General features: G+C 36.8%; 50 protein-coding genes, 2 pseudogenes and 1 riboswitch. Of the genes and pseudogenes, 37 read left to right on the top strand and 15 right to left on the bottom strand.

The genetic code is table 11. The features are described from left to right. The first annotated feature begins 236 nt into the window (after positions 1-236). The 5 genes from ACIQXF_RS10000 to ACIQXF_RS09980 all read left to right on the top strand — a co-directional run bounded on the left by ACIQXF_RS10000 (position 237) and on the right by ACIQXF_RS09980 (position 3,934). Positions 237-392, top strand: coding sequence for a hypothetical protein (locus ACIQXF_RS10000; RefSeq protein WP_402782296.1), 156 nt, complete (start codon positions 237-239; stop codon positions 390-392). A gap of 249 nt (positions 393-641) precedes the next feature. Beyond that, a complete protein-coding gene (locus ACIQXF_RS09995; protein WP_402782293.1) occupies positions 642-1,757 on the top strand; it encodes a M20/M25/M40 family metallo-hydrolase in 1,116 nt (371 codons plus the stop codon). 25 nt (positions 1,758-1,782) lie between these two features. Further along, positions 1,783-2,271 carry a chemotaxis protein CheW gene (locus ACIQXF_RS09990; protein WP_402782290.1) on the top strand — a complete coding sequence of 163 codons (489 nt, stop codon included), beginning with the start codon at positions 1,783-1,785 and terminating at the stop codon, positions 2,269-2,271. Positions 2,272-2,471: 200 nt separating this feature from the next. Continuing rightward, on the top strand, positions 2,472-2,678 hold the full coding sequence (locus tag ACIQXF_RS09985) for a DUF6366 family protein (protein WP_402782287.1): 207 nt from the start codon (positions 2,472-2,474) through the stop codon (positions 2,676-2,678). A 236-nt stretch (positions 2,679-2,914) separates the two neighbouring features. Further along, positions 2,915-3,003, top strand: a riboswitch (cyclic di-GMP riboswitch). A 43-nt stretch (positions 3,004-3,046) separates the two neighbouring features. Then, positions 3,047-3,934, top strand: coding sequence for an amidase (locus ACIQXF_RS09980; RefSeq protein ID WP_402782284.1), 888 nt, complete (start codon positions 3,047-3,049; stop codon positions 3,932-3,934). 43 nt (positions 3,935-3,977) lie between these two features. Here the strand turns inward: ACIQXF_RS09980 and nspC are convergent, their stop codons facing one another. From nspC to ACIQXF_RS09960, 4 genes are all read right to left on the bottom strand, one after another. Continuing rightward, complete coding sequence (gene nspC, locus ACIQXF_RS09975; protein WP_402782281.1) at positions 3,978-5,117, bottom strand: carboxynorspermidine decarboxylase; 1,140 nt, start codon at positions 5,115-5,117, stop codon at positions 3,978-3,980. Continuing rightward, positions 5,114-6,343 carry a saccharopine dehydrogenase family protein gene (locus ACIQXF_RS09970; protein ID WP_402782278.1) on the bottom strand — a complete coding sequence of 410 codons (1,230 nt, stop codon included), beginning with the start codon at positions 6,341-6,343 and terminating at the stop codon, positions 5,114-5,116. Before ACIQXF_RS09970 ends, nspC begins: the two co-directional genes overlap by 4 nt. A 217-nt stretch (positions 6,344-6,560) precedes the next feature. Further along, entirely contained in the window at positions 6,561-8,009 is a 1,449-nt protein-coding gene (locus tag ACIQXF_RS09965) for a tryptophanase (RefSeq protein ID WP_402782275.1), read from the bottom strand. A 204-nt stretch (positions 8,010-8,213) separates the two neighbouring features. Beyond that, complete coding sequence (locus ACIQXF_RS09960) at positions 8,214-8,420, bottom strand: hypothetical protein (protein ID WP_402782272.1); 207 nt, start codon at positions 8,418-8,420, stop codon at positions 8,214-8,216. A gap of 203 nt (positions 8,421-8,623) precedes the next feature. Here ACIQXF_RS09960 and ACIQXF_RS09955 point away from each other — a divergent pair, with 203 nt between their 5' ends. Both ACIQXF_RS09955 and ACIQXF_RS09950 read left to right on the top strand, forming a co-directional pair. Further along, on the top strand, positions 8,624-10,339 hold the full coding sequence (locus tag ACIQXF_RS09955; protein ID WP_402782269.1) for a methyl-accepting chemotaxis protein: 1,716 nt from the start codon (positions 8,624-8,626) through the stop codon (positions 10,337-10,339). A 110-nt stretch (positions 10,340-10,449) separates the two neighbouring features. Further along, complete coding sequence (locus tag ACIQXF_RS09950; RefSeq protein WP_402782266.1) at positions 10,450-11,190, top strand: tetratricopeptide repeat protein; 741 nt, start codon at positions 10,450-10,452, stop codon at positions 11,188-11,190. A gap of 185 nt (positions 11,191-11,375) precedes the next feature. Here the strand turns inward: ACIQXF_RS09950 and ACIQXF_RS09945 are convergent, their stop codons facing one another. Then, positions 11,376-11,747, bottom strand: coding sequence for a rhodanese-like domain-containing protein (locus ACIQXF_RS09945; protein WP_402782263.1), 372 nt, complete (start codon positions 11,745-11,747; stop codon positions 11,376-11,378). Positions 11,748-11,933: 186 nt separating this feature from the next. On the opposite strand from ACIQXF_RS09945, the gene ACIQXF_RS09940 reads away from it, so the two are divergent. Next, complete coding sequence (locus tag ACIQXF_RS09940; RefSeq protein WP_402782442.1) at positions 11,934-12,566, top strand: LysE family transporter; 633 nt, start codon at positions 11,934-11,936, stop codon at positions 12,564-12,566. 197 nt (positions 12,567-12,763) lie between these two features. Here ACIQXF_RS09940 and ACIQXF_RS09935 read toward each other — a convergent pair whose 3' ends face one another. Both ACIQXF_RS09935 and ACIQXF_RS09930 read right to left on the bottom strand, forming a co-directional pair. Continuing rightward, positions 12,764-13,810: a Cj0069 family protein gene (locus tag ACIQXF_RS09935; protein WP_402782260.1), complete on the bottom strand. Its 1,047-nt coding sequence runs from the start codon at positions 13,808-13,810 to the stop codon at positions 12,764-12,766. A 169-nt stretch (positions 13,811-13,979) separates the two neighbouring features. Beyond that, positions 13,980-14,891 (bottom strand): DMT family transporter, encoded by a 912-nt coding sequence (locus tag ACIQXF_RS09930; RefSeq protein ID WP_402782257.1) that lies wholly within the window; start codon positions 14,889-14,891, stop codon positions 13,980-13,982. Between the two features lie 108 nt (positions 14,892-14,999). Here ACIQXF_RS09930 and ACIQXF_RS09925 point away from each other — a divergent pair, with 108 nt between their 5' ends. Next, on the top strand, positions 15,000-15,896 hold the full coding sequence (locus ACIQXF_RS09925; RefSeq protein WP_402782254.1) for an AraC family transcriptional regulator: 897 nt from the start codon (positions 15,000-15,002) through the stop codon (positions 15,894-15,896). A gap of 409 nt (positions 15,897-16,305) precedes the next feature. Further along, on the top strand, positions 16,306-17,346 hold the full coding sequence (locus tag ACIQXF_RS09920; RefSeq protein WP_402782251.1) for a beta-carotene 15,15'-monooxygenase: 1,041 nt from the start codon (positions 16,306-16,308) through the stop codon (positions 17,344-17,346). Between the two features lie 81 nt (positions 17,347-17,427). Here the strand turns inward: ACIQXF_RS09920 and ACIQXF_RS09915 are convergent. Beyond that, a pseudogene (locus ACIQXF_RS09915) lies at positions 17,428-17,634 on the bottom strand (hypothetical protein); the annotation flags it as partial. Between the two features lie 344 nt (positions 17,635-17,978). Between ACIQXF_RS09915 and ACIQXF_RS09910 the strand changes: the two are divergent. After that, the gene (locus ACIQXF_RS09910; RefSeq protein ID WP_402782248.1) at positions 17,979-18,428 is read left to right on the top strand and encodes an AraC family transcriptional regulator; all 450 of its coding nucleotides are present in this window, start codon (positions 17,979-17,981) and stop codon (positions 18,426-18,428) included. A gap of 232 nt (positions 18,429-18,660) precedes the next feature. On the opposite strand, the gene ACIQXF_RS09905 is transcribed toward ACIQXF_RS09910, so the two are convergent. After that, positions 18,661-19,125, bottom strand: coding sequence for a hypothetical protein (locus ACIQXF_RS09905; RefSeq protein WP_402782245.1), 465 nt, complete (start codon positions 19,123-19,125; stop codon positions 18,661-18,663). Between the two features lie 434 nt (positions 19,126-19,559). On the opposite strand from ACIQXF_RS09905, the gene bioD reads away from it, so the two are divergent. The 6 genes from bioD (at position 19,560) to ACIQXF_RS09875 (ending at position 24,329) form a co-directional block, all read left to right on the top strand. Next, positions 19,560-20,264 (top strand): dethiobiotin synthase, encoded by a 705-nt coding sequence (bioD, locus tag ACIQXF_RS09900; protein WP_402782242.1) that lies wholly within the window; start codon positions 19,560-19,562, stop codon positions 20,262-20,264. Further along, positions 20,245-21,651 (top strand): adenosylmethionine--8-amino-7-oxononanoate transaminase, encoded by a 1,407-nt coding sequence (gene bioA / locus ACIQXF_RS09895; protein WP_402782239.1) that lies wholly within the window; start codon positions 20,245-20,247, stop codon positions 21,649-21,651. The genes bioD and bioA overlap by 20 nt, the downstream gene beginning before the upstream one ends. Next, complete coding sequence (locus ACIQXF_RS09890; protein ID WP_402782236.1) at positions 21,615-22,205, top strand: biotin transporter BioY; 591 nt, start codon at positions 21,615-21,617, stop codon at positions 22,203-22,205. The genes bioA and ACIQXF_RS09890 overlap by 37 nt, the downstream gene beginning before the upstream one ends. Further along, positions 22,205-23,203: a biotin synthase BioB gene (bioB, locus tag ACIQXF_RS09885; protein ID WP_402782233.1), complete on the top strand. Its 999-nt coding sequence runs from the start codon at positions 22,205-22,207 to the stop codon at positions 23,201-23,203. The genes ACIQXF_RS09890 and bioB overlap by 1 nt, the downstream gene beginning before the upstream one ends. 418 nt (positions 23,204-23,621) lie before the next feature. Then, complete coding sequence (locus tag ACIQXF_RS09880; protein ID WP_402782230.1) at positions 23,622-23,744, top strand: hypothetical protein; 123 nt, start codon at positions 23,622-23,624, stop codon at positions 23,742-23,744. Positions 23,745-23,813: 69 nt separating this feature from the next. After that, the gene (locus tag ACIQXF_RS09875; protein ID WP_402782227.1) at positions 23,814-24,329 is read left to right on the top strand and encodes a helix-turn-helix domain-containing protein; all 516 of its coding nucleotides are present in this window, start codon (positions 23,814-23,816) and stop codon (positions 24,327-24,329) included. A 51-nt stretch (positions 24,330-24,380) separates the two neighbouring features. Here ACIQXF_RS09875 and ACIQXF_RS09870 read toward each other — a convergent pair whose 3' ends face one another. Further along, positions 24,381-25,544: an aminotransferase-like domain-containing protein gene (locus tag ACIQXF_RS09870; RefSeq protein WP_402782224.1), complete on the bottom strand. Its 1,164-nt coding sequence runs from the start codon at positions 25,542-25,544 to the stop codon at positions 24,381-24,383. A 129-nt stretch (positions 25,545-25,673) separates the two neighbouring features. On the opposite strand from ACIQXF_RS09870, the gene ACIQXF_RS09865 reads away from it, so the two are divergent. The 5 genes from ACIQXF_RS09865 (at position 25,674) to ACIQXF_RS09845 (ending at position 30,834) form a co-directional block, all read left to right on the top strand. Beyond that, positions 25,674-27,071: an aminotransferase-like domain-containing protein gene (locus tag ACIQXF_RS09865; RefSeq protein ID WP_402782221.1), complete on the top strand. Its 1,398-nt coding sequence runs from the start codon at positions 25,674-25,676 to the stop codon at positions 27,069-27,071. 239 nt (positions 27,072-27,310) lie between these two features. Further along, entirely contained in the window at positions 27,311-27,952 is a 642-nt protein-coding gene (locus ACIQXF_RS09860; protein WP_402782218.1) for a DUF3885 domain-containing protein, read from the top strand. A 240-nt stretch (positions 27,953-28,192) separates the two neighbouring features. Further along, entirely contained in the window at positions 28,193-28,702 is a 510-nt protein-coding gene (locus ACIQXF_RS09855) for an RNA polymerase sigma factor (protein ID WP_402782215.1), read from the top strand. Continuing rightward, positions 28,692-29,312 carry a zf-HC2 domain-containing protein gene (locus ACIQXF_RS09850; protein WP_402782212.1) on the top strand — a complete coding sequence of 207 codons (621 nt, stop codon included), beginning with the start codon at positions 28,692-28,694 and terminating at the stop codon, positions 29,310-29,312. Before ACIQXF_RS09855 ends, ACIQXF_RS09850 begins: the two co-directional genes overlap by 11 nt. Before the next feature lie 286 nt (positions 29,313-29,598). Then, positions 29,599-30,834 carry a DNA polymerase IV gene (locus ACIQXF_RS09845; protein ID WP_402782209.1) on the top strand — a complete coding sequence of 412 codons (1,236 nt, stop codon included), beginning with the start codon at positions 29,599-29,601 and terminating at the stop codon, positions 30,832-30,834. 129 nt (positions 30,835-30,963) lie between these two features. On the opposite strand, the gene ACIQXF_RS09840 is transcribed toward ACIQXF_RS09845, so the two are convergent. Beyond that, on the bottom strand, positions 30,964-33,063 hold the full coding sequence (locus ACIQXF_RS09840; RefSeq protein WP_402782206.1) for a carbohydrate-binding protein: 2,100 nt from the start codon (positions 33,061-33,063) through the stop codon (positions 30,964-30,966). A 344-nt stretch (positions 33,064-33,407) separates the two neighbouring features. Here ACIQXF_RS09840 and ACIQXF_RS09835 point away from each other — a divergent pair, with 344 nt between their 5' ends. Beyond that, positions 33,408-34,196, top strand: coding sequence for an alpha/beta fold hydrolase (locus ACIQXF_RS09835; RefSeq protein WP_402782203.1), 789 nt, complete (start codon positions 33,408-33,410; stop codon positions 34,194-34,196). Positions 34,197-34,889: 693 nt separating this feature from the next. Here the strand turns inward: ACIQXF_RS09835 and ACIQXF_RS09830 are convergent. Next, the gene (locus ACIQXF_RS09830; RefSeq protein WP_402782200.1) at positions 34,890-35,801 is read right to left on the bottom strand and encodes a LysR family transcriptional regulator; all 912 of its coding nucleotides are present in this window, start codon (positions 35,799-35,801) and stop codon (positions 34,890-34,892) included. Positions 35,802-36,011: 210 nt separating this feature from the next. Between ACIQXF_RS09830 and ACIQXF_RS09825 the strand changes: the two genes are divergently transcribed. The 11 genes and pseudogenes from ACIQXF_RS09825 (at position 36,012) to ACIQXF_RS09775 (ending at position 51,883) form a co-directional block, all read left to right on the top strand. Further along, on the top strand, positions 36,012-37,388 hold the full coding sequence (locus tag ACIQXF_RS09825; protein ID WP_402782197.1) for an aminotransferase family protein: 1,377 nt from the start codon (positions 36,012-36,014) through the stop codon (positions 37,386-37,388). Between the two features lie 62 nt (positions 37,389-37,450). Next, on the top strand, positions 37,451-38,872 hold the full coding sequence (locus tag ACIQXF_RS09820; RefSeq protein ID WP_285395968.1) for an NAD-dependent succinate-semialdehyde dehydrogenase: 1,422 nt from the start codon (positions 37,451-37,453) through the stop codon (positions 38,870-38,872). A gap of 167 nt (positions 38,873-39,039) precedes the next feature. Continuing rightward, positions 39,040-39,696 (top strand): GNAT family N-acetyltransferase, encoded by a 657-nt coding sequence (locus tag ACIQXF_RS09815; protein WP_402782192.1) that lies wholly within the window; start codon positions 39,040-39,042, stop codon positions 39,694-39,696. Positions 39,697-39,879: 183 nt separating this feature from the next. Further along, positions 39,880-41,030 (top strand): annotated as a pseudogene (locus tag ACIQXF_RS09810) (APC family permease). 54 nt (positions 41,031-41,084) lie between these two features. After that, a complete protein-coding gene (locus tag ACIQXF_RS09805; protein WP_402782190.1) occupies positions 41,085-42,473 on the top strand; it encodes an APC family permease in 1,389 nt (462 codons plus the stop codon). 36 nt (positions 42,474-42,509) lie between these two features. After that, the gene (locus ACIQXF_RS09800; RefSeq protein ID WP_402782188.1) at positions 42,510-43,796 is read left to right on the top strand and encodes an ArgE/DapE family deacylase; all 1,287 of its coding nucleotides are present in this window, start codon (positions 42,510-42,512) and stop codon (positions 43,794-43,796) included. 433 nt (positions 43,797-44,229) lie between these two features. Continuing rightward, on the top strand, positions 44,230-45,540 hold the full coding sequence (locus ACIQXF_RS09795) for an aminotransferase family protein (protein WP_402782185.1): 1,311 nt from the start codon (positions 44,230-44,232) through the stop codon (positions 45,538-45,540). Between the two features lie 22 nt (positions 45,541-45,562). Then, positions 45,563-46,984 carry an aldehyde dehydrogenase family protein gene (locus ACIQXF_RS09790; RefSeq protein WP_402782182.1) on the top strand — a complete coding sequence of 474 codons (1,422 nt, stop codon included), beginning with the start codon at positions 45,563-45,565 and terminating at the stop codon, positions 46,982-46,984. A gap of 25 nt (positions 46,985-47,009) precedes the next feature. Further along, entirely contained in the window at positions 47,010-48,155 is a 1,146-nt protein-coding gene (gene ald, locus ACIQXF_RS09785; RefSeq protein ID WP_402782179.1) for an alanine dehydrogenase, read from the top strand. A 758-nt stretch (positions 48,156-48,913) separates the two neighbouring features. Continuing rightward, positions 48,914-50,161, top strand: coding sequence for an MFS transporter (locus ACIQXF_RS09780; RefSeq protein WP_402782176.1), 1,248 nt, complete (start codon positions 48,914-48,916; stop codon positions 50,159-50,161). A 594-nt stretch (positions 50,162-50,755) separates the two neighbouring features. Then, positions 50,756-51,883 (top strand): DUF4261 domain-containing protein, encoded by a 1,128-nt coding sequence (locus tag ACIQXF_RS09775; protein ID WP_402782173.1) that lies wholly within the window; start codon positions 50,756-50,758, stop codon positions 51,881-51,883. Between the two features lie 172 nt (positions 51,884-52,055). Here the strand turns inward: ACIQXF_RS09775 and ACIQXF_RS09770 are convergent, their stop codons facing one another. From ACIQXF_RS09770 to ACIQXF_RS09760, 3 genes are read right to left on the bottom strand one after another with little or no spacing between them, the layout of a single operon-like run. Then, positions 52,056-52,910: an SDR family oxidoreductase gene (locus tag ACIQXF_RS09770; protein WP_402782170.1), complete on the bottom strand. Its 855-nt coding sequence runs from the start codon at positions 52,908-52,910 to the stop codon at positions 52,056-52,058. After that, positions 52,907-53,935, bottom strand: coding sequence for a polysaccharide biosynthesis protein (locus ACIQXF_RS09765; protein WP_402782167.1), 1,029 nt, complete (start codon positions 53,933-53,935; stop codon positions 52,907-52,909). The genes ACIQXF_RS09770 and ACIQXF_RS09765 overlap by 4 nt, the downstream gene beginning before the upstream one ends. 39 nt (positions 53,936-53,974) lie before the next feature. Further along, positions 53,975-54,574 (bottom strand): glycosyltransferase family 2 protein, encoded by a 600-nt coding sequence (locus tag ACIQXF_RS09760; protein WP_402782164.1) that lies wholly within the window; start codon positions 54,572-54,574, stop codon positions 53,975-53,977. Between the two features lie 258 nt (positions 54,575-54,832). Here ACIQXF_RS09760 and ACIQXF_RS09755 point away from each other — a divergent pair, with 258 nt between their 5' ends. The 3 genes from ACIQXF_RS09755 to ACIQXF_RS09745 form a co-directional block, all read left to right on the top strand. Further along, positions 54,833-55,942 carry a glycosyltransferase gene (locus ACIQXF_RS09755; protein WP_402782161.1) on the top strand — a complete coding sequence of 370 codons (1,110 nt, stop codon included), beginning with the start codon at positions 54,833-54,835 and terminating at the stop codon, positions 55,940-55,942. 105 nt (positions 55,943-56,047) lie between these two features. Further along, positions 56,048-56,488 (top strand): GNAT family N-acetyltransferase, encoded by a 441-nt coding sequence (locus tag ACIQXF_RS09750; protein WP_402782158.1) that lies wholly within the window; start codon positions 56,048-56,050, stop codon positions 56,486-56,488. A 78-nt stretch (positions 56,489-56,566) separates the two neighbouring features. Beyond that, positions 56,567-56,753 (top strand): hypothetical protein (locus ACIQXF_RS09745; RefSeq protein WP_402782155.1); only part of this gene is annotated, 187 nt, incomplete at its 3' end.

Genomic DNA, 56,753 nt, shown 5'->3' with positions numbered 1-56,753 from the left:
GAATCGTCGAAAAGGCGGATAGAATAGCCAAAGTGAAGGAAAGAGCCAAGGAAAAGATGGATAGAAATCAGAGTGACGGATAGAATCGTCGAAAAGGCGGATAGAATAGCCAAAGTGAAGGAAAGAGCCAAGGAAAAGATGGATAGAAATCAGAGTGACGGATAGAATCGTCGAAAAGACGGATAGAACCGCTAGAGTGAAGGAAAGAGCCAAGGAAAAGATGGATAGAAATCAGAGTGACGGATAGAATCGTCGAAAAGATGGATAGAATAGCCAAAGTGAAAGAAAGAGCCAAGGAAAAGACGGATAGAATCGTCGAAAAGGCGGATAGAACCGCTAGAGTGAAGGAAAGAGCCAAGGAAAAGATGGATAGAAATCAAAGTAAAGGATAGAATCATGGACGCCCCAGAAAGCGCACAGTAGGAACAGAAATCAACCACATGTTTTCATAATAATCCAGTAATTAAATAATAAGGAAGTTTATAATTGTGAATAGCTTCCGATACTCTACCTATTAAAACAAAAAATAAAATCATTCCCATCAGAATGAAGCATATTATTTTCCCATACGCAGCGTTATGCTAAAATATAGAAGATTACTATGACGTGAATAGACACGTAAACTAAGGGAGTTTTACAACATGACAAATCGTTTAGTAGAAGAGTTTTTCGAGCTCGTACAAATCGATTCAGAAACAAAACATGAAGAAGTGATTGCACCGGTTTTAATCGACAAATTAACAGCGCTTGGTTTTACAGTAGAACAGGATGATGCACATACTCGTAACGGGCATGGAGCAGGAAATATAATTGCTACGTTAAAAGGTTCATTAGATATTGAACCAATTTATTTTACTTCTCATATGGATACAGTTGTACCAGGTAAAGGTATTAAACCATCTCTTCGTGAAGATGGCTATATCGTGTCAGATGGTACAACAATTTTAGGTGCTGATGACAAAGCTGGCCTTGCAGCATTATTTGAAATGGTTAAACGCTTAAAAGAGCAAAATATTGAGCATGGGGATATTGAATTTATTATTACAGCAGGTGAGGAAAGTGGACTTGTTGGTGCTAAAGAATTAGATCCATCCAAAATTAAAGCAAAATACGGTTTTGCAGTGGACAGTGACGGTAAAGTTGGAGGCATTGTCACAGCGGCGCCATTCCAAGCGAAGATTTTCGCTAAAATTATCGGCAAAACTGCGCATGCTGGTGTTGCTCCAGAAAAAGGAGTGTCAGCAATCACGGTTGCTTCTAAATGTATTGCACAAATGAAGCTAGGTCGATTAGATGAAGAAACAACAGCAAATATCGGCCGCTTTGAGGGCGGTCAGGCAACAAATATTGTGTGTGATGAAGTAACGATACTTGCTGAAGCACGTTCTATCGACAAAACGAAGCTAGATGCACAAACGAAGCATATGCAAGAGACGTTTGAGCAAGTATCTGCTTCATTAGGGGCACGTGCTGAAGTAGAAGTAAAACTAATGTATCCTGGATTCCGTGTAACTGAATCAGATAAAGTTGTTCAAGTGGCGATGGCAGCTGCACGTAACATCGAACGTACACCAAAGCTTGGAATTTCAGGTGGGGGTTCTGATGCTAATGTTATTGCAGGCTTTGGTATCCCTACAGTTAATCTATCTGTTGGTTATGAAGATATTCATACAACAAATGAAAAAATACCAGTAGAAGAATTAGAAAAATTAGCAGATTTACTTGTCGAAATCGTAAAAGAGTCTGCAAAAAAATAACAACAGAATCAAAGGATGTGACCGCATGGAAAGTGTAAAGGCAGTAGTTTTTGCTTGTGGTACAGAGGAATATGCAGTGCCTGTAGAACAAGCGATTTCGATTGAAAAGTTAGAGCATGTAACACCTATTCCTCATTTACCCAATTATCTTCTAGGTTTCACAAGAATCCGTGGAGAGCTTGTACCTGTGCTTGATTTTGAACGTATACTGTATAATCGTTCTTCAAATGCTGCAACTGCACGTATTATTGTTTTGAATACGGATGTTGTGAATTACGGATTACTAGTAACGGAAGCTCGTGAAATTCTTGATCTTGATGAGTCTATATTAAAGCAGATGGGACTTGTCAATTATACAAAAACACGCTACTTTACAGCTGTGGCAAATCTTGAAAATCGTATGATCACATACGTAGACCCAAAAATACTTGTCAATTCATTAGAGGGAATTCGTGAAATTATTAACTATTTGCACAAAATGCTTGAAAATGAAAAAGAAAACGTAGAGGCTTGAATATCTATAAAAGCTAAGAATATTAGTTGAATGATTAACAATACAATACTACACATCAGAGTTAGTTGATGCATTAGACAGAATTGCAAATATGTGATTCTGTCTTTCTTTTTAAGTGGTTTCCTAACAATCAGAGGAAAATGAATAATAGATGTCGTATTTTAAGCTTATTACCAAAATATGTGGGAGGTATTTGTCTCATGGATTCAAAGAAAAAGGAAACACCAGAAGAAAAAAGTGAGCGTTTAAGGCAAAGTGAAATAAAAAACAATCCTGCTGGTTCTCTAAACGATGGAATAAATAGAGGAAGTAGTGGGAATTTAAATGGTATGGGTTGGAAAGAGACGGTGGTATTAGCTTTAGTGTTATTTATAGGTTACATGTTATATAAATTGTTTTTCAGATAAAGATAATGAAAAGAGTCTTTATCTCTAATTTTGCATTCCATAATCCTCAATTGCTATAAGTACCCCTACTAACATTTCATCAAATGTTCACCTTGACTACTACTTCTACGCTTATATTCTGATATAGTAAAAATAACCTGTGTTGTTAGTGTTTTATTCGACAATTATAGAGTGAATTATGCATTTTACCTACAGACATATTCGTTCTAAGGGCGTATTATGTAAAGTAAGAAAACTACTGTAAACGGCAAACTTCACCGAAAGGGAAGGACGCAAAGCCATGAGTCTAAACACTACTTTAGTGCATGATTGTCAGGTTGCCAGGTTCTGTTCTATGAGCCTAGGTGGATAGAATGGAGATGTAACAAATGGTAAGTCGTACACTATCAAAAGCAGTAATTGTTTTTATAGTAACCTTTGTAAGTACGTTAGGATTTTCAATCGGAAAGGTAGACGCTATGACCATGCAAGATAAGGCTACTTGGTTATGGGATACGACAAAGATTGTTGAGGATGAATCGGGAGTACTCACATTTTTAGAAAACAAGCATGTTAATAAATTATATTTGCAATTTAATAATGATATAGCAAGTAGTTATTATAAAAGCTTTATCGCAAAAGCAACAGAAAAAGGTATGAAAGTATATGTGTTAGATGGTGCTGAAAGTTGGGTTTCAGCGCAAGGCTATATAATGCAGGATCAGCTGTTTGAATGGTTACATACATATAATGAGAACGTAGCACCATGTGAGCAATTTTCAGGGGTACATCTTGATGTAGAACCCTACTTAAATATTGGGTGGAGCTTAAATCAAGCACAAACAATTGAATCCTATCAAGCGCTTCTTACTAGAGCGAAAGAGGAAACCGATCAATTACAATTACCGTTGGAAGTTGATATGCCATTTTGGTTTGATGAAATAACGTATAATACTCAATTTGGCAATGGTTTATTGGCTGAATGGGTCATCGATAACGTTGAAAGTGTAACGATAATGGCATATCGAGATACTGCTAACAACATTATCAAAATAGTTGAACAGGAAATAAACTACGCAAAAAAAGTAAATAAATCAATAGTTATTGGGGTGGAAACAGAAACCTCTGATGAAGGGAAAAATATTACCTTCTATGATGATGGAGAAGCCTATATGACTAAACAGTTAGCACAAGTTCATGAACATTATGCCAATAAAACAAGCTACAATGGTTTCGCCATTCATCATGTGGATAGTTGGATGAATATGCAGCCGTAAAAAAATCCTCTCCAAACTTTGTTGGAGAGGATTTTCTTTGTTATTAGGAAAGTCGACCGCTATAGTCTTCGAATTTAAATTCACGAATGACTTTAATGCCTTCTTCATCGTTATAAGAAACGATGGAAGGAAGGTTTACCCCATTAAACATATGGTTTTTCACCATAGAATAATGCGCCATATCTGTAAATACAAGACGATCGCCTGGTTTTAAAGGTTGTTCAAATGAATAATCGCCAATCACGTCACCAGCAAGGCATGTAAGCCCACCTAAACGATATGTGTATGCCAGTTCATTTGCTTGACCCGAACCGATTATCATTGGACGGTAGGGCATTTCTAGTACATCAGGCATATGACATGTTGCCGATGTATCTAAAATTACTAGGTCCATACCGTTTTTCTGTATATCAAGAACAGTTGCGACTAAATAACCTGTATTTAATGCTACAGCCTCACCTGGCTCTAAATATACAAGAAGATTATACTTGTCTTGAATATAGTTAATGATATTCACAAGCTTTTCTACATCATAATCCTCACGAGTAATATGGTGACCACCACCAAAGTTCAACCATTTCATTTGGTGTAAAACATCACCAAACTTTTCTTCAACAACTTGAATAATACGCTCTAACGTATCTGAATTTTGCTCACACATTGCATGGAAGTGTAAGCCATCAATACCATCAAGCTGTGATTTATCAAAGTTGTCTAAGGTTGTGCCAAGACGAGAATTTGTGTAACAAGGATCATAAAGCGCTGTTTCAATTTCAGAGTACTCAGGGTTAACACGAATACCACATTCAATTGTTTTACCAACAGATTTTACTTTGTCTTTAAATTGAGCCCATTGGTTAAATGAATTGAAAACGATATGATCAACGTAGCCAAGAAGCTCGTCCATTTCATGCTCGATATAAGCAGGCGCGTAGACATGAACTTCTTTGCCCATTTTTTCATAGCCAAGTCGTGCTTCGTGAAGTGAACTTGACGTAATGCCTGCTAAATATTCACCCACTAATGGGAATGTGGAATGCATTGAAAACCCTTTTAAGGCAAGTAAAATACGGCAGCCTGTACGATCTTGAATTGATTTTAAAAGCTCTAGATTTTTTGTTAATAATCGCTCATCCACTACATAGGAAGGGGATGGAACTTTTGAAAAATCAATTGGTTTCATCGGCTTATTTCCTTTGCATCTACATCAAGGTCAAGTAATTCTGGATTATGGCTTTCTTGCCATGGTAGACCCCATTTATTTAGTGCGTCCATGAATGGATCTGGATTGAAATCTTCTACGTTCCAAACACCAGGTTTACGCCATTCACCGTTCATCACAAGCATAGCACCGATCATTGCTGGTACACCAGTTGTATAGGAAATCGCTTGTGAACCAACCTCGTTATAACATTCTTCATGGTCACATACGTTGTACACATAATACGTTTTTTCTTTACCGTCTTTTAGACCGCGAATGATACAACCGATATTAGTTTTTCCTTTAGTACGTGGTCCCAGTGATGCTGGATCAGGCAGTACTGCCTTAAGGAAATGAATTGGTTGGATCATTTGTCCTTCAAATTCGATAGGCTCGATAGAAGTCATCCCAACATTCTCTAATACTTTTAAGTGTGTTAAGTATTTTTCTGAGAATGTCATCCAGAAACGGATTTGCTTTAAGCCCTTAATGTTTTTAGCAAGTGATTCTAGTTCTTCATGATATAAAAGGTAAATATCTTTTGGTCCAATCTCTGGTAAGTTATAAACCTCTTTTTTCTCAAGTGGTGCAGTTTCTACCCACTCGCCTTCTTTCCAATAACGACCATTCGCAGTAATTTCACGAATGTTGATTTCTGGGTTGAAGTTTGTTGCGAAATGGTAACCGTGATCACCAGCATTTGCATCCACAATATCAATGTAGTGGATTTCGTCAAACTCATGTTTTTGTGCATGAGCTGTGAAAACACCCGTTACACCTGGGTCGAAACCACTACCAAGTAAAGCAGTTAAGCCAGCTTTTTCGAACTTTTCTTTATAAGCCCATTGCCATTTATATTCAAATTTTGCCGTTTCAGGTGGCTCGTAGTTTGCAGTATCCACATAGTGCACACCTGTCGCTAAGCAAGCATCCATAATCGTTAAGTCCTGATAAGGTAGTGCTACGTTAATGACAACTTCTGGTCCAAAGGCTTTAATAAGCTCAATAACCTCTTCTGTATTGTCTGCGTCTACCTGTGCAGTATGAATCTTTGTTTTTCCACCATCTAGTTTCTCTTTTAGAGCGTCACATTTTGAAACAGTTCTACTTGCGATACAAATTTCCTCAAATACGTCCGAATTTTGAACACACTTGTGTACCACAACACTGGCAACTCCGCCAGCTCCGATAATCAATGCTTTACCCAATTGTCTACCCCCAAATTCATAAAAAGTATTGTCAAACAAGCTGATTATACAGAAAATTGATTTGCTACTCAATCATTGTTTTTAAATTTTCTACAAAAATTTTATTTTTTCTACAACAATTTGACGTAATCTGAGGGGGATACTACGAAAAAAGAAGGAAATTACAAAAAAATGACTCCTTATTTGTCTATAAAACACATAAGGAATCATATAAAATTTATAGACTATCACCAAAGTCTTCACGGAATTTAGCAGCCAGCTTTTCTGGCCAAGCTGATGTTGTTTCAAGCTTACCAAAGAAGAAACGTAATACTTTAGGCTCATCTACAAATTCTAAGCCATCGATTAACTCACGATTATCATACAACCATGCGATACGGTCTACAGCATATTTCACCTGTGATAACGTAAACACACGGCGAGGGAGTGCAAGACGGACAAGTTCCATAGCAGATAGTGTTTCTATACCATTTTCGTCACGTTGTTCAGATAATGTACCACGCTCCATCCCACGAACACCACTTACAATATAAATCGCAGCTGCTAAGGCACCAGCAGGGTAGGCGCTTTGTTCAATATGAGGTACGAAATCCATTGCATTAACATGACATCCTAAGCCGCCAGCTGGTGTGACTACAGGGACGCCACGTTTAATTAATTCATCTGTCATATATGCGATAAATTGTGGGGCTTGATTAATCATTTGCTCATCCATTGTTTCTTCAAGACCTACTGTGATGGCTTCCATTTCACGTACAGACATTCCCCCATAAGTTAAAAAGCCTTCGTATAATGTAATGTATTCGCGCATTTTTAGATATGCTTCTTCATTGTTTGTACAAATACCGCCGCCTCGAGCAAAACCAAGTTTACGTGCAGAGAAGTAAATTATATCTGAAAGATCAGCCATTTCGCGCGTAATATCACGGATAGTAGCATATTTATACTGTTCTTCTCGTTCCTTAATAAAATATAGGTTATCGGCTAAAAGACTTGCATCTAGAACTAGCAATACATTGTGTTCGTCACATACGGCACGGACTTCACGCATGTTAGCAACGGAGAATGGTTGTCCTCCAATTAAGTTCGTGCCCGCTTCCATGCGCACAAAGGCTATTTTCTCCGCTCCATTTTCAGCGATTAATGCCTTTAATTTATCAATATCAACATTGCCTTTAAAAGATACGTCACTGGTTAAATTAAGGGCTTCCTCTAAGAAAATTTCCTCAACACGTCCACCATTCAATGAAATATGAGCTTTTGTTGTAGTGAAGTGGTAGTTCATCGGTACAATTGAACCTGGAGTTACATAAACTTGGGCGAGGATATTCTCGCATGCACGACCTTGATGAGTCGGCAGAAAATACTTTGTCCCGAAAATTTCTTCGATTTTATTTTCAAGCTTAGTAAATGTAGCTGAGCCAGCATAACTATCATCAGCCTCTAACATAGCTGCTTGTTGGCGATCACTCATCGCATTCACACCACTATCTGTTAGCATATCCATAAAAATATCTTCATTTTTCAATAAAAATGTATTGTAGCCTGCTTCTTTTATTGCTATGATACGACGTTCAACTGGTGGTAAATTTAATTTTTGAACAATACGAACCTTATGCATTTCTAGTGGAATACTTTCTCCTGAATAAAATTTAATAGATGTCATTTTCTTCTCCTTTTATCTAAAATTAAATGAAATTTAACGATTCACCGCGTTAAATCGTTAGACAATAACATAATTTATTATACTAAAAAGAGGATAGAATTTACAGATTAATCTATTTATTTTGAAAATTTAACTATTTTTTGTCACAAAGAATCAAAAAAGGGTGTAGCATTTGAACTCACTACAACCCTTAGCCAATATATTTTATTTAGAAAAACGGTTTGATATTTGCGACTTTTCATCTCCCCATAAATAAAAAAAGAAAATGAGCAATGTACTTAAAAACCCCATCACAAGGGCATAAGTGCTGAGGGCCACATCCACTTGACTCTGCATAGCATAAATGAAAATAGCTCCTAGTGTTAACAAATTTCCAATAATTAGCGATAGAAAATGAAAACGTCTATTCATAGCAAGCCCTCCTAATAAAATTCAAATGCCCGAAAGATGAAGAAATACACTTCAATTATCTCATAATTCAGAAATATATCCAATGTTTTTTAATTTTAGCGTTATAAAATAAAAGATGCTTTTTAAATACATCTTTGTGTAGTATGATGAAAAATAAAGATGAATATTCATAGATTTTTACAAGAAAGGGGAGACGATGAATCGTGAATTTACGCAATTCATTAACTTTTCAGCTAGGAACGATTATTGCTGGTATTTTAGTAATAATGCTAGGTATAACTTCGTTCGCTACATACATAACTGCTTATAATAAATTATATGATGCTGCTGGAATAGAGGCATATGGATGTGCCAATATTACTACAGGATTGATTCGCCCAGAAGATATGGATAAAGCGCTTAAGGGCGATCAAACAGCAATGAAGGGTATTGGGAAAAATTTAAATTGGACAACTGGTCATAAAAATATTTTTCAAACTCAATATATTTTAAAGTTGGATGGGACATTACTTGCACTAGATGATCATCTAGCGGAGAAGGGATTTGCAACTGGAGATCAATTTTATATGGATGAAGAAGCTATCCACATGTTACTGGAGAACAAACATCCTGCATATTCGAAACCATATACATTTGGTGGCATGGAACGTCTCTCAGGATATGCTCCGATATTTAAAAATCATGACCCTAATAAAGAAATTATTGCGATAAGTGTCATTGATTTCGATGCGAATATCGTGAAGGAGCGAACTTGGGATGTTGTGCGAAATGGAATGTTAATTAGTATCTTTCCAATGCTAATTGCTTCCATCATTACTGGCTTTTTAATTCGTCGGAAAGTAAAACCTATTAGTATGCTTATACATCAGGCAAAACAAATTGCCAATGGTAATTTAGCAGTAGAGGAAACAAAAATATCAAGAAATGATGAGGTAGGGGATTTAGCAAGCACATTAAATCGTATGATAGGAAATTTACAAAATATGATTATGACAATGCACTCTACATCGTATACATTGGCTTCGAATGCGGATGAAACTGCTCATACCTTAAACGATATGACAAATACCATTCAAGGTGTTGCTAATAAGATTGGAGAGGTTACAACAACTGTAACGGTAGGGATGCATCATGCTGAAAGTGCTACTGAAGTACTTATATCCTTAGCAGAGGATTTACAAAATATAAAAGAGAAAGCTGATTCTAGCGTTGAAAACTCTCGTGTGACAATGAGAATTGCTGCGGAAGGCGAACAACGTGCTATGGACATTAACAATGATATGGCGTTAATCCGTAAAGGCTCTGATGAAGTGAGTCATACTGTTAAAAATTTAGTAACCTCAGCAACAAAAATTCAAACGATTACTACGTCGATTGCAGGAATTGCTGAACAAACAAATCTGCTGGCACTGAATGCCTCTATCGAAGCGGCGAGAGCAGGGGAGCATGGCAAGGGCTTTGCAGTCGTCGCAGAGGAAGTACGGAAGCTGGCTGAGCAATCCAATCAAGAAGTTTTAAAGGTTGAACAGCTAATACAGGAGATTATGGAGCATATTCAACAAGTTACTTCTTCAACGAACGACAATACGCAATATATAGAAAAAGGCACGGAAACCGTTCGTCTAACAGCACAGTCATTAAGTAATATTTCAGCTGCCGTTTCACAAACAGTAGAAGAAATTATTGATATTTCCCGTGTAATGACATTGGAAACAGAAAAATCAGACCATGTTGTTCTGATGATTCAGCGATTAACCGAGTCTATTCGAGAGATAGAGGAAACGATGTGTACTATTACTGCGGCTGCCCAAGAAACAACAGCAAGTATTGATGAGGTTGCGCAGAGTTCGAATGAAACGAATCAAATGGCTAATAAACTAGAAGAGCATGTAAAATCTTTTAAATTAAAAGAATTGTAAAAAAATTATTGCTATTTAGCGCTGTTTTACATGATATTCGCTCCTTTTCTCTCTAAAGATGGTAAACTACCTATAAGACTTTTCTATTGGTGAAGGTGAGGATTTGAATAGTGGCAAAACAGTTTGATGAGCAAGTCCAACAAATAAATGACTTATTTTTAAGTGGTAAAGTGAAAGAAAGTTATCAGTTAGCCAAAATCATGTTAGACGAAAGTACGTTTTCTGATGATAGCTCATTTACGCAGATTCAGCAACACGTCGCATTATTGGAAGCGAATGGCTATGCAAATATGCCTGTTCCTACTGATGGAAAGGTGAAGCAAAGTGTTGAACGAACAGATGGCTCCTATCCAGAACGTGATGTACTTTCTGCCTATATTGGCAGTCAGGATGATGAACAATTCGGTCAAGTGGTTGATGAATTATTGGCTGGATCAATTGAGGCACAAGCAAATGCTTACTATACAATGGCTGAATATTTTGCACTTGCGAAAGAGCATGATAAGGCAATGGTTCAATATGCCGAAGCGATAAAGCTTCAGCCAAATAAAGCGCTTTACTGGGGAGCCTTTGCACAGTTTTTGAACCGTGGTGAAGGCAGTCCGTACTTGGCTCTTCGTCTCATTGAAGAAGCGATTCAGTTAGATAATATGAACCCTCGTTGGTATTATATTCAAGGCAATATTTTCTTACAGCTTGTCGCAGCTACAAAAAATATAAGCTATTTACCTGCTCTAGAAGAAGCCTGGGAAAAGGCTAAAAAACGTTGCTCTGCCAAGCAGATGGCGTTAAAAGTGGACATTGCGAAATCCCATGACGTGCTAGCACAATGGAAAAAGCAAATGCTTTAAAAGGACAAAGGCATCTCTCGTAGTGAGGGATGCCTTTTCGCTAACTGACCTGCATCATGTTGCTCCAGCTACGTTAGCCCTACGCTTTCGCACAGAAAACATCGGCAGGCCTATCAATTATGCCGTGGCATAATTGATCCCTGAATAACTTATAAATCCTATACCTATTATCTGTCACAAATAGATTACTCAGTTACACTGATATCGCCTGTCCACGAGCTCATTCCCTGTTTAACATTTATAATGTTAAAGCCTGCCTCAGCTAATGCTTTGCTTGCAGTTTGTGAGCGATTTCCACTACGGCAAATAATAATATAAGACTTATTTTGTTCCAACGCACCATATTCGCTTTGAGAAATGCTAGAGAGTGGTACATTTAGCGCATTAGGAATATGCCCTTCATTATATTCTTCGATTTCACGAACATCAACGATTTGCCAGCCATCTGCGACCTTACTTTCAATAGTCGAAATATCAATTGTTTCATAGCCTTCTTTATTGGTTGTGCAGCCTGCCAGTAATAAAAGAGTAATGATTAATATGAATATTCTTTTCATGAACGGTGGTCCCCCTAGAAGTGATATACCTACTAGGGTATATTACTCGGGCAAGGATAAAATGTCAACATAGTATATTTGTTGAATAATTATAAAAATATAGAGCTATAAATGTATTTTTATGCTAGGATTATTGTATAAACGGACGAATGAAGCTTATTTTATCGAATGAAAGAAGTTGTTTATTTGAGTTTATATGTAGCGTATGTTTTGGTGGGACTTGCAATTGCCATGCCTGTAGGAGCTATAACAGTAGAGATGACAAAGCAGGGTCTCAAAAATGGCTTTATGCATGGCTGGGCGGTAGGGCTTGGTGGCATGACAATTGATGTAGTATTGGTTTTTGCATTGTATATGGGACTAGCCTCCATTTTAGCAATGCCAATGATACAACTCCCAATGTGGATTATAGGTGCTGGCTTTCTATTCCTTTTAGGGCTGGATTCTATAAAAAATGCTGATCATGATATTACATTGGCAGGAGAAAAAGTAACCAAATCGATTTTTGCTTCTTATTTTAATGGATTACTTGTAGCCATTTCACCTGGAAATCTCGTTTTTTGGGTAAATGTTTTCGGTGTCGTCCTAGCTAAATCCTATGGGCAAGGGGAATCAGAGAGCTTTTTAGTAATTGCAGCAGGGGTACTGAGTGGAATATTGCTGCATGATATAGGCTTGATGATTATTGTTTCGGTTACTCGTAAAGCAATGAATCGTAAGATGATCAAGACCCTTACTATGTTAGCAGGGTTCTTATTAATTGGCTTTGCTGGGTATTTTATTTATGAATTTATTCAAGCAATTAAGATTTATATTTAATCTCTAGACATTTCAGACTGTAGAACAAACTCGATAATTATCGAGGATGTTTACAGTCTTTTTCAGTAAAGTAGGCTTGCACGCATATCAAAATAAATGTAAAAGGATTAAGTGCAGTATTGTACCTAACTTAATCCTTTTTAATTGTCATCTATTTGGAAAAATTTCCAGATAAAATATTTTTATGGACTGTTCTATTACGCTGAAACCACAGTATTTTCATGGATGCAAGCTATAATTTCTTCTGCTATTTGATGAGCTAACGTCAGTTCAGAAGTAAAGCCTACACATGAGCAATTCATCTCGCCTAAAATGTAGCAATCTTCACCAGCTTCGTTCGTATCTAACATGAAATCAGCTGTCCATATGAGCGGTAAATCATAGTTTCCAAGTAAGCTAGTAACAAGAGGTAGTTGTGTTAAGAAGTTTTGCACAAGCTCTTCCCAATCTTCTGGGGCATCATAGCGATACTGCGCTCCTGAAAACAGTGTTGCACTAAAAGCGTCCTCGGAATCAGCTGGTTTTTTATGTACCACATGAACTGGTTTATCACGCAACATAAACAACCGGATTTCACCCTCAGTAATACGAGGGAGGAAACGCATATCGATTAACATGCCATTTGGACCTGTGATATATTGCTCACAAAACGTCATGAAATCACCTAGTTTCCAATATTCCACGTGATTATCTTTTGCTTCTGTACATTTAATCTGTGCATCAAGCGGAACTTCTGTTAGACCTTCAGTGAGGGGGTCATCCAATTTCACTCGCCATATACCTTCACCAGTTGAACCACGATTTTGCTTTAGGACGCGTTCAGTAATGGCAAGAGAGGTAGGAAATTGGGCTTTAAATGCCTCAATTGTATAATAAGAAAATGTGTCATCAGGCACTAAATTGGTAGAAGTTAGCTTTGATAATACATCCTTAGAGCCATAGCCAATCATGGCATCAGGGTGAGGCATACCGATGACACCCGCATTACACAGCTCACGTAGCATAGCAAAATACTCTTCCTCATGCTGTAAATTTCCAGGATTAATACGAGAAACGTAGGCAATACCATGCTCTTTAACGTAATGACAAATTTCCTCTTTTTTTGTAACATCAAAGAAAATGACTTCAGCATCCTGTCCGCGTTGCTTTAGCGCATTTACCATTGGCATTGTATCTTTTCGATAACCATCTGGCCCCTTATCTGTACCACCACGAACCTCGAAGAAAATAACTTTTCTATCCACAAAAATACCTCCTTGTATATGATAATATTTTCAGTATACTGGACAGACAAGGAAAAAAGATATATAGAATATGTAAATTTTATATATAAAATCATAGTTTACAGTATTTGTTATAGGGATTTATGACTAATATTTTTTAGAATTATCTGAACTTAGGTTAAGCTTATTATTATTTTTTCTGAAAAACTGTGAGATATAAAATCATACATAGAATAAGCATTGTCCCAAGAAATTGAAAACCACCAAAGGCAATTTTTAGCCAAAACACACTAGTAATAACGGCTGTTAATGGTTCAAGGCTACCTAATAAACTTGTTTCCTTTGGCGATAAATAATGCAAACTTGCAATATAAAACCAAAATGCTAGCATTGTTCCAAAAATAATGATGAAAAGAAAATAAGCGACTGTAGAAAATGCCCAATCAGATATGTTGATATCCCATGGCTGATAAAAAAGGCTCATCACAATACCACCTATAAGCATCGACCAGCCGACAACAAGCAATGAATGAAACTGTTGTAAAAGTCTCACAGCATATAATGTATAAAAGGCAACAGATAACCCAGATAATATTCCCCAAAACACCGCCATACCTGGAACGGAAAGTGTAGATAAGGAACCGTTTGTTAGTAATAAAAAAGTGCCGACAAGTGTCAGTGTGACAGCTACTCCATCCTGTTTTGTTAATTTACTATGCTTCGTAAACAAATAATAAGCCATGATAAAAAGAGGTGCTAAGTACTGTAGTAATGTCGCAACAGCTGAGTTGCCAATAGCGATCGACATCATATAAGTATATTGAACAGTAAGCATTCCGAGTAAACTAAAGGTAATTTGTCTGAAGGCATTTTGCTTCGTACGCCACATCACAAAAATAGACTCCTTACGATGTGTGATTTTATAGACAGCAATTAGTAATAGACCTGCTAAAAGTAGGCGACTAGAAACGAGCCAACCAACCTCTATATTTTCCTGCTGAAAAAGCTTCTGTGCAACGGTTCCACCAATGCCCCAAAAACTTGCACCTAAAATGACGAGAATAAAACCAAGAGTTCGATTTTTCTGTATCGATTGATTCATCTTAAAACATCTCCTAAACTATCAATATAAATGATTATAAGGAATGTAAAGTCGAATAAATATCGATTTATAGGTCAAAAATATCAATATATTGAGGTGATTTTGCTAGTGGCATTAACACATATTAAAATAGCAAAAGATTTACAAGAACTAACATTACATGGGACGAAGGAATTTCCAGTTGCGTTCTATGAGACTGTTATGCGAATAGAGTATTTAGATTTTTTACCGTTACATTGGCATAAAGAAATTCAATTTGTCTATGTGAAAAGGGGGCGTGTGGAATACCGTGTAGGAGCAGATGTCTTTGTTCTTGAGGAGGGGGAGGGGCTATTTGTCAATGCATCAGGTTTACATGAAGCAAAGCCTTTTCATATAGAGCAAGCCATGCTCTACTGTGTGAACGTGGACCCTATGCTATTGGGCGGGCATGAGGATAGTATTTTTGCCACTAAATATGTAATACCGTATATAAAGAGTAATAGACTCCCTTATGTAAAGCTAGATGGAGAACTAGCACAAAAGGTAGAACTCGTAGCAGAATTACTGCGAGAGCAAGCCGTTTTTTATGAGCTAAAGGTATGGAGAGTACTATTAGTCATCTGGGAATCAATTTTAACAAAATCCATGCTAACAGAAGAATTGCTGGACCCGGCAATGATTGTCCAACATGAACGTGCAAAGGATATGCTTGATTATTTACATACTCATTATCAGGAAAAGATATCATTAGAGAATTTAGCTGCACATGTTTTTTTAAGTCGGGCAGAAAGTAGTCGCTTTTTTAAAAAAATGGTAGGCATGACACCTTTCACATATCTATTACAGTATCGCCTTCGTAAAAGCATGGAACTTTTACGTGATAACGAACAATCAATCACAACCATTGCTACAACAACAGGCTTTAGCACAGTTAGTTATTATATTGAGAAATTTAAGGAGTATACAGGATACCCACCACATGTTTATCGCAAAAAGTTTTTGATAAAAGATAATGAAAATTAATCGAAATAGAAGCGAAGATCCGCGCGAAGTTGGAGAATACCCGCGGAAGAGAAGTGGAAACCCGCGCGAAGTTGTAGAATACCCGCGGAAGAGAAGCGGAAACCCGCGCGGCATTGAAGAATACCCGCGGAAGAGAAGTGGAAACCCGCGCGAAATTGAAGAATACCCGCGGAAGAGAAGCGAAAACCCGCGCGAAGTTGTAGAATACCCGCGAAGGAGCAAAAATCCGCGCGATCCTAGAATACCGCGCGGAATTAAAAACATCCCTAGGAGAAAAGCAGCTATCCGCACGAAATGGATGGTATAGCTTGGCTGGAAATTGTTGAAAATTATTACCATATAAAATAAAGTAAAGTTAATAGTTAAGTCTAAAGGAAGTTTATAATATTACATAAAGGAGAGCCGGAATATGATCGCTTTAAAGAAAAAGCAAAATTTATGGCTAGCGTTTTTTTTAGTCGTTCTTGCCAGCAATTACACGCTTTATAACACGGGACTTGGTTCATCAATTTTACCAGTTGAAACCAATGGAGTTGTTATAGGTTCATTAATTGATTTTACCTTAGTTATGCCTGTTTTAATTATGTTGTATAAAGGGAAATTTTCTGTAAAGCAAGCGATTCTATTAGCTGCGACTGGTTGTGTTGCTGCCCGTTTTATTATACCAATAGAACATCTAAAGCCCTTTGAAGCAGTAACATGGGCTGGATTTGCGATTGAAGGTACTATTGTTCTTTTAGAAATTTCCCTAGTTGTCACGCTTGTACGTTTTATGCCGAAAATTTTAGCAGATGTAAAAGCAAGTACTTTACCTGATTTATTCTCTTTTTCTAAAGCAGTTGAAAAACATGCACCAAAGTATCCTATTATTCAAATGCTATGCACAGACTTTTTAGTACTCTACTATGCTTTCGCAAGCTGGAAGAGACAAGAGCGTCGAGGTTTAACGTTGCATAAAAATTCGAGCTATATAGCCTTTCAAATTATGCTAATCCATGGAATAGCCATTGAAACAATAGGGATTCATTGGTGGCTACATGAGAAATCAATTGTGCTTTCAATACTATTGCTTATTTTAAATGTATACTCTGTTATATTTTTTATAGCGGATATGCAGGCAATTCGTTTAAATCCTGTCCATGTAACATCTGATAAAATGTATCTTTCTTTAGGTTTGATGAAACGAGCAGAAATTCACTTTGATAACATCGAAGAAATTGTTGAGGATAAGGAACAATTAGAAGGAAAATTATCCAAGGATACTATTGATTTTGTGGCACGTGATTTCGGTGAGGCATACCCGCAATTTATTTTAAAAATGAAGGACCCAGTAGAAGTAACCTTTATGTTAGGACTGAAAAAGCGGTATCATAAAGTCGCTATTAAAGCCGACCAAGCGCAGGAATTTAAAAAAGTGCTGTTACTAGGAATGGAAGATAATAAATCGTAAACGACAGGTGCTAGCAACTAAGCTGGCACCTGCTTTATTTACAAAGTAAAAATAACTACACAAACTTTTAGTAACCGGCTTCTAGCTGATTGAATTTGCTCGATAGAAATCTGGAAAATTGACCAAACTTTGTGTTCTGAAATTTGCTGCATTACTGATTTCATAAAGGGACGTAACGTAAAATAAAGAATTCCTAGGATGACAATTTTCGCCTAACCCCATCATTGCTTGTAAGATTGTGCTTTTACCTGCCCCTTTTGGGCCTATTAATCCAACAAGCCCCCCACTATTTACTTGAAATTAAATGTCTGAAATAACGACTTCTTCTTCTACATAACCATCTTTATGTATGTTCATTTATTTCCTTCCCCTTTTATATTCCGATTGGTGAAGACTAATAATTAGTAGGGTGAAGAAACCTCCACAGATTAGGTACCACTTTATTTTCGAATAAAGAAGATAATTGTTTCAGATCAAATTGATTCCATTTTAGGAACTGATTGCAGCATCGTCGCAAGAACATAAATCAAAAACTTCTCATCTGCCCAATTTATGCCAAGTCATAATTGATAAAAGTGTTTGAAAAACATTTTAAATCATATTACCTTATCAAAAAGGGGGAGATTTAAAACATGAAAATGACTATTGAAGAAATTCCTGAATCAAGGATTGCCTATTTCCGTAACGTTGGAGAGTATGGCGAAAAACAAAACAAGGAACTAATGGAGTCTTTTAAGAAATGGGCGCAAATAAATGGTGTTTTTGATAATTCTACAATTTTTGGTATACCACACGATAACCCACAAGTTACTCCTAAAGAGGAGTGCCGTTATGATGTTTGTGTTGTTATAAATAAAAATTTTAATGTTGTGAAACCAGCTCAAGTTGGTAAATTTACTGGTGGCAAATACGCGGTTTTCGTGCTTGACCATACAAAAGAGGCAGTCAATGAATTTTGGGGCAATATTTTTTCTGAGATTAAAAAAAACAATCTATTAATAAGGGAACAGCCGATTGTAGAAAGATATACTTCACAAATGATTGGTAACCATTTGTGTGAAATATTAGTTCCCATCCAGTAACAGAAGTTGGGATATTTCCTCAACAAAAGGGGGGCGATTTAATAATCAAACTTAAATCTGTTGAATAAGAATCTCTTTTGATCAATTTTTTTTCAAAAGGAATTCTTAATTTATCATGAAATATAGGTTGCAAGGTATCTTTAATCAAACTTTAATTCTCCACGAGGGCCTGCTCTACATGTCTTAATGGGATTCGTAATAAGATAGAATAAACCATGCAATAGCCACCTACTTAATCGAGATGGGCTATTGCATGTAGTATGTCTTCACTGACTGCCTCCCAAAATTGTTGTTGAACGGATTCACAATACATATAAAGCTCTTTATTGTGGACATGTCCATATAGTTCAGCAATCTCTTCCTTATGAAAATGAAGTCGGTGGTTTAACGTCTCTCGCTCTTCGTCAATACAAAACGATTTATACATATCAGCAAGACGCTCAAGCTTTGCCAAATTTTGTTTCGTTTGCTCATATTGTGTTCGGTGAAAACGACCTACTGCAGTAGTCATGGAAAGCTTTGCACGATGTTCAGCATTGAGCGTGCGATACTCTTCCAGACGTATCGCCACTCGATACCAAAATTCATAACGACTAGGTAAGTCTCTTAGCTCGTATGTGAGTAAGGATTTTAAAATATAAGCAACTTGCTCGTATGTATCTATAACCTTTTCTGATTCTTTAAAAATGCCAAACATACAGCCACCCCCTGTAATTTAATACTACAAAAGAAGAGTAAAATCCTCTAAACCTTTGGTAATAAAGTAATAATACCTCCTAAAGATTATTGGAACCTCAGTTATAGTAATTGCGTAGATAGCTAAAAAACACATTTAGGTAGCTTTTTCAGAGATCCACACAGCACGAAACAATCGCAGAGCGTGCCAGAGAAGGCTGGCGATTAGTTCAAGTATTACTCATGCTCTATCATGCATTTTACTCACACTAGGTTTCGCCCTCTATAGGTAAAATCTGGTTTTTTATTGAGCTATTAAGTTTTCACTAAATTCGCTATTTTTTGCAAAGAAAAGAAGCGTTTTTGAAGAATTATGGAAATAGCATTTACAAAATAAAAACAAATGTGTTAACTTTAAAAATTCCTAAGGTTAACTTAAAAAGGAGGAGGTTAACAATGCAACATTTTTGGGTTGTTGGGACAGATACAGATGTTGGTAAAACGGTTGTCACCACATTATTGATGCGACAATTACAACAGCAGGATTTACAAGTTACGCCTTACAAGCCTGTGCAAACTGGTGAAATCCATGATAATGGTCATTGTTATTATTACGACACAACAATGTATGAAAAATACTCATTACAAAGACTACAGGAAGAAAATATAAATGGCTCTTCGTTTAAAGAAGCCGCATCACCACATTTTGCTGCGCAGTTGGAGGGACAGGAAATTAATGTACGGCATCTATTAAAACAAATTGAGAAGTTACAGAAATCAAATGATATCGTGATTTGTGAGGGAGCGGGGGGACTATTTGTGCCATTAGATGCTGATGGAGAAATTACTCTTCTTGATGTAATCGTTCAAAGTAATCTTCCAGTAGTTCTTGTCACACGAACAACATTAGGAACGATTAACCACACATTGCTAACACTTGAAGCTTTACATGCTCGGAATATTGGGGTTCTTGGCATTGTGTTTAATGGAAATACAGGAAGCCTGATAGAACAAGATAATGTCAAAACGATATTACAATATCATGATTTACCGTATGCGACGATTCCTCAGCTTCAAGATATTTCTCAGCTTATGGACTATTCCATTTCACACACATCTTTGTTTGAAAGGTTGGTCAAATATGAAACAAGCATTAACTGAATTGCAGACGAGAGATTTACAGCATGTCTGGCATCCATGCTCACAAATGAAGGACTATGAGCAATTTCCACCTATTGTTATTAAAAAAGGACAGGGTGTCTGGCTTTATGATGAAAATAATCATCGGTATTTAGACGCCGTATCTTCCTGGTGGGTTAATTTATTTGGACATGCGAACGAGCGAATAAGTAAAGCATTAAGTGAACAAGCATTTACATTAGAACATACAATCTTTGCAAATTTTACACATGAACCAGCCATAAAAGTGGCGGAAAAATTAGTAGCCTTAACACCAGAAGGTCTAAATAAAGTATTTTTTGCAGACAATGGCTCGTCAGCAATAGAAGTCGCATTGAAAATGAGCTTTCAATATCATATGCAAACGGGAAAAACAACGAAGAAGCGTTTTTTAGCCTTAACGGATGCTTATCACGGTGAAACACTTGGTGCTTTATCTGTAGGTGGGGTAGACCTATATAACGAGGTGTACCAACCATTATTATTAGACACTGTACGTGCACAAGGACCAGATTGCTTCCGATGTCCTTTTCAAGATAAGCCTGAAAGCTGTCAGGCTCAATGTATTCAATTTGTGGAAGAAGAGCTTAGTCAGCATCATGAGGAAATTACAGCTATCATTATTGAGCCGCTGATTCAAGCAGCAGCAGGCATGAAAATGTATCCACCTCTATACTTAACGCGATTACGAGAGCTTTGTACAAAATATGATGTGCACTTCATTGCAGATGAAATTGCAGTCGGTTTTGGACGTACAGGTACATTATTTGCTTGCGAGCAGGCACAAATTACTCCAGATTTTATGTGTTTGTCAAAAGGTTTAACAGGCGGTTATTTACCATTATCAGTTGTATTAACAACAGAAGACGTATACAACGCATTTTATGATGACTATGGGACAATGAAAGCATTTTTACACTCCCATAGCTATTCCGGTAATACTTTAGCATGTCGTGTAGCCCTTGAAGTATTGACAATGTTCGAAGAGGAGCATGTTATCGATATGATACGCAATAAGGGGGAACGAATGCATGATATAGCAATGAAGGCATTTAATGGACTACCATATGTCGGAGAGTATCGACAGGTAGGGTTAGTTGGTGCGATTGAGCTAGTTGCCAATCGCGAAACAAAAGAGCCACTTCCAAGTGATGAACGCATTGGTTATCAAATTTATCAACGTGCCTTAGCAAAAGGCTTACTGATTCGTCCACTTGGCAATATTTTGTATTTCATGCCACCATACATCATATGTGATGAAGACATGCAATTTATGATTAACACAACAAAAGAGACAATCATGCAATTTTTTGAGGAGCGGGAGGGACTAAATTGTTCAAAAGACAATCAACGTTGTCACTTGTCATGATAGCAATGTTTGCAGCTTTAACTGCCATTGGTGCATTTATTAAAATCCCGTTACCTGTTGTGCCCTTTACATTACAAATTGTCTTTGTCTTTTTAGCAGGATGCTTGCTCGGTAGTCGCAATGGATTGCAAAGTCAGCTCATTTACATAGGCATTGGTTTAGTTGGCTTACCAGTCTTTACACAAGGCGGGGGCATTACATATGTTTTGCAACCAACATTTGGCTACCTAATTGGCTTTGCACTCGCAGCCTTCGTAATTGGTTTGATGATAGAGAAAGTGGAGAACCCAACGAAAAAGCATTTTATCGGTGCAAACATTGTCGGACTCATCATTATTTATGCGGTAGCAGTTCCGTATTTATATGTGTCATTGAACTTCTGGCTTCATATGAAAACGAGCTGGTCTCATATTTTTTTAGTTGGTTTTTTAAACAGTATTGTTGCAGATTTCTGCCTAGCGATAGTTTCTGCACTTTTGGCTGAAAGATTATATAAGGTATTTCAAGCAGCAAGAATGTTAAAAATTGTGCAAGTAGAAAAGGAGAATGTTTAGTGGATTGGTTACAGTTAGCAGAGGAAGTTATTGCAGGAAAGGTCATTAGTAATGAGGAGGCACTAGCCCTTTTAACTAGTGATGACGATGAACTATTAAAGGTGATGGACGGAGCCTTTGCCATTCGTAAGCATTATTACGGAAAAAAAGTAAAACTAAATATGATTATGAATGCTAAGAGCGGTTATTGCCCAGAGGATTGTGGCTATTGTTCACAATCGTCTAAATCAACAGCACCAATTGAAAAGTATCCATTTATTACAAAAGAAGAAATTTTAGAAGGAGCAAAACGAGCTTTTGACAATAAGATTGGTACTTATTGTATCGTTGCAAGTGGTCGTGGACCGACGCGCAAAGATGTCAATGTAGTAAGTGAAGCTGTTACCGAAATTAAAGAGAAGTACGGCTTAAAAGTATGTGCCTGCCTTGGCTTATTAAAAGAAGAGCAGGCACAGCAATTAAAAGAAGCGGGGGTGGACCGTTATAACCATAACCTAAATACCTCTGAGCAACATCATTCATTCATCACTACATCTCATACGTATGAGGATCGTGTGAATACGGTAGAAGTTGTGAAAAAGCATGGCATATCACCTTGCTCAGGAGCAATTATAGGAATGAAGGAAACGAAAGAGGATGTTGTGAATATTGCGCGTGCACTTCATCAATTAGATGCTGACTCCATCCCTGTCAACTTCTTAAATGCTATTGATGGCACGAAGCTTGAAGGGACAAAGGAATTAAACCCGCGCTATTGTTTAAAGGTATTAGCGTTATTCCGTTATCTCAATCCAACAAAGGAAATTCGCATTTCTGGTGGACGAGAAGTCAATCTTGGCTCACTACAGCCACTGGGCATGTATGCAGCAAATAGTATATTTGTTGGGGATTATTTAACAACTGAAGGTCAAGAAGCAAACAGTGATTATCGTATGCTTGAGGATTTAGGCTTTGAAATTGAATTAACCGAGAAGCAAGAGGAAGTATTCTGCTCATAAACACCTAAGAAAACAAAAATCTACTACTACAACTTAATTATCATCGAAAAACCGTATGTGCGTCGTGGAAAAGGCGTGTGTACGGTTTTTCTGAATGTAGACGGATAGAAAGTGAAAAATGAAGGGTTGGATTTCTGGAACTACTGGATAGAATTGGCAAAACGAAGGCTTGAGGAATTGTATTAGTTGGATCAAGGTATATTTTTATGCCTAGAAAAATGGGCTTTTCACAAAATGTTCAATGAAAGCGTTTTGAAATTGAACAGTTTGTGAAGGGCTTCACATAAGGCTTTATTTTTAAAAAAAATGGCGTAAAATAAGAATCAAGTAAGGCGTTGTTATAACACAGTTAGAAAGAAGTATCACAAATTTTGGTGATTGTTATATTACAAAAACAGTTTGAAGGGAGAATTTTTACATGTGGGTAGTTACAGTATTTGATAAAAAGGATGTTCGCATTTTTGAGTACACAAATAAAAATGAGGCAACTCAAGCATTAGCTAAATTCAAAAAAAATGCCGTTTTAACGTATACAAGATAAATGCAAGATTTTACTGAGGCAATCCTTTTCGACGCTATAGCGTACGAAAGGGGTTGCCTTTTTCTATTAATGAACATTGAAATCGCGCTGTACACTAATCCTCAACTCTGTGGAGTAAGTAAAACAATGATAGGGCAAATTGAACGAGGAGAATCAAGTCCAACGCTTACAACTATCTGGAAAATTGCAAATGGCCTAAAGGTTTCCTTTACCACGCTTATTAATAATCCACTGCCTGATACTGAAGTAATTTTTAGAGATGATATTCGAATGTTATCTGAGGATAATGGGAGGTATAGGGTATACCCATATTTTCCTTTCCAAGAAGATAGCCGCTTTGAAATTTACACGGTGGAGATTGACAGGGAAGGAAAATTAAGCGCTGAGGCTCACAAAGAAGGGACAGAAGAATTTATTACTATTTTTGATGGTGAATTAATCATTAGTGTTAATGACACCCAATATACATTAAAAAGTGGTGACTCCATTAGATTTAAAGCTGACCGTCCTCACGTATACATGAATCCAGGTGATACTTTAACTCGATTAAGTATGACAATTTTTTATCCAAATAAAAGCATGTGATAAAACCGTATAAGCCTTATGAAAAGCGCTCATACGGTTTGTTTTTGTAAATTATAAAATGCTGCCTAATCGTTTAATGCCTTCACGAATAATCTCAGGTGTTGCATTCGTGTAGTTTAAGCGCATTGTATTAACATCAGTTTTAGATGTGTAGAATGGGTCCCCAGGTACGAATGCAACTTTTTGTTCCATTGCTTTATGGAAAACATCTAAAGATGATGCTCCGTTGTTCATTGTAGCCCAAATGAACATTCCACCCTCAGGTCGTGTGTAGTCTACATGTGCTGGGAAGAACTCTTGCATAGCATTTAACATGGCATCTGATTGATCTTTATATAAGGCTATAATTTTCTGAACGTGCTCCATATAGTCATTGTTTGCTAGATAATCATAAATAACATATTGAGAGAAAATATTTGTGTGTAGATCAGTGGCTTGCTTTGCTGTTTCGATATGTTGCATTAATTCTTTGTTTTTTGTAATGATAAAGCCAAGGCGCATTCCTGGTGTGATTGTTTTAGAGAAAGAACCTAGTAAAATACTATTTTCTAATTTACCAGCACCAATGTATGGAAGTGGTTCACCTTGGAAGCGTAATTCTCCATATGGATCATCCTCAATTAACGCCACATCGTATTTTGAAATGATTTCGCAAATTTGTTCACGTTTTTCTTTAGAATACGTAAGCCCCGTTGGATTTTGGAAGTTCGGCACCGTATAAATGAATTTCACATTTGGCTGTTGTAGGGCATTCTCTAACTCTTCTAAATTTAACCCATCATTTTCGAGTGTTACACCATAGAAAGTTGGTTCAGTTAATGTGAAAGCTTGAATGGCACCTAAATAACCAGGTTCCTCGATGATAATGCCGTCACCTTTGTTAATCAGTACTTTACCAATTAATTCAAGAGCTTGTTGTGATCCTGTTGTAATAAAGACATCGTCAGCATGTACATCTAATCCGTGTACACGTTGATATTTTGCAGCAATATACTCACGTAAAGGCGCATACCCCTGTGTTGATGAATATTGGAAAAGGCGACTGCCGTTTTCCGTAATTGCATGATCAACAGATGCTCTTAACGCATCGATTGGAAAAGAGATTGGGTTTGGAAGCCCACCTGCAAAGGAAATGACATCCTCTGCGTCCGTTACTTTCAAGATATTTCGGATGAATGAAGATGGTGTTTTTAAGATTCTTTCTGAATATTCCATAATTTATCGTTCCCTTTTTCTGATTTTTTAAAAATTATAGCATTGAAATCATATGCATACAATATTATCATTGTATGCAAGACAATTAAAATATTGTATGCAAAAGTGACAAGAAAAGGAGCTTAGAGAATGCCAGTAAATTCATTTGAAGAGTATCCAATGAGCTGGAAGCCGGATATCAGCAATATTTCGGCTCCATTATATATAGCCATAGCCGAGCAACTTGAACAAGATATTAAGGATGGAAAATTATTGCCAGGGACCAAGCTTCCTCCTCAGCGGGAATTAGCTGACTTTTTGGATGTCAATTTAAGCACAATAACGAGGGCTTTTAAGCTGTGCGGGCAAAAGGGGCTTATCTATGCCTCTATTGGAAGCGGGACATTTGTTTCATCTGATGCTGCTACCAATAAAATTTTATTACCAACAAGTTATACCTCTCATATGATAGAAATGGGCTCTGTATTACCAGACAATTATGTCAATGAGGAAATTACACGATATATGAAAAAGATGATGAATGACCGTAATTTCAGCAAGCTATTTCAATACGGACGACCTGAAGGAAATGCTTGGCAAACAGAGGCGGCAAAGAAGCTTTTGGAAAAGGTCAACTTCCAAACGGATCAGCCTGTATTGCTCGGGGCAGGTGGGCAAAATGCCATTGTCGGGACATTAGCGGCATTATTTCAGCCTGGGGACCGAATTGGCACTGATCCCATTACGTATGCAGGTATCAAAACAGCAGCAAATATGTTGGGCATCCAACTGGTAGCGATTCAGCAAAAAAACGGAGAAATGTCAAAAGAGGGGCTATTGTATGCTTGCAAAAATGAGCATATAAAGGGTCTTTATGTGATCCCTGATTTTCATAATCCAACTACCCATACAATGTCGATGGGAACAAGAAAGATGATTGCGGACGTCGCAAGACAGATGGGATTAATTATTATAGAAGATGCGATATATAGCTTTTTGAAAGAGCAGCCACTTGCACCAATAGCTTCATACGCACCAGAAAAGGTCATTTATATTGCGAGTGTGTCCAAAACTATTTCGCCTGGCTTACGACTATCCTTTATCGTCACACCTTCAGCACTTCGAAAAAAAATAATGGAAACACTATACAATATAAATATCTCAGTATCTCCAATGATGGTGGAACTTACAGCAAGGATGATTCATGATGGTGTTGCGCAAACAATTTTAGAGAAACATCGGCTGTATACAAAACAACAAAATGCACTTGTCGATCAGTATTTAGGAGACTATAACATTATAGGGGAAGAGGAATGCATTTTCAGATGGCTTATACTCCCAGACAAATTTACCGGTGCTCATTTTGAATTGCTCGCATCAAAGGCTGGGGTGCAAGTGTATGCAGCTGAACGTTTTGCTGTAGGCAATGCCAAGCCAGTAAATGCAGTTCGTTTGGCGATTACTGCACCAGAAAATCAGCTTGAACAAGCACTAATTATTTTGAAGGATTTACTTGAAAGTGATGGTGATTACGCATTTGTTGATTAGGCTTTTCATTAAGGCTGTTTTTGAAAAAATGTTGGTGTAATAAGGATTTACATTAAAATAGTAATATACATCCTACTCTTTTATAAATTGAATAAAATGGTTGTAAAAAGAAATTAGAGGGGTTCTATGAAGCTAGTAGGGGAACAAAGTTAACTTCGATTTTACAAAATTGCTGACGCCAGCGAGCAGTTTTGTTGAAGAAAAATGGAAAAATTAAAGAAACAAATTGAGGTGCGAATATGCTTTTAAATACCTATATAAATGATAATTTCCCCAACTTAATTCTTAGACCTCCTTTGATTTATAACTGGGAAATCGGCATACGTTTCGAGTTAGGGGTAGAGTGGAATAGAGAATACAATTATGAAAATAGTCCTTATATACAGGAGGTTTATAGAAGAGCTGTCACGCTGTTTGAATTACTACATTTACAAGACGAGGAAATTTTTATTGTAGTAGATGTGAATGATTTTGGAGATGGAAAAACCTATAAGCATAAAGCGAGGATTTTTTCTCCGTATATCTATGATAAATCAGTTTTATATAAATTGAAGCATTCAGAAATGCCTTATATTTTTCCTGAAGAGGATGAGGACGGAAAATATAAAACACATAGGTTTACCCTTGAATGTAAAGTATCTGATATGAAGTACATTCCATTGTTAAAAGCAGTATGCAATCAGGATTTAGGAATCCAACCAAGTATTTTTCATAGGATATATTTTTTAAATATCAAAAGGAAAACCATTTTTCACGTTTACGATGATAGAGGATGCGATTTGCTTGCTACCTCACCCGAATCTATACGTGACATTTATTATACATACAATGATTGGATATTAGATTACGACAAGGACCAAATAGATAAAGTGTTTAAATAAATCCTTATTGTATGAACGGGGGCTTTGCTTGAAAATCCTAGAGTTGCATATGCAGCTCTTTTTTCTTTTTTGAAACCAATAAGCTTTAACGAAGCACTCGAGAAGTATATTATGAGATGGACTGTCCATACATAATATACTTTTTTGATTTTATACAAATAATTTAGTATTTCTTGTAACGAATTTCAGTTTCGTTCTATATATAAGTATCACAACTAAAAAAATGAGAGGAGGTATCTAGTGGAGGATTTAAGTGATATCTATAAATCCTATGCAAATGAAGTAAACCGTTTTCTTCTTTGTTTAACATCAAGTGAGGATTTAGCAGAAGAATTAACCCAGGAAACATTTTATCAAGCTGTTAAAGCCATTCATCGTTACAATGGTGAATGCAAAATTTCAGTCTGGTTATGTCAAATTGCCAAGCATAGCTATTATGATTATTTAAAAAAGGCGAAATACCGAAATCATACGAGTATTGATTATTTAACGCAAACAGGTGTAGATATATGTTCAAATGAAGATTTACCTGATATTTCAATGATTAAAGAAAGTACATTACGTGCAATTCATCAAGAAATTCGACAATTACAGGAGCCGTATACTGAAATCTTTTTACTTCGAATAACGCTGAATATAAGTTTTAAAGAAATAGGTGACATATTTGAGAAAAGTGAAAATTGGGCTAGAGTTACATACTATCGTGCAAAATGCAAATTAGCAGAAAGGGTGGATTTGAATGAACTGTAATATTATAAAGGATTTATTACCGTCCTATATAGACGGTATTTGTAGCGAAGACACGGTTGCCGCAATCGAAAAACATATCGAGCATTGCCAAGGATGCAAAGATACTACGCAAAAGATGCAGCAACCAACAGTACAAATAGTCGAAACTAATGTGGAGGCTGCGAAGGAACCGTTTAAGCGCATAAACAAAAAGCGACGTTTTCAAGTTATTACAGCTATTATGATGACTTTTATACTCACTATTATCGGTTTTCAAGTAGTGCAAGACGTAGGAGTCGTTCATCAATTCTTTTTTCCAAAAGTCATTGCAATTGCACATATAACGGATGACAGGGAAGAATGGCAAAGTATTAGCTTCTCAGCTGACTTGATTAATGATCAAGATTATGTGATATATGACAGTCTTTTTTGGAAAAAGGAGATTATTAATGATGCGAATAATGAAAATGATGTGTTACTAAGGGTAAAAGACGAAAAGGGTGATGTAATTATTGATGAAATTCTAATACCCCTTGGAAAAGGTGTTAAATTAGACGGTTTGAAGAGGAAAGAAAAATATTTTTTTGAAATAAAAGCTCCACAAGGGCGTTTTAGCATCAATGCAGTATAATGTTCTTAATCTGTGAACGAGTGCTTTTATTTCTCTTGGATCTACTTCCGGCGATTGCTTGTCAAAACCTCATAAATCAGGGGGGCAGAACGATCATAAACATAAAGCGAAGGGTATTCAATCAATTGAAACCCTCCGCTTTTTTTATTTTCATAACAGAACATTAGTTCTTCTGAGTTTGTTATTGTATAATTAATATACATTGTGTAGTTGGCTTTATGAAGGCGTATAGTCAATATAAAAGAATGGACAATTTTAAAGAGACTTAAGTATGAGGTGATAAAATATGCATAAAGGAAGAATCATTTTACATATTGACCTTAATTGCTTTTATGCCTCTGTCGAACAAATTTATGATAGCTCATTAAAAGGGAAACCAGTAGCAATCGCGGGTAATCCTAAAGAACGTCGAGGAATTATTATTACATGTAGCTATGAAGCAAGGGCAAGAGGTGTTTATACAACCATGAATGTCGGGGAGGCGCGGCGAAAGTGCCCAGAGCTAATTATTTTGCCTCCTAATTTTGAACGTTATAGAGCTGCGTCGAAGTCTTTTTTTAATTTGTTAAAAGAGTATAGCGAAGTCCTTCAACCGGTTTCAATTGATGAAGGATATTTGCAACTTCCTATAGTTGAAGGTCAAAATGTATTGCAACACGTACATGATATGCAAGATAGAATTTGGAACGAACTGCAACTCCCTTGTTCGATAGGCATTGCACCGAATAAATTTTTAGCGAAAATGGCAAGTGATATGAAAAAGCCGATGGGAATTACAATACTGCGTAAGCGTGATGTACCATCAGTTTTGTGGCCAATGAATGTAATTGAAATGCATGGGATAGGCAAAAGCACAGCAGAGAAATTAAAAAAGTTAAGTATTCAAACAATAGGGGAACTTGCTGTTGCTGATGAATATTTATTAAAGCAAAACTTTGGCATTAATGGTTTAAGGATGAAGCAAAAGGCAAATGGCGAAGATGATAGACCTGTTGATCCAGAAGCAATATACGATACTAAAAGTGTTGGAAATTCAACAACGCTGTCTCATGATACGACAGACAGAGATGAATTATATAAAATCATTTCAACACTTTCTGAAAAGGTAGCAGAGAGATTGAAGGCGAAGAAACTGGCTGGTGTCACTGTGAGTGTTATGATTCGTACAGCCGATTGGGAGACATATACACGAAGTAAATCAATAAATAATGCGATTTTTTCAAAAGAAGACATAATGGAACAAGCGTGGAATCTATTTAATAAGAATTGGAATGAAGAGCCAGTTCGATTACTTGGTGTCACCGTTTCTAATGTCAGTGACATTAAGGAAACGTCACAGCAGCTAACCTTCTTTAACTTTGAAGAGCATATAAAAGATGAACCAATTATCAAACTTGTTGATCAAATTGAGCAAAAGTTTGGAAAAGGAACAATTTTGCGGGGGTCAGATATTGCCAAGCCAGTTGGGAAATATCAAGCAAATACGAGTTTTAGTAAGGACTTTTGGGACGAACATAAATAAGTAAAATCAAATAGAAAACCGTCATTTCGATCAATTTTTTTCGGAATGACGGTTTTCTTTGTAGTTGGATATAGATTGAAGACATGTTATTTAACTATGAGTAGTGTTTAACTTATTGAGGTAGAAGTTTTATATGTTTGTAAAAGATTCACTTTCCTTTTGTCCATAGGTTTCACCGCGATTTTTGATTTTTTGTAATACACTATCTAGGACATTCCGTTCAGACAGCGTTTGATAAAGGACATTCTGTACCTCTGCAGCTTCCTTGTTTTCTGCTTGATTACTTAGAAATTCACTATAGGTTACCATATATTGATGATAATCTATGTTGGAAAGTGTTTTTGCCGCTATTTGTTTGTGCGCTGTTAAAGCAGAAGTAAACTGTTTACGTGCCTCATCTGGTTGGGCAGGTATTATTTTGATTTTACCAATTGTATCTGAGTTTCCTGTGAAGTCAAGGAATTGATAATCGAATGCCAAAGGTTTAGCTAGAGCAATATGAGCGTGAAGAGCAACAGCATGGTCACTAAGTTTTTCGGTTACCTCACGAAGGATATCGTTCCCTTTTTCAAAAAAACGACTGCCGTCAAATGCAAGGATGCGGCCGACTTCTTCAGAGAAAAAGTCTTGAGCAAGGAATTCCTGATCGTATCCGGTAGGTGGTAAAACTCGAAGTCTTAAGTTGTTTGATACGATGGTATTGCCGTTTATTTGCATAGCTACTTGCATGTTATAGAATCCTGGCTCATCAATTAACCAGCCATCTTTCCCTACTGAAGCGAAAATGGTTTCATACAGGGATTCTCCAGGCATAAGTACCTTGTTCTCTAGGTTCCTTAAATATTGAACATAAGGTAGTAAACGACGCCCTTGTTTTCCATCTTTTTTAACAATTACAGACATTCCATCTAAATCCGACAAAATATGCTTATTTATTAACTGAGGTTGATTTGAAGTATTCGTTAGTTTGATTTCTATAACAGCAGGTTCTAACCATTGGAATATAGGTGTTTTACGGTTAACTCTCAATTCAAGATTAAAAGAAGGGTGATCAGAAATGATCGGGTGTTCAAACCCATGATCAACAGCCCAATCAGCATTACCCATTTGTACGAAGCGCTCAGGTGCGTGTCGCAAAAACAAAAGCTCTTGATCACTAAAACGATACTCAAAGTTTTTAAAGAATTCCTTGCCACCAGTTTTACTATCAAAATTGTAAGGATAATTCATAAAGCTTAGAGCCTTTGGTTCTGGGGTAAGTGGACGCTCCAAAGGTTCCCAAGGATGACCTAGATGTTTTTGCCAAGAGTGCAGAAGATTAAAAGCATGTCCCATCTCATGGCAAGCACACCAAAAACGATATCGCTGTACAAAAGCTTCAGGGGAGGGGTCACCTTTAGGTGGATCTGAAATAAATGAATTATTAAAAATGGCTGTCCCTTGACGATGATTCGGACCTATGCTATCAAACATAATACCGCCCAGACCATGGCCTTCTTCAGCTTCCGAATTTGCAAAGAATGTCCACATGGACCATTGGGGCTTATTATCAAAGTGTGACCAATATACTTGCATGGCATCATGCATTTCTTGAGTGTTCCACTTTTTATCAGTCCTTGTATAGTCTTTGGCAACAATATTATTACCTTGTGATATTTTCACATCAAACCCAGTTCGTTTAAAAACCTCTGAGATTGAAAGAGTTTCATCCGGCAAAGATGTAGGCTTGTCTGGATGAGCGTGCGTTTGATAGGTTGTAACTGGCGTTGTCCCTTCTTCAGCATCGAATTCAAATTCCACAGGGTGGAAGTAAGGAGATTGAAACTGGAACGTGCTAGTTCTGTCTGTCTCCCCTCCGATAAGAAATTCTACTTCGGCAGTATGCTGTTCAGGCAATGAACCGCGTGTTACCTGTATTTTTACATTTGTATAAGGGAATGATTGTGTTTCATCTAGGTATTTGTTTCGAATATTGCCTGTCCAAGCATTTGAACCATTCGCTGTTAGCTTGGCAATCCAATGAATAGTAGAGGACAGATTTGAAATAACAGTTCCGCTTGCTACCATTTGAGGGTAGAGTCCGTCTACGTCGAGGCGAAGCTCCTCACTGATTTGCTGTTCGCTCCATGCATATAAACCACTAATTGGTGAGAGGGGAAATTCTCCTAAACTGGAAGGGGAAATGGCTTTTAATAAGTCTTTTGGTTCGTTAGTTTTGTTTTGCTCCATCTTTATTACCTCCATGTTTATTATTTTTGTCTTTCTTCCTCAGTCCCAAGAGCCACAATAATTAGCAAAATGTTTTAAGTAATATATATGCAGCAGTAAATATAAAAATGACACAAAAAATGCAATCACGTACAAAATATGTAAGATATAATATAAATAGAACCGCTACAACCTTTTTCAACGGCACTGCGTTGAAAAAATATTTAGTGAACAAGGCAAGTGATATGAAAAAACCAACTCCATGTGCGTAATTTTGCAAGAGTTTTGTGATTGATAATACTGATTTAGTTGGGACTTTTGATGAAACAAGCTTTTGTGTTTAGTATTTCCTAGGAAATTTAAGAATGAAGAAAGAAGGTGTGGTAATGCATTATAAGGAGTACGGTGATCCACATAAGCCACTCATGATGTTGATACACGGTGGTGGTGTGGGAGGATGGATGTGGGATAAACAAGTCCAATACTTTTCTGATTATCATTGCGTTGTACCAGAATTAATAGATAACGAGGCGAATAATACCTCTGATTTTTCAATTGAAGATTGTGCAAAAAAGCTTCTATCTTTAATTGAAGAAAAAGCAGAAAATAAACGTGTCATAGTAGTAGGTTTTTCATTAGGAGCACAAATTGCTATTCAAATGATTAGTTTAAAGCCGCAATTAATAGATTATGCCATCATCAACAGTGCTTTAGTGACACCTTCCCCAGCTACAGAGAAATGGATTAGACCATTGATAAAATTAACTTTTCCCTTAATTAAAAAGAAATCATTTGCCAAGCTTCAAGCTAAAACATTATATGTAGATCAAGAATATTTTGAGCAATATTATGAAGATAGTTCAAAGATAAAATTAGATACCCTTATTAAAATATTGCAAGAAAATATGTCTTTTGCCATCCCACATAATTTTTCGAAAGCTCAATGTAACATTTTAGTAACTGTCGGTGAAAAAGAGAAGGGCAACATGAAAAAATCCGCGCTCTATCTTGTGAATAGCAACCTCAATTGTCAAGGTGTTATGCTATCTAGTATCGGCCACGGTGTTTCATTAGCGAATCCTGAGTTCTTTAACCGTTTTGTAGAAGAGTGGCTAATAGATGGTAAGTTACCAGAAGGAAAGATTATTAAATAGTACATAGTGCAAAAAGGAATCTATTTTTACTTTTTACTTATTAAGGTAGGGAAGATGCTTGTAAAACGTATGCCATATTTTCAAGTTGAGATTTCTCCTTGAGAATCTGCGAATATCGGATGTCCCTAGGATTTACATTCGACGCATCTAACGGGGCAGAATGGTTGAAGAAGAAGGAGAATGTTCAGATTAAATAGAATAGATAGGATTGTGGCTCTTACTATTCAACGGACGGATAATAGTGGAAACTAATGTAACCAAGCAAAATCTTGCAATATCTAAAAGGAAGATCGTCAAGACTGTTGTAAGACGAATTTCCTGAATAAAAAAAGATATTGGGACCAACATCTATGCACGATGGGATGCTTTTGTGTGACAGTTGGTACAGTAAACGAGGAAATTATAAGAAATTACATTGCGAACAATTTAATGAACATGAGAATGATGTTTTCTGTATTGAAGAATGAGTTTAGTCCATATTCAGTGTGCTTGAGCACAAGAGCTTTGAGAAGGGCTTCAGCCTTAGATAAAAAAGACTTTAGTCGTGGACATTCATGACAAAATCCACCTGCTTTAGCAGGTGGTAATTTAAAGCACTCCTATCTTAACTGATGTTAAAGTGAGAATGCTTATTTTAACTTATTATACATTATCTACTGAATATTTTAACTTGAATACCATACTTAAATCACATTAATCATTGAAAATGCTTGTCATTTTCTCTGCAACCTCTTCGGTAATCGCAAGAAATCGTTTGGAAATTGATGTCATGTAACGATCCTTAAGTGTAATTATATTAAGTTTTGTTTGTAACACTGGATTTGCTAGTGGCCTAAGTACCGGTAAATCAGGAGAATTAAGTAGCTTGAAACAGCTAGGTACAAAACAAACTCCTGCGCCTTTCATCACCATCATAAGTGTTGGTAATGTTTCTGTCCCCCAGTAAACGACATTAGGCATAAATCCACTTTTTTGGCATGCCTCGATCACATCATCAGCAACACCTGATCCATAAGATGTTGTATTTAAAAGAAATCGTTCGTTTTTCAAGTCTGCAATATCAATAGAATCTTTTTCACATAGATGATGGTTGGGAGGAAGAGCTAAAAGTAAAGGTTCTGTTAGTAGTGTTGCAGTATGGATGTCCTCAGCTCTCACTGAAGTTCGGACAATTCCAATATCTATTTTATGACTTCTTAGTTCTTCTAAAATATATGATGTATTACCCTCGCTAACATGTGTAACTATGTTAGGAGTTTCCTTTTGAATTTTTTTTAAGACATTTGGCAAAATAAATAGATTTGCTGAAGTAGTACAACCCAATTTCACAGTACCTCTAATTCCTTCATGAAACTCGACTAATTTCTTCTCCGTATTCTCAGATAAATCAAGTAATTCTTTTCCTTTTTCATATAAAAATACTCCACTTGGTGTTAATTCAAGAGATCTACCTAAACGATTAAACAAAGTGACATTTAATTCTTGTTCAAATTTTCTAATTAAAATACTTAAGGGGGGTTGAGTCATTTGCAGTGCAGTAGCAGCTTTTGTAATGCTACCTTCCTCAACTACTGTAATAAAACAATGTAAACGATGAAGGTTCATTTTGATAACTCCTCCTTTTAGTATTCATAAAATATATGGAAGTCATATAAATATTATAATTTACATTATAAAAATGTAAAGATATACTATTTTCATAATTAAGAATAGTTAAAAAATTGGATCTAAACTGTATTTCAGTTTTAAGTTAGTTGATACCAGAGTGTGTCCATCCACTCGCAAAATATTAATTTATAAATGGAGGTTTTATCAATGACAACTAAAGTTACTCAACAATCAAAAACTGTAGAGTTAGCTAAACTGGACAAAAAGCACTTGCTACATCCAGCTACAAATCCGAAGGCTTTAATTGACAATGGACCGCCTATCATCTTTGTTAAAGGTAAAGGCGTTACAGTTACAAGTACGGATGATGTGGAATACATCGACGGGATGTCAATGCTTTGGAACGTGAACTTAGGGCATGGGAATCAAGAACTTGCAGATGCTGGTAATAGTCAATTATCTACTCTCGCGTATGCATCATCATTTAAAGGATTCTCAAATGAACCATCCATTCTACTTGCTGAAAAATTAGCTGAGTTAGCACCAGGAGATTTAAATAGTGTATTCTACACTTCTGGTGGGTCAGAATCAAATGATACAGCCATTAAATTAGCTCGTTTCTACTGGGAGCTTAAAGGGAAATCAGAAAAAAGAAAGATTATTGCGCTAACAAATGCTTATCACGGTGTAACAATAGGAGCGCAAACAGCTACTGGTCTTGCAGCATACCACAAGTTCGCATCATCAAATATAGACGGAGTTGTTCGTGCAACAGCCCACCTATTAAAAAGCGAGTTAGGTGATAAAAATGACCCGAACTATGCAGACTCTATCCGTGGAACAATTGAAAGAGAAGGTGCGGAGACGATTGCCGGAATTATTATTGAACCTGTGCAAGGTGCGGGCGGAGTTAATATTCCACCAGAAGGTTACTTAGAAGCAGTTCGTAAAATCTGTGACGAGCACAATATCCTTTTCATGGCAGATGAGGTTATTTGTGGATTTGGTCGTACGGGGAAAATGTTTGGTGTAAACAACTGGAATGTTGTCCCTGATATGATGTCAATTGCAAAAGGAATTACGAGTGGTTATTCGCAACTTGGCGGGGTCATGATGAATGATGAAATTAGAGAAACAATTGCTAACTTCGATGCTGTTATCCCACATGGTTTCACATATAGTGGCCATCCGACTGCTTGTGCGATTGGACTGAAAAACATTGAAATACTAGAGCGTGATAATATTATTGACCACGTAAACGAAATGGAGAAAGAACTTAAAAAAGGTTTAGATTACTTAGCTGAAAAACATAGTATTGTAACAAATTGCAGAGTAATTGGTCTGTTGGCTGCATTTGAACTCTATGAAGATCCAACAAGTGGAAAATTGTTTGATCCAGCTGTTTTCCCAGCAAATGCGGTAGTTGACGCATGTTTCAATCGCCAATTAATAGTAAGAGCGCTTGGAGCTCATAACCAAATTGTGGCAATTGCGCCACCGCTTATTATTAACAAAGAAGAAATTGAAAAAATGATTCAAATTATAGACGATTCGATTACTGCTTTTAAAAATACACGCAACTAAACTATTCCTATAAAGTAAGTTGAGTAGTGGTGGTTATAGTTAAAAAAGGGGGAGGTTCTCTAGTGCTTTATATAAATGGTGAATGGCGAGATACAGGAAATAAATTAGATGTAACAAATCCTGCGACAGGAGAAATAATTAGAACTGTTGCTACAGGTGGTAAAACTGAAACTAAAGAAGCAATCGAAAGTGCGAAGAGAGCATTTGAATTCTGGGGTAAGACAACTGGAAATGAGCGCAGCAATTACCTGTTTCAAGTGGTTCAATTGATGAAAGAAAAAACAAAAGAATTAGCTGAAACAATTACACTTGAAAATGGTAAACCTTTACCAGATGCTACTCGTGAAGTAGCAGGTGCAATCGGTTATCTAGAATGGTATGCAGAGGAAGCTAAGAGAATTTATGGGGAAACAATTCCTGCATCTGCAGCTGATAAACACTTAATGGTAATTCGCGAACCTGTTGGGGTATGTGCAGCTATTACACCATGGAATTTCCCGTTATCGATGATTACAAGAAAAATTGCACCTGCACTTGCTGCAGGTTGTACGATTGTTTTAAAACCGGCTGACTTAACTCCTCTTTCGGCAATAAAAGTATTCGAATGCTTTCATGAAGTTGGACTACCTGCTGGAGTTGCAAACCTGGTAATTGGCCCAGCTGAAGAAATTGGAAACGAGATGACGAGTAACCCAGATGTTCGTAAAATCACATTTACTGGCTCGACGCGTGTGGGGAAAAAACTTATCCGTGATTCGTCTGATACAGTGAAGAAAATATCAATGGAGCTTGGTGGACACGCACCGTATATTGTGTTTGAGGATGCTGATATTGACGCAGCAGTTAATGGTATCTTAGTGTCTAAGTTTATTAACTCAGGTCAAACTTGCATCAGCACCAACCGGATTTACGTAGCAGAAACTGTAGCTGATGAATTCTCAGGAAAGTTAGCTGAAAAGGTATCTAAATTAGTTGTAGGAAATGGATTAGAAGATGGCGTAAATGTCGGTCCAGTAATTAATAAAGTGGCTCTTGAAAAAGTGAAAAGTCAAGTAGAAGACGCTGTGAAACATGATGGTAAAGTAATTGCGGGTGGTAATGTATTTACATTAAATAATGGTAGCGGTTACTTCTTTGAGCCCACAGTTATTCAATATGCAAGCGATAATATGAAGATTACAACAGAAGAAACATTTGGACCAGTTGCACCAATTTATACATTTAAGACGGAAGAAGAGGTAGTTGAAAGAGCAAACCATCCTGAATATGGTCTTGCAGCTTATTGTTATACGCGAGACATTGGTCGAGGCTTACGAATGATGCGTGCTTTAGAGTTTGGAATTGTTGGGATTAATGATCCAGCTCCAGTGGTTGTACAAGCTCCGTTTGGTGGTATGAAGGAAAGTGGAATGGGGAAAGAAGGCGGTTGGTACGGACTTGAGGAGTACTTGGAGAAGAAGTTTGTATCGATTTATTTAAAATAATAAAAAATGTTACTAATCTAGGTAACTAAATGTATTGTAGTAGACTTATCTACATTCTCCATGTTTCCCATACATAGTTTCTAAAGAATGTATGGGAGACAGTCTACACAATTAATAAAGTAATAAACTTTAATTTAATTCCAATAAAATAAGAGGGTGAATTTATTATGTCTCAAGTAAATGTAAAAAATAATGGACAAGAAATAGTTGTCCGCAATATTTTAAAAGAGGATCTTGCTGAAGTTGCCGCACTTTCTATGAAGTGTTTTGGACCTGATATGGCATTAAAATATGAGCATTTTGAAAGTCAGATTGAGTTGTTTCCAGAAGGTCAAATTTGTCTAGAATATAACGGTAAAATTGTAGGAACCGCTTTAAGTCTAATTGTAAATTTTGAAGATTACGGAGATAGTCACTCATATTTTCAAATCTGTGATTTAGGATTTATTCGAAATCATAACCCTAATGGTAGAAACCTATATGGTATTGAAATAGGCGTACACGAAGATTTTAGAGGGTTACAATTGGGACGTCATTTGTATGATGGCCGAAAAAGAATATGTGAGAAACTTAACTTAGAAAGTATCTTAGTAGGTGGTCGTATACCCTTTTACTATAAATATGCTGAGCAGATGAGTGCAGATGAGTATGCACTAGAGGTAATGAAAGGGAAAATATATGATCCAGTATTAACCTTCCAAATGAAAAACGGATACGTATTAAATAAAGTAATGCCAGGCTATTTACCTGGAGATGTTGAGTCATTAGAATATGCAACACTTTTGGAATGGAAAAATCCAGTTTACAAGCTTAAATTAGTATAAGTCTTTTGTCCGCCTATTTTAATAGGCGGACAGTGGATGCCCATTGTTTATTGGGATTATTTAACTTCTTTAGTTGTGTAAGCGCTTTCAAACGATTGTTATAAGAGTTCCATTAGAAGTAAATCTTAGGTAAAGGTTAATTTGTCTAGATCGCTTTCTTTAACGTCTGTTGTTGTTACTGGGATGGCCTTGATGGCTTTAACTACAGTGTTTAGCACATACGGCATAGCCTCTAAAATATCTCATGGTATGGTCGCTGGATCGTATGTACTTGCATTAATTGTGATGATGTTTACGGCTCATAGTTATGGTCAAATGGCAAAAGCGTACCCCATTGCAGGATCTGCCTATACCTATGCGCAAAAAGCTATTAATTCTCATGTTGGTTTCTTAGTGGGATGGGCAATTTTAATGGATTATCTCTTGATCCCAATGGTTAACTTTTTACTATTTGGTATTTTCTTCTCAGCTGCTATACCTGAAGTTCCACAGTATGTTTGGATACTTACATTAGTAGTTCTTGTGACGTTTGTAAATGTTAGAGGTGTAAAGTTAAGCGCAAATATCAACATGATTGTAATAAGCTTATCGGTATTATTTTATGTTTCTCTTTCCTCGGTTTTGATGCAGTTTCTACTTTTTCAGAAGAAGTAAAAAATCCGGAGAAAAACATACCGCGTGCAATATCTTTAGTAACAATAATTGGTGGATTATGTTTTGTAATCGTATCTTATTTTGCACATAATGTTTTGCCAGATTATACGAGTTTTAAAGATGCTGATTCTGTTTCCTATGAAATTTTTTTCCTAGTAGGCGGGAATGCCTTACAAGCAGCATTCCTAGCAAAAACTGCAGTGGTTGTATTTGGTTCCTCGTCCGCATCTCAAGCAAGTGCTGCACGTGTATTATACGCAATGGGAAGAGATGGACAATTACCTAAAAATTTTTTTGGAAAACTAAATAAAAGAACGAGAACCCCGGTTAACAACATTTTATTAATTGGTCTTTTATCATTATCTGCATTGTTTTTAAGTCTAACCTTTGTCGCGTCTTTCATTAACTTTGGCGCCCTACTTGCATTTACTGCTGTGAATCTATCCGTTGTTTTTTTATATTACGGTAAGCGAAAAGAACGCTCCTTAAAGGGGATTATCTTCTATTTGATTTTTCCATTAATCGGAGCAGTACTTACAACTTGTTTGCTTTTCAACCTAGATGTTTATTCGATTGCTCTTGGTAGTGTTTGGTTAGGAATTGGTGCTATTTATTTATTATTTATGACAAAAGGTCTTGAGCATAAACCACCAGCGCTCAATACAAATCAGATTGATTAGTCGCAGTTTAAAACATTAATGAAGCAGCTAAAAATATGTAAAGGGGATGGGTGAATGACAGATAACACTACGCTCAAAAGGTCATTGGGTGTTTGGTCAATTGTTGCACTGGGATTAGGATATATGACGCCTACAATAGTCTTTGATACGTTTGGAATTGTATCAAAATTAACAAATGGTGTAGTACCAATGGCGTATTTTGTCGCCTTGTTAGTAATGGTATTGACAGCGATTAGTTATGGAAAGATGGTACAGGTATTCCCGGCTGCTGGTTCAGCATATACGTACACCCGGGAAACAATGGGGTCTCACCTAGGATTCCTCGTAGGATGGGCATCGTTATTAGATTATTTATTATTACCTTTAGTTAATGCATTAATTATTCGAATATATATGGAATCTCTGTTTCCGAATGTACCTGTTTGGATTTGGGTTTTTGCTTATGTCATTGTAGTTACTGCAATTAATGCTTATAGTATGGAATCAACATCCAGCTTAAACTTTATACTCGTTGTTTTCACGATTTGTTTAATAGGTATCTTTATAATACTTGCTTCTGTACAACTGTATCACGGTATGGGAAATGGTACTTTATTCACGATTCATCCACTATCACATGAAAATGTGAAATTAATAGCCGTTTTAACTGGGGCAACAGTAGTAGCTTTCTCGTTTGTCGGTTTCGACGCAATAACAATGTATACGGAAGAAGCAAAGGATACATCAACAGTTCCTAGAGCAATCCTTCTAACTGTTTTAATCGGTGGGGGTATTTTCTTTATTGCTTCTTATTTTACACAAGCGTTATTCCCGGATGTTTCTGTGTTCGAAAATGTAGATGATACATTGCCGGAAATTGGTTTATATGTAGGAGGGAAGTTATTCCAACTGCTTTTCATTGCAGGAGCTTTCGCTGCTACTGTAGCTTCAGGACTTGCATCTCATGCAAGTGCATCTCGTTTGCTGTTTGTTATGGGCAGAAATGGTGTACTTCCTAAAAAAACTTTCGGATACTTACACCCTAAATTTAGAACGCCTGTTTTTACGATTGTTTTGACGGGAATCGTATCATTATTTGCAATAGGACCAAATTTAGAATTAATTGCTTCAGTCATTAACTTTGGGGCATTAATTGCATTCACATTCGTTAACCTAACTGTTATTGTTCATTTCTATATTCGTCAGAAAAGGAGATCAGGCAGTGAAACCTTTAAGTACTTAATTATGCCTTCTTTCGGAGCATTAGCTACTGGAGTTCTTTGGTATCATTTACACGCTGATGCATTTATAGGTGGAATCGTTTGGCTTATAATCGGAATCATTTACATGTTGTTTATAACAAGATTCTTTAAAAAAGAACTTGGAAGCATGGACTCTATTGATGACTTGGAGTCATTAGATAAAGAGATTTTTAATGAAGATAAGATTAAAGTAACTATTTAGAGGATGAGAATCTCTTAGATAATTTTCTTCTTTTTAATGACACAAGAAGTAAATAAAGGAGTGATTGCTTTGAAAGAAAAAATTCGATTGTATATAGAAGAAAATAAAGAAGAATTATTTAAAACAATTCAAGATGTCGTACGTATAAAAAGCGTTGTTGGTAATGAACAAGAGATGCAATTATACATGAAAAAAAAATATGAAGAACTTAACTTGATTTTGCATGAGATTGAACCAAAATATGAGAAGGTTTCAGCTCATGAAGCGTTTATTGATTCAGGTATTCCGTTTGAAAACCGAAAAAATATTATCGGAATACATAAAGGTGTCTCCAATGGTAAGTCATTAACGATTCATGGGCATGTAGATGTTGTTTCTCCAGAACCATATTCAAACTGGACGATGGACCCATGGAGTGGAGATATTATTGGAAACAAGTTATACGGTCGAGGCTCTGCCGATATGAAAGCAGGACTTATTTCAAATTGGTTCGCATTGAAAACATTAATTGATTTGGGTTATCCAATTGCTGGAGATGTTCAGCTACATTCAGTAATAGAAGAAGAAGCTGGTGGTGGAGGCGGAGCTTTAGCATGTTTGGAGGAGGGCTTCGTAACAGATGGGTACATTTCGACAGAGCCACATAATTTGAATATGACAATAAGTCATGGGGGGATTATGTATTTCCGAGTGTACGTAAAGGGAAGAACAGCACATGCTGGTTTAGCGCATGAAGGCATAAATGCTATTTCAAAAATGATGAAAATCCTTAGTGCGCTGGACGAATTAAGTGAATGGCGTGCTAAAAATGTTAAGTTTGATTTATTTGAAAAGGGGTCTGGACAGTCCGTTCACTTAAACTTAGGTGTACTAAAAGCTGGGGACTGGGTATCGACAGTTCCAGGGGAAGCGATCCTCGAAGGAAGAATTGGTTTTATCCCAGGGGAAACTCGCGAAGAAATTAAGCAACTAGTACAAGACACGATAATGAAATCTGTCTTAGGCGATGAGTGGATGGATAAAAATCCACCTGTTATAGAGTGGTTTGGATGGTCAACGGAGCCATGGTACCAAGATCCTGAGAACCCTTTTGTAAAATTATTCATCGAAAATGCAGAAGATGTTATGGGACATAAAGTAATAATGGTTGGAAGAGCTGGAGGAAATGATGCACGATTTACTCAGTATTACGGAAATCAAGGATTGTGCTTTGGGCCAATTGGAGAAAATATGCATGGACCAGATGAATGTGTTCATTTAGATAGCGTAGTAGAAGTAACTAATGTTTTGGCAAATTATATTATTAAGTGGAGCGAGAGTTAATCAACGTTTCTCTCTTATCAATCAAATCGATAAAACAATTCCTGTATTTTAAATTAATTGAAAATTAAAATAATTTATTTCCGAGATGTAAGTAAAGCACATTTTAGTAGTTGGCAAGCTTATTGTTTATCTTCATTCAGCAGAAGACTCCCACCTCTATAGGTGGTGAGATGAATGCGATTTTGATTACTTTTTCAGTTGGTGTCCAAACACCTACTGAAATAGAGGAACTCAGTCTAAGAACGCCACGTCCTGTGGCAACGACTGAGTGACCAACATCTTGTTGGCCTAAAGCCTCCGGCGGATGTCACGGATTTTCAAAGGAATGAATTGTGCGTGCACAATTCAAAATCCGGACGCAATTACGCCAAGGCGAAATTGATTAATTGTGAGTGTATTGTTTAAAAACATTTAAAAGAGAGGATGTATTTTTATGAAAAGAAATTATTCTGTTGAAGAACTTAAAGTGTTAGACCAAAAGCATTTTCTACACCCTACTTCACCAGTAAAGACGGAAAATGGACCGGCATTTATTTTTACAGAAGGAAAAGGTGTTTATCTGTATGATATTACAGGTAAAAAAGTTATTGATGGTATGTCTTCGCTTTGGAATGTGAATATCGGACATGGTAGAACAGAACTTGGTGAAGTAGCGAAGGAACAAATGGATAAATTAGCCTTCAGTTCTTGTTTTGCAACGTTTAGTAATGAGCCTGCTATTCTATTAGCAAAAAAGTTAGCAGAATTAGCACCTGGTGATTTAAATACTACATTTTTTACGTCCGGTGGTTCCGAATCCAATGATAGCGCCTATAAATTGGCTCGTCATTATTGGATATTAAAAGGGGAAACTTCTCGAAAAAAAATTATCTCAAGATCGAGATCTTATCACGGGGTGGCAATTGGTGCTACAAGTGCGACGGGTTTAAAAGGATTTCGTGATTTTACAAATTCAAATGCACCGGATTTTCTATTCGTAGATCATTTCTCCATACAGGCTTTACGTGATTTGATTGAAACTGAAGGTCCAGAAACAATAGCTGCTTTCATCACCGAGCCAGTACAAGGTGCAGGGGGAGTGCATGTTGCACCGGATAATTATTTCAAAGAAATTCGTGAAATTTGCAATGAGTACGGTATTTTGATGATAACTGATGAAGTTATCACAGGATTTGGTAGGACGGGTAAGTTCTTTGCGATGGAACATTTTAATGTGGTACCGGATATGATGTGCTTTGCAAAAGGTGTTACTAGTGGATATGCACAATTAGGTGGTGTAATGATCTCAGAGAAAATACACCAAGAATTTTCTGAGTTATCAGAAGGAACTATATTGCATGGATACACTTATAGTGGTCATCCAATGGCCTGTGCAGTTGGGTTGAAAAACATTGAAATTATAGAGAAAGATAATTTAGTAGCAAATGCAGAAATTCGTGGTCAAGAGCTATTAGCAGGGTTAAAAGTATTACAAGCGAAGTATCCATTTATTGTAGCTGCAAGAGGTTTAGGTTTAATGGCAGGTATAGAAATCTCTTATGAAGGAAGACTCCTCGCTCCGCAAATAGTGACAGAGGCAGCAAAGTTGGGATTAATATGTCGCTCTGTTGTACTAGATGCTCAAGATATTGTTGTATTTTCACCACCATTATCAATAAGCCAAAAGGAGTTAAGAGATTTATTAGATATTCTAGAAAAAGCGATTCAAGAAGTAGAGAATCACGTATTGGCAAATAAGTCGTAATACGAAAGGTGAGGTAATTATAATGAGGAAAAATTTATTTATCAATGGGGATTGGGTGGAAGCAGCAGAGTATACAGAATTATGCTCCCCATATAGTAGCGAGGTCATTGCAGAAATACCGAAGGCAAATGTCGAGGAAGTAGAAGCAGCTTTATTAGCTGCCGATGCTGCACGTGAAACGATGGCGAATATGCCTTTGTATAAGCGTGCGATGATTCTTGAAAAATTAGCTTCGTTATTAGAAGCACGTGCAGAAGAAGCAGCAGAGCTAATAGCATTAGAAGCAGCCAAGCCTATTTCAACCGCCAAAGCCGAAGTTCAGCGTACAATTCAAACGTATAAATTTGCTGCTGAAGAAGCAAAGCGAATACACGGGGAAACAATTCCTGTGGATGCTGCCCCCGGTGGAGACGGGCGCATTGCCTATACGGTTCGTGAACCATTAGGTATCGTGGCAGCTATTACACCTTTTAATTTCCCAATGAATCTAGTAGCTCATAAAGTAGGGCCAGCAATAGCTTCAGGTAATACGGTTGTATTAAAACCTGCAAGTCAAACACCATTAACTTCCTATTTTATTGGTGAATTATTAGTAGAGGCAGGGTTACCGAAGGGTGCGTTAAATATCGTTACTGGTGCAGGTTCTTTAATTGGTAACAAATTAGTCACGGATAATCGCGTAAAAAAGATTTCTTTTACAGGTAGCCCCACTGTAGGTATTGGCATACGCAATCAAGCAGGTCTTAAGAAAGTAACGCTTGAATTGGGTTCTAATGCGGCAGTTATTATCGATGAAAATGTTAATATTGATAAATTAATTCCACGTGTCGTTTCCGGTGCATTTGGATTCCAAGGGCAGGTATGTATTTCAGTTCAACGAATCTATGTTCACGAAAAAATGTATGATTTGTTTGTAGATAAATTTGTAGCAGCTACAAAAGAGTTGAAACTTGGTGATCCCCTAGATCCTACAACGGATGTTTCAGCCTTAATTAGTCCACAAGATGTAAAACGAACATTAAGTTGGATTGAAGAAGCAAAGGGGCAAGGGGCAATTATTGCAACTGGTGGAGAATCTGAAGGGAATATCTTACAACCTACCGTACTATTAAATGTAAAACCCGAGCAGAAGGTTTCCTGTCAGGAGGTATTCGCACCAATCGTATCTATTATGAAGTTTACATCTATTCAAGAGGCATTTGATCAAGTAAATGACTCCAAATATGGTTTGCAAGCTGGTATTTATACAGATAATATCCATGTTGCTTTACAGGCAACGCAAAAACTCCATGTAGGAGGTGTCATTATAAATGATATTCCTACATTCCGTTTAGATCATCTACCATATGGTGGCGTAAAGGAAAGTGGTATGGGAAGAGAAGGGCTGAAGTATGCAATTGAGGAAATGACAGAAATGAAACTTGTAGTTATAAACCAAAACTAATAAAAAATAGGTAGGAGGAAATATAATGATAATTGGTGTACCTAAAGAAATAAAAAATAATGAAAATCGAGTAGGAATTACTCCAGCAGGTGTTGTGGCTTACAAAAAAGGTGGTCATGAAGTAATAATTGAATCGAGTGCAGGGCTAGGTAGTGGATTTACAGACCAAGATTATTTAGATGTATGCGCTCAAATTACTAAATCGACTAAGGAAGCTTGGGATGTTGATATGGTGATTAAAGTGAAGGAGCCGATTCAGGAGGAGTACAAATATTTTAAAGAGAATCTAATTCTCTACACCTACCTACATTTAGCTCCAGAGCCTGAATTAACGAAAGCTTTGCTTGAAAGTAAAGTTACTGGAATTGCTTATGAAACAATTCAATTAGATTCAGGTGCCTTACCGTTGTTAACGCCAATGAGTGAAGTAGCAGGTCGAATGTCTGTACAAATTGGTGCACAGTTTTTAGAAAATTCCAAAGGAGGAAAAGGAGTTCTCTTAGGTGGTATTCCTGGTGTTGCACCTGGAAATGTAGTGATTGTAGGTGCTGGAGTTGTCGGGACGAATGCTGCGAAAATGGCAGTAGGATTAGGTGCAAACGTAACAATTTTAGACGTTAATATTACACGCTTAAGTCAAATAGATGATATGTTCCAAGGACGTGTTCGTACACTTGCATCAAATACCTACAATATCGCTGAAGCAGTGAAAACGGCAGATTTGTTAATTGGTGCTGTGCTAATTCCAGGTTCACGTGCACCACAATTAGTTTCAAAAGAAATGATTCAAACGATGCAAAAGGGGTCTGTTGTAGTGGATGTAGCGGTAGATCAAGGGGGTTCTATTGAAACAATTGATCGAATTACTACTCATAGTAATCCTACTTATGAAGTATACGGTGTTGTGCATTACGCAGTTGCGAATATGCCAGGTGCTTGCGCGCGTACCTCAACAATGGGCTTGTCAAATGTAACTGTTCCATACGGTTTGCAAATAGCTAATAAAGGCTATCGTCAAGCTGCTTTAGATAATCCTGTTTTAGCGAAGGGGATAAACGTAGTAAATGGAAAAATAGTATATAAAGCGGTAGCTGATGCACATGGATTACCATATACGGATCTACAAGTAGAATTAGCAGCAGATTCAACTTCGGCGTTAGCAGTTAAATAGAATAAGAAATAATGTTTATGAAAAGAAGGTGAAAATTGGTGGGGAACGTAATCTACCAAGCTTTCACCTTCTTTTCTATTTTTTAAATTTCGATTAATTTTCAAAACACATGAAAGAGCTAGATTATGCGTAAGCCCGTAATCAAATTATGAGGGCTACAAGAGTTAAAAGTACCTAAAGAAATTTTAAAGAAACAATAAATCCTCTATTAAAAATAACCAAGACAGTTAAATGCAGTCTTGATTATTTTATTTTTATTGGCAAAAAATTCAATACTTATAGAAGAGAGTGAAAAAAGTACCCTAATCATTTTTAATTAGGTTCTTCAAGTTGATTACGAATCCTTTGAAATGAAATTGAGAATCTCAAAGGACTTCCTGTTTAATTTTAAGAGTTCTTCCTCGTATCATATTTGACTACAATTGGCCACAAACCGCATCTATGTCTATACCGAATTGACTTCTAATCGTTACATGAATGCCTGCAGATTGAAGTTCTTTATAAAACTATGATCTGCAAATTCATTCAACAATAAGTACTTCTCCGATGGAATGGGTATTGTAGTTCCAAAAAAGTAGGTTAATAAAAGTGTAGGGAGACGTGTTCAACTTCAAAAAGAATGTAAGCTTTATATTGAACATTGAGAACTAAAAGCATTTTAAACCAAATTCAAATCATAAAACTACGTTGAAAAACAGGTTTTTAACGTTACCCGTAATTCATATATATAGAGTAAAAGCTAATAGGAGTAGAAATAATTGGACAAACAAAATAGTAGATATAGATGGGTCGTATTTGTTTCTGTATTATTTACTTATTTGTTAATGGCGAGTCAACGAACCGCCCCAGGACTGATTACAGACCAATTGATGCGAGATTTTAATGTAACAGCATCAACGATTGGGTTATTGACTAGTATACAATTTTTTGTATACACGAGTTTGCAAATTCCGATGGGGATTTTAGCTGATCGATTTGGGCCAAATTTTTTTCTAATTATTGGTGCTACTCTTACAGGTTTAGGTACGATTATTTATAGTATGGGTACACATGAATTCATCCTGTTTTTTGCCAGAATACTAACTGGGGTAGGAGATGCAACCATATGGGTTAACATGGTGCTAATTTTGGGCCAATGGTTTCATACAAAGGAATTTGTTCGATTAATTGGACTGGCGGGCATGACAGGAAGTCTTGGTTTCTTATTGGCGACAGTACCTTTCTCCACATGGATACTTTTATTTGGTTGGAGGGTAACATTTTTCTCAGTAGGACTACTATTATGTTTATGTGGCATTCTCCTTTATTTTGTACTTGTAAAAAAAACAAAACAAATTTCTGGGGATGAGCAAGTAGTTGATACAGCTGAAGTGCAACGTGAAAAAACGTCAGTTTTACTACGAAGAATATTTTCAAATCCGCAAGCGTGGGCTCTATTCTTTTGCCATTTTGGGGTAGTCGGCGGTTATGTAGGGTTTATCAGTTCGTGGGCAGTACCATATGGGATGAATATGTATGAAATGACGCGTTCAGATGCCAGCCAGCTGATTATGATTGGTCTTATCGGGGCACTTATTGGAGCACCTCTAGCTAGTTGGATTTCAAGTCGGTTAGAAACAATTAAAAAACCGTATATTGTCGTTCATATCGTTGTTTTATTAGGGTGGTTTTCTTTCCTTTTATTTAATGGGCATCCTTCCTTTTTCTTTCTAATTATTATTTTCTTTATCATTGGTTTTGGATATGGGGCAAGTGCATTAACCTTTGCAGCTGTACGTCAATCTTTTAATCTGGAAGAATCAGGTATTGTTTCGGGGATTGCGAATACGGGCGGCTTTCTAAGTGCTGTATTACTACCCATCATTTTTGGATATATATTGGATCATTTTCAATCAACTTCAGGAAATCTATTTGATGGATATTACTATGGTTTTATCACGCCGGTTATCTTCTCCATCATTGGTTTAATTGGAGTAATTTTATTTAAGGAAAAAACCAGAGCGTAAATAAGAATAATAAGCAGGGGTAAAGAGCATGGAAGCAAAGCAACCGTGGTGAAAGAAATCCTGATGTTTTCATTGGGACGTATAACGTTATTCTTAGAGAAATAAGCACTTTCGCTTATGATTCAGTTTTACAGTACTCGGTCAAGACGAATATATTACTGATGGAATAAATTAGTCGGATTTATCTGAAAAAGCAAAACAGGACCTTTGGAAAGTGTAGTATGAAATATTTATAACAATCAAGAATTTCCCGCTTGATTTTAGAAGAATGCATGAGCCTCATTTAGTTTTTATGCAAACCATTGAAAAAAAGGTTTTCGAAAAATTAGGGATTCGGACACTATACGTAGAATCCCTTTACCTTGAAAATTACGTGAATAGAGTACTGGAATTATTTCTCATTTCAATTGAATGGAGGATTTTTTTATGACCAAAATATATTGCTACTCATCCCAGCACTTATACTTGATGAACGACTTCCTATAATAGAAATAGGAGTAATCTACCATATGGGGAATAATTCTTGCTTCACTATTTCTTTCCATAAAAGTTGGTATAATGGTAGAATAATACATTCGTAAAGGGGAGAAATTGATGACAGCTCAACAACAAGCAGCAATGCAATCCATGATCGACTGGCTAGCGGATGAACATGAACTGGGGCAAGAGCCCAAGAAAATAGAAATTGCAGCAGAATTTGATTTATATGATATGCACTACTATATATTCAAGTATAAAAAAACTATTCTCGGAAAATGGCTACTTGGCGTATGTGGAGGCTATGGGGTTCCGTCTGATACTGAGCATTGCGGCCATGTATTTAGCGAGATGCAACCTTATGACCCTGCGACTGCAGAGCAAGAAGCTGTAAAGATGGTAGAGTTAATCCGGGAATACTGGATGCAGCAGGCTGCAGCATATGAAGCTGCTCAATCTATGGAGGACGAGGCGGAAACACAAGATAATGGTTCTGGTATTTTTAACGGGTTCGTTCTACTTAACTCTGCAGAATGTGATATTGCTCAGATAAAGGCCAACCTTTTGAATGATTGGAACATCACCTGCTCGTCAGTAGAGGATGAGGAAAACGCCGAAGATACAAAGGAAGGAACCTTGGTTTTTGGAGTGGACGACTGCATGTTAGCGGTTAGTTTTGTCGAGGCTCCCATACCAGATGGTGAGGCAGAGTATTATGCACAGGGAAACTACATGTGGAAGGAAGCCGTGGAGGTTACTCAAACGCATGTAGCTCAAATCATCCTGGCTGCATTTACCCGCTCCGGCTCCCCACTGGACAGTGGTAGGCTATACACTAAGCTGGCTGCCAGTTGTTTAAAGCTTCCTAACGCAATAGGGATTTATACATCTGGCACCGTATTCCAGCCTGAACTTTTTCTGGATATGGCTGAGATCATGAGGGATGACGATATGTTTCCTTTACTGAATCTGGTTTATTTCGGCCTGGTCGGAACGGAAACCGGGGTAGATGGATATACTTATGGGTTAAAAGCCTTTGGTAAGGATGAAATTGAAATCCTGGACAGTCAAGCATCCCCTGCCGAGCTGCGTGATTTTTTGATTACTATTTCCGGCTATATTGTAGAAGATAATGTCACTTTAAGGGATGGAGAAACGATCGGCTTCTCGGCAGAACAAAAGTTGCCGATTTCCCGTTCCGAGGGAGTTTATGTCGATGGGGATACTCTCAAAATCAAATACTAGTCTCATTGGCACCGTAGGTAGTGACTCCTTAAAGTTAGAGTTTTTATTATGCAGCTAATTGGCAAGCATGAGTTCGGTATTTTACTGGATTCATGCTCGCCAGTTTTTGTTTAACTCGTTTTCATACTGAACAGTCTCTGAACTTTCTCTTTAGCATACTGATCCTTCTAACTCATTTAAAATAATGAGGATACAAATCTTTATGTTTCCATATCCATTTTTTCATCTCAATAATCATTTCATCATAGCTAGGTACAGTAAATGAAAAATCTTTTCGTGTGTTGACTAGCGTTTTATCAATCTTTACGAGGTGATATGGCAGGATGTTTACTTTATTTTCTTTGAAATGCTTATTGAATAATTGCAGTAGCTCAAATTTTGAAATACTGCTATTGTTGACGAGGTGATAGAGGTCTGTTGTATCTTCAATAGCTGCACGTTCAATAGCTTTTGCTAACGTTAGGGTAGTGACTCCCGTCCATATTGCGCTAGTATAGCCATGAATAGTATCACGTTGCTTCATAAACCAATTGAAGAGGCCAATACCATCCTCCTTCATATCAGGGCCGATGATAGAGTTACGAAACGTTAAGTGATGGGTATTTTCAATTTCTCCTAACCCCTTCGTGCGATCATAAAAGGTGTCTCCGTCAGGAAGGCTTTTTTCATGATAGGGAGCTGCCTTTCCTGAGAATACACAATCCGTACTCAAATGAATAAGCTTGGTTTTACTGTTTTTTAATAAAGATACAATGGCATGAGGTAAATAACTATTGAGATATATGCTTTTCTCCCGTTCTGTTTCACAGGCATCATTTAAAACACCGATACAATTGACCACAACATCGTAGTCGTGATCTAGTAATAGTGACCTTAAAAATTTTGAATCAGTAATATCTCCCGTAATATTTTTTCCGTATGAAAAGGCTGTTCGTGAATAGGTTACAACATCATGACCTTGAGAGCATAAATAGAGTGAAATCGTGTGACCAGCCATTCCAGTAGCTCCAAGAATTAAAAATTTCAAGATTTTCCTCCCGTCCAATTTTGTAATTCTTCATGAATGAGAGGGAGTTCTAATAATTTTTCTTTTATTTCTGCGACGGTAAGTATTTTCGTATTAGTTGAATTATATTCATCGGTTAACGTAATTTTAGGAGAGCCCTCATCAAGATATTTTCCATAATTTAAATCACGATTATCTGCAGGGATTCTATAAAAATTGCCCAAATCAATGGCCTTTGCCGCTTCTTCCTTTGTTAATAAAACTTCGTAAATCTTTTCACCATGCCGTGTTCCGATAATTTCTATGTTATTTTGAGCATTAAAAATTTCGAGTAGAGCCTGAGCTAAGTCCTCGATATAAGCAGCTGGTGATTTTTGCACCATAATATCTCCGTTATCAGCATGGGAGAAGGCATATAAAACTAATTCTACCGCCTCCTCAAGAGTCATAATAAAGCGTGTCATTTTGGGATCTGTAATGGTTAAGGGCTTTCCGGATTTAATCTGTTCGATAAGTAACGGGATTACCGATCCTCTTGAAGCCATAACATTTCCATATCGTGTCCCACAAATCAACGTTTTATCTGGATGAACCATTCTTGACTTGGCGATAAATGTTTTCTCCATCATGGCCTTCGAAATGCCCATCGCATTTACTGGATAGGCAGCCTTATCAGTAGATAGACAAATAATTTTTTTAACTCCTGCTTGTATAGCGGCTGTTAAAACATTATCCGTACCTATAATGTTTGTTTTAACAGCTTCTAGTGGAAAAAATTCGCAGGAGGGGACTTGCTTGAGCGCTGCTGCATGAAAAATAAAATCGACATCAAACATCGCATTATGAATGCTTTGAATGTCACGGACATCGCCAATAAAAAATTTAATTTTGGGATGTTGGTATAGTTTTCGCATATCATCTTGCTTTTTCTCATCCCTAGAAAAGATACGTATTTCCTTTATGTTAGTATTCAAAAATCTCTTTAATACCGCATTACCAAAAGAGCCAGTGCCCCCTGTTATGAGAAGAACTTTATCTTTAAACATTGTATCCTTTAACACCTCCTACACACATGGAGTAATAATTTATTTTAATCCTCTTCGATGTAAATCGTATTCAGAATTCTCTCTCGGGAAGTTATACCAGTATGCCAATTCATTTGTATATTTGCTCGTCGGGTTTTTATCCATTAAGGCACAATTAAAATCCCAATCCCCAGCAATATCTTTTCTTATGGTAAAGGTTGCATCACCTATAAAACTTCTTCGAATAATCTTAAATTGTCCAGGTAATGTGTATCGATTAGATTCATCTTTTATAAATGTATAACCAGCTTTTGTTAGCATGTTGTAGTAGTAAATATCAAACTGACCATCTACTTGGGCTAAGACGTTTCGAATAGCGGGTAAATAGTGATCATCACTATCAATGATGGCTATATAATCACCCGTCGCTTCCGCAATGCAATGATTATAGGCTTCACTAGCACCTAGATTGCTAGGATGGACTAGTATTTTTAAGGCAGGACAGTCTTTTTGATAGTCCTTTAATAAGGCTAACGTATTGTCGGTTGAACCATCGTCGCAAACGATAATTTCATAGGCATATTCTTTTGGGATACTAATTAGCATAGTTAATATCCACTCTTCGCTATTGTAGGCAGGCGATAAAAAGCTAATATTCATGTAAAACCTCAATTCTTTATAGATATTAGATCAATCCAATGGGCTTATCTTAAATAGGAGTTTTGCAAAGTTTATGCTGTTGTACTTTGAATGACGCAAAGGATTCTTATTACAATATGCGTTTCAAGAGTTGTTCTTTGGGCATTAGTTGGTTATAGAGATGTTAATCACAGTGCTTAAACATACGAATCTTTTCACTTTATTAAACGAGAACTCATAAAATAATCAGAGCGCTTCTTTTTAAAAAGGGGGATAATTATGACGAAAAAGATAGCATTCATTTGCAGCGTGGAATCCTATAAGCTCTCTGATGCACATATTTTCAAAGATCTTTGCCTAGTTCCAATTTTGTTAGGTGAGTATTTAGGGTATGATGTGACCATTTTAACGACTGAAATGAATGAGGCATTACTGCAACAAACCTTTCCTTCTGTAACGTTTCAGCATATTCCTTTTGGAGATGACTATGTCGCGAATATGAATGCCTATTTAATAGAGCATGCTAAGGAAATCGATATTGCATTTGCGATTGGGCCATACCCATCGTATTTATCTATTTTAAAAACCTATAAAAAGTTTAATCCGAACGGAAAAATTTATATGAAGCTGGACGTCAATCGGTTTTGGCTAAATCGTTTAAAAACCTATCCTTATTTTGAAGAATTACTCCAACTTTGTGATGTATGTTCATCTGAATGTGAATCCATTCAAAAGTCTATTCAAGAATTCTTGAATTTGGATATTAAACATTTACCAAATGGCTTTTATGAGCGGTTTCATACTGAGCCTGTTTTATTTAATGAGAAAGAAAATAGAATCTTAACGGTTGGTCGATTAGATGCTCCTGAAAAACAAATTCTATTAGCAGTCAGAGCGTTTTTAGCTGCACAACTCTCAGATTGGGAGTTTCGTTTAGTGGGACCAATGTCAGAGGCTTTCAGACAGGAGTTACTAAAACTTCTAGACGGAAATCCATTTGCATCCCAAGTAATCATTTTGGGCCCGATATATGATAAGGTCTTATTAGAGGAGGAGTATAGAAAGGCTAAAATTTTTTGCCTTACTTCTTTAGTAGAATGTTATGCCCATGTATTTGCGGAGGCCGCAAAAAATGGCTGTTATATTGTGACGACTGATGTAGATGGAGCAGCGGATATTACCCATCAGCAACGCTTCGGTACAATTCATCCAACACATGATTGGGAAAGTGTTGGCCGTACATTACAGCAAGTAACAAAGCAGGACAAATTACTGGCTGATACATGCGAGCACCTCCAAGCATTCGCAAAATCACAATTAAACTGGAAGGATATTGTGATAAAGGCAGCAGAATATTTAGATGAAGAGCCACACAAAGGTGAATCCTAGCTTGAATTTGTGGGGAATTCTTTCCTTTATTCCATTATTTCCTTTATAATGAAAACTAGATTCATATTATTGACGATCATGGGTAGACATAAGGGGAGAATTAGGATGGAAATATTTCAAGCAACAATGAATGAACTAGAGGACGTAGCTGTGCTTTTTGATGAATATCGCCAATTTTATGGCATTGAATCAGATTTAAGCGGTGCTAAGGCATTTTTACAATTACGAATCGCCCTAAAGGAATCCATTATTTTTATAGCAGTTGAAAATGACAAGGCTGTTGGATTCGCACAATTATATCCAACTTTTTCTTCCATTGCATTACAGCGAGCATATATTTTAAATGATATATATGTGACCAAAGATGCCCGAGGTCTAGGGGTGGGCAAGGCATTAATGGAAAAGGTATTTCAATATTGTGAGCAGCAGTATGCTCGTTATGTTACGCTTCAAACGGCAACAGATAATGTTAATGCACGGAAGCTATATGAAAACCTTCATATGAAACAAGATCATTACTGTAATTATGTGAAGTATTTTAGTTAAGAAATAAGCATCTCGTCTGCGGACGAAGATGCTTATTTGATGAGAGATGAGCCGACCGAGGAAACGCTTGGATTTTAAGTGTGGAACGCTCAGATTAGCCAAAAAGTTGCTCGACTTCAAGAGAATAATGAGGTTAGTATAAAAAGTGGACACGGAAAACTGAGAGTAGCTATGATAGAAATAACTATTTTAAAGGACGTGTACCGAATGACTAAAAAAATAACCCAAGAATATCGTGATTATGTTGTGAAATTAGTAGTAGAAG

The organism is Lysinibacillus sp. NPDC097231 (assembly GCF_044761885.1).
In the GTDB taxonomy this organism is placed as follows: domain Bacteria; phylum Bacillota; class Bacilli; order Bacillales_A; family Planococcaceae; genus Lysinibacillus.
The sequence above is the reverse complement of the archived record's forward strand: the minus strand, read 5'-3'. Positions and strand labels throughout refer to the sequence as shown.

Excerpts from the sequence above, each read along its gene's own strand:
- bioD (WP_402782242.1), top strand. The coding sequence starts at position 19,560 with ATGCAACATTTTTGGGTTGTTGGGACAGATACAGATGTTGGTAAAACG.
- ACIQXF_RS09960 (WP_402782272.1), bottom strand. The coding sequence starts at position 8,420 with ATGAATAGACGTTTTCATTTTCTATCGCTAATTATTGGAAATTTGTTA.
- ACIQXF_RS09840 (WP_402782206.1), bottom strand. The coding sequence starts at position 33,063 with ATGGAGCAAAACAAAACTAACGAACCAAAAGACTTATTAAAAGCCATT.
- ACIQXF_RS09945 (WP_402782263.1), bottom strand. The coding sequence starts at position 11,747 with ATGAAAAGAATATTCATATTAATCATTACTCTTTTATTACTGGCAGGC.
- ACIQXF_RS09790 (WP_402782182.1), top strand. The coding sequence starts at position 45,563 with ATGAGGAAAAATTTATTTATCAATGGGGATTGGGTGGAAGCAGCAGAG.
- ACIQXF_RS09750 (WP_402782158.1), top strand. The coding sequence starts at position 56,048 with ATGGAAATATTTCAAGCAACAATGAATGAACTAGAGGACGTAGCTGTG.
- ACIQXF_RS09880 (WP_402782230.1), top strand. The coding sequence starts at position 23,622 with ATGTGGGTAGTTACAGTATTTGATAAAAAGGATGTTCGCATTTTTGAG.
- ACIQXF_RS09775 (WP_402782173.1), top strand. The coding sequence starts at position 50,756 with ATGACAGCTCAACAACAAGCAGCAATGCAATCCATGATCGACTGGCTA.
- ACIQXF_RS09965 (WP_402782275.1), bottom strand. The coding sequence starts at position 8,009 with ATGACATCTATTAAATTTTATTCAGGAGAAAGTATTCCACTAGAAATG.
- ACIQXF_RS09835 (WP_402782203.1), top strand. The coding sequence starts at position 33,408 with ATGAAGAAAGAAGGTGTGGTAATGCATTATAAGGAGTACGGTGATCCA.
- ACIQXF_RS09920 (WP_402782251.1), top strand. The coding sequence starts at position 16,306 with ATGATCGCTTTAAAGAAAAAGCAAAATTTATGGCTAGCGTTTTTTTTA.
- ACIQXF_RS09795 (WP_402782185.1), top strand. The coding sequence starts at position 44,230 with ATGAAAAGAAATTATTCTGTTGAAGAACTTAAAGTGTTAGACCAAAAG.
- ACIQXF_RS09865 (WP_402782221.1), top strand. The coding sequence starts at position 25,674 with ATGCCAGTAAATTCATTTGAAGAGTATCCAATGAGCTGGAAGCCGGAT.
- ACIQXF_RS09830 (WP_402782200.1), bottom strand. The coding sequence starts at position 35,801 with ATGAACCTTCATCGTTTACATTGTTTTATTACAGTAGTTGAGGAAGGT.
- ACIQXF_RS09860 (WP_402782218.1), top strand. The coding sequence starts at position 27,311 with ATGCTTTTAAATACCTATATAAATGATAATTTCCCCAACTTAATTCTT.
- ACIQXF_RS09765 (WP_402782167.1), bottom strand. The coding sequence starts at position 53,935 with ATGTTTAAAGATAAAGTTCTTCTCATAACAGGGGGCACTGGCTCTTTT.
- ACIQXF_RS09845 (WP_402782209.1), top strand. The coding sequence starts at position 29,599 with ATGCATAAAGGAAGAATCATTTTACATATTGACCTTAATTGCTTTTAT.
- ACIQXF_RS09755 (WP_402782161.1), top strand. The coding sequence starts at position 54,833 with ATGACGAAAAAGATAGCATTCATTTGCAGCGTGGAATCCTATAAGCTC.
- ACIQXF_RS09815 (WP_402782192.1), top strand. The coding sequence starts at position 39,040 with ATGTCTCAAGTAAATGTAAAAAATAATGGACAAGAAATAGTTGTCCGC.
- bioA (WP_402782239.1), top strand. The coding sequence starts at position 20,245 with ATGAAACAAGCATTAACTGAATTGCAGACGAGAGATTTACAGCATGTC.
- ACIQXF_RS09800 (WP_402782188.1), top strand. The coding sequence starts at position 42,510 with ATGACACAAGAAGTAAATAAAGGAGTGATTGCTTTGAAAGAAAAAATT.
- ACIQXF_RS09995 (WP_402782293.1), top strand. The coding sequence starts at position 642 with ATGACAAATCGTTTAGTAGAAGAGTTTTTCGAGCTCGTACAAATCGAT.
- ACIQXF_RS09910 (WP_402782248.1), top strand. The coding sequence starts at position 17,979 with ATGAAAATGACTATTGAAGAAATTCCTGAATCAAGGATTGCCTATTTC.
- ACIQXF_RS09850 (WP_402782212.1), top strand. The coding sequence starts at position 28,692 with ATGAACTGTAATATTATAAAGGATTTATTACCGTCCTATATAGACGGT.
- ACIQXF_RS09980 (WP_402782284.1), top strand. The coding sequence starts at position 3,047 with ATGGTAAGTCGTACACTATCAAAAGCAGTAATTGTTTTTATAGTAACC.
- ACIQXF_RS09930 (WP_402782257.1), bottom strand. The coding sequence starts at position 14,891 with ATGAATCAATCGATACAGAAAAATCGAACTCTTGGTTTTATTCTCGTC.
- ACIQXF_RS09985 (WP_402782287.1), top strand. The coding sequence starts at position 2,472 with ATGGATTCAAAGAAAAAGGAAACACCAGAAGAAAAAAGTGAGCGTTTA.
- ACIQXF_RS09870 (WP_402782224.1), bottom strand. The coding sequence starts at position 25,544 with ATGGAATATTCAGAAAGAATCTTAAAAACACCATCTTCATTCATCCGA.
- ald (WP_402782179.1), top strand. The coding sequence starts at position 47,010 with ATGATAATTGGTGTACCTAAAGAAATAAAAAATAATGAAAATCGAGTA.
- nspC (WP_402782281.1), bottom strand. The coding sequence starts at position 5,117 with ATGAAACCAATTGATTTTTCAAAAGTTCCATCCCCTTCCTATGTAGTG.
- ACIQXF_RS09875 (WP_402782227.1), top strand. The coding sequence starts at position 23,814 with ATGAACATTGAAATCGCGCTGTACACTAATCCTCAACTCTGTGGAGTA.
- ACIQXF_RS09990 (WP_402782290.1), top strand. The coding sequence starts at position 1,783 with ATGGAAAGTGTAAAGGCAGTAGTTTTTGCTTGTGGTACAGAGGAATAT.
- ACIQXF_RS09760 (WP_402782164.1), bottom strand. The coding sequence starts at position 54,574 with ATGAATATTAGCTTTTTATCGCCTGCCTACAATAGCGAAGAGTGGATA.
- ACIQXF_RS09905 (WP_402782245.1), bottom strand. The coding sequence starts at position 19,125 with ATGTTTGGCATTTTTAAAGAATCAGAAAAGGTTATAGATACATACGAG.
- ACIQXF_RS09805 (WP_402782190.1), top strand. The coding sequence starts at position 41,085 with ATGACAGATAACACTACGCTCAAAAGGTCATTGGGTGTTTGGTCAATT.
- ACIQXF_RS09825 (WP_402782197.1), top strand. The coding sequence starts at position 36,012 with ATGACAACTAAAGTTACTCAACAATCAAAAACTGTAGAGTTAGCTAAA.